Annotated in this window: 43 protein-coding genes, 1 tRNA gene, 1 pseudogene and 1 riboswitch (1 of these 46 running past the window's edge); of the genes and pseudogenes, 33 read left to right on the top strand and 12 right to left on the bottom strand. The window is 74.3% G+C overall.

What is annotated here, in order from left to right; translation table 11 throughout:
• Positions 1-1,355: the 3' portion of a polysaccharide biosynthesis protein gene (locus ACIPYS_RS32155; protein WP_400752808.1), read on the top strand. It extends 286 nt beyond the left edge of the window; the window shows 1,355 of its 1,641 coding nt (coding positions 287-1,641); its start codon lies off the left edge, out of view; it ends in the stop codon at positions 1,353-1,355.
• Between the two features lie 61 nt (positions 1,356-1,416).
• On the opposite strand, the gene ACIPYS_RS32150 is transcribed toward ACIPYS_RS32155, so the two are convergent.
• Positions 1,417-1,911, bottom strand: a complete 495-nt coding sequence (locus ACIPYS_RS32150) for a MarR family winged helix-turn-helix transcriptional regulator (protein ID WP_030398043.1) — start codon at positions 1,909-1,911, stop codon at positions 1,417-1,419.
• A 109-nt stretch (positions 1,912-2,020) separates the two neighbouring features.
• Here ACIPYS_RS32150 and ACIPYS_RS32145 point away from each other — a divergent pair, with 109 nt between their 5' ends.
• On the top strand, positions 2,021-2,815 hold the full coding sequence (locus tag ACIPYS_RS32145) for a methyltransferase domain-containing protein (protein ID WP_400752805.1): 795 nt from the start codon (positions 2,021-2,023) through the stop codon (positions 2,813-2,815).
• A 123-nt stretch (positions 2,816-2,938) separates the two neighbouring features.
• Here ACIPYS_RS32145 and ACIPYS_RS32140 read toward each other — a convergent pair whose 3' ends face one another.
• On the bottom strand, positions 2,939-3,541 hold the full coding sequence (locus tag ACIPYS_RS32140; RefSeq protein ID WP_030398041.1) for a TetR/AcrR family transcriptional regulator: 603 nt from the start codon (positions 3,539-3,541) through the stop codon (positions 2,939-2,941).
• A 173-nt stretch (positions 3,542-3,714) separates the two neighbouring features.
• Positions 3,715-4,773, bottom strand: a complete 1,059-nt coding sequence (locus ACIPYS_RS32135; protein ID WP_093860789.1) for an acyl-CoA desaturase — start codon at positions 4,771-4,773, stop codon at positions 3,715-3,717.
• A gap of 246 nt (positions 4,774-5,019) precedes the next feature.
• Between ACIPYS_RS32135 and ACIPYS_RS32130 the strand changes: the two genes are divergently transcribed.
• The 8 genes from ACIPYS_RS32130 to ACIPYS_RS32095 all read left to right on the top strand — a co-directional run bounded on the left by ACIPYS_RS32130 (position 5,020) and on the right by ACIPYS_RS32095 (position 11,739).
• Positions 5,020-5,093 (top strand) — tRNA-Gln (locus ACIPYS_RS32130).
• A 172-nt stretch (positions 5,094-5,265) separates the two neighbouring features.
• Complete coding sequence (gene glmU, locus ACIPYS_RS32125; protein WP_093860788.1) at positions 5,266-6,723, top strand: bifunctional UDP-N-acetylglucosamine diphosphorylase/glucosamine-1-phosphate N-acetyltransferase GlmU; 1,458 nt, start codon at positions 5,266-5,268, stop codon at positions 6,721-6,723.
• A gap of 203 nt (positions 6,724-6,926) precedes the next feature.
• Positions 6,927-7,904, top strand: coding sequence for a ribose-phosphate diphosphokinase (locus ACIPYS_RS32120; RefSeq protein ID WP_030398038.1), 978 nt, complete (start codon positions 6,927-6,929; stop codon positions 7,902-7,904).
• A 283-nt stretch (positions 7,905-8,187) separates the two neighbouring features.
• Positions 8,188-8,778 (top strand): 50S ribosomal protein L25/general stress protein Ctc, encoded by a 591-nt coding sequence (locus ACIPYS_RS32115; protein WP_093860787.1) that lies wholly within the window; start codon positions 8,188-8,190, stop codon positions 8,776-8,778.
• A 187-nt stretch (positions 8,779-8,965) separates the two neighbouring features.
• On the top strand, positions 8,966-9,547 hold the full coding sequence (gene pth / locus ACIPYS_RS32110) for an aminoacyl-tRNA hydrolase (RefSeq protein ID WP_093860786.1): 582 nt from the start codon (positions 8,966-8,968) through the stop codon (positions 9,545-9,547).
• 229 nt (positions 9,548-9,776) lie between these two features.
• A complete protein-coding gene (locus tag ACIPYS_RS32105) occupies positions 9,777-10,067 on the top strand; it encodes a hypothetical protein (protein WP_093860785.1) in 291 nt (96 codons plus the stop codon).
• Between the two features lie 135 nt (positions 10,068-10,202).
• The gene (locus ACIPYS_RS32100; protein ID WP_400752797.1) at positions 10,203-10,739 is read left to right on the top strand and encodes a SigE family RNA polymerase sigma factor; all 537 of its coding nucleotides are present in this window, start codon (positions 10,203-10,205) and stop codon (positions 10,737-10,739) included.
• Positions 10,726-11,739: a hypothetical protein gene (locus ACIPYS_RS32095; RefSeq protein WP_400752794.1), complete on the top strand. Its 1,014-nt coding sequence runs from the start codon at positions 10,726-10,728 to the stop codon at positions 11,737-11,739. The genes ACIPYS_RS32100 and ACIPYS_RS32095 overlap by 14 nt, the downstream gene beginning before the upstream one ends.
• 73 nt (positions 11,740-11,812) lie before the next feature.
• On the opposite strand, the gene ppc is transcribed toward ACIPYS_RS32095, so the two are convergent.
• Positions 11,813-14,611, bottom strand: a complete 2,799-nt coding sequence (gene ppc / locus ACIPYS_RS32090) for a phosphoenolpyruvate carboxylase (RefSeq protein WP_093860782.1) — start codon at positions 14,609-14,611, stop codon at positions 11,813-11,815.
• Between the two features lie 334 nt (positions 14,612-14,945).
• Between ppc and ACIPYS_RS32085 the strand changes: the two genes are divergently transcribed.
• A complete protein-coding gene (locus tag ACIPYS_RS32085) occupies positions 14,946-16,217 on the top strand; it encodes a histidine kinase (RefSeq protein ID WP_400752790.1) in 1,272 nt (423 codons plus the stop codon).
• Between the two features lie 33 nt (positions 16,218-16,250).
• Here the strand turns inward: ACIPYS_RS32085 and ACIPYS_RS32080 are convergent, their stop codons facing one another.
• Complete coding sequence (locus tag ACIPYS_RS32080) at positions 16,251-16,802, bottom strand: SUKH-3 domain-containing protein (protein ID WP_093860780.1); 552 nt, start codon at positions 16,800-16,802, stop codon at positions 16,251-16,253.
• Positions 16,803-16,881: 79 nt separating this feature from the next.
• Positions 16,882-17,346, bottom strand: coding sequence for a YwqJ-related putative deaminase (locus ACIPYS_RS32075; RefSeq protein ID WP_093860779.1), 465 nt, complete (start codon positions 17,344-17,346; stop codon positions 16,882-16,884).
• Positions 17,347-17,776: 430 nt separating this feature from the next.
• Here ACIPYS_RS32075 and ACIPYS_RS32070 point away from each other — a divergent pair, with 430 nt between their 5' ends.
• From ACIPYS_RS32070 to ACIPYS_RS32040, 7 genes are all read left to right on the top strand, one after another.
• Entirely contained in the window at positions 17,777-19,030 is a 1,254-nt protein-coding gene (locus tag ACIPYS_RS32070; protein ID WP_400752785.1) for a Gfo/Idh/MocA family protein, read from the top strand.
• A complete protein-coding gene (locus ACIPYS_RS32065) occupies positions 19,027-20,007 on the top strand; it encodes an NAD-dependent epimerase/dehydratase family protein (RefSeq protein ID WP_400752782.1) in 981 nt (326 codons plus the stop codon). Before ACIPYS_RS32070 ends, ACIPYS_RS32065 begins: the two co-directional genes overlap by 4 nt.
• Positions 20,008-20,162: 155 nt before the next feature.
• Complete coding sequence (locus ACIPYS_RS32060) at positions 20,163-21,275, top strand: DegT/DnrJ/EryC1/StrS aminotransferase family protein (protein ID WP_093864931.1); 1,113 nt, start codon at positions 20,163-20,165, stop codon at positions 21,273-21,275.
• Positions 21,276-21,423: 148 nt separating this feature from the next.
• The gene (locus ACIPYS_RS32055) at positions 21,424-22,539 is read left to right on the top strand and encodes a DegT/DnrJ/EryC1/StrS family aminotransferase (protein WP_400752778.1); all 1,116 of its coding nucleotides are present in this window, start codon (positions 21,424-21,426) and stop codon (positions 22,537-22,539) included.
• A 256-nt stretch (positions 22,540-22,795) separates the two neighbouring features.
• Positions 22,796-23,797, top strand: a complete 1,002-nt coding sequence (locus ACIPYS_RS32050; protein ID WP_093860775.1) for an SMI1/KNR4 family protein — start codon at positions 22,796-22,798, stop codon at positions 23,795-23,797.
• Between the two features lie 102 nt (positions 23,798-23,899).
• On the top strand, positions 23,900-26,710 hold the full coding sequence (locus ACIPYS_RS32045) for an SUKH-4 family immunity protein (protein WP_400752774.1): 2,811 nt from the start codon (positions 23,900-23,902) through the stop codon (positions 26,708-26,710).
• A 287-nt stretch (positions 26,711-26,997) separates the two neighbouring features.
• The gene (locus ACIPYS_RS32040; RefSeq protein ID WP_400752772.1) at positions 26,998-28,428 is read left to right on the top strand and encodes a hypothetical protein; all 1,431 of its coding nucleotides are present in this window, start codon (positions 26,998-27,000) and stop codon (positions 28,426-28,428) included.
• 199 nt (positions 28,429-28,627) lie between these two features.
• Here ACIPYS_RS32040 and ACIPYS_RS32035 read toward each other — a convergent pair whose 3' ends face one another.
• Positions 28,628-29,944 carry a nucleotide sugar dehydrogenase gene (locus ACIPYS_RS32035; RefSeq protein ID WP_093860773.1) on the bottom strand — a complete coding sequence of 439 codons (1,317 nt, stop codon included), beginning with the start codon at positions 29,942-29,944 and terminating at the stop codon, positions 28,628-28,630.
• 738 nt (positions 29,945-30,682) lie between these two features.
• On the opposite strand from ACIPYS_RS32035, the gene mfd reads away from it, so the two are divergent.
• Positions 30,683-34,312, top strand: a complete 3,630-nt coding sequence (mfd, locus tag ACIPYS_RS32030) for a transcription-repair coupling factor (RefSeq protein WP_093860772.1) — start codon at positions 30,683-30,685, stop codon at positions 34,310-34,312.
• A gap of 217 nt (positions 34,313-34,529) precedes the next feature.
• On the opposite strand, the gene ACIPYS_RS32025 is transcribed toward mfd, so the two are convergent.
• Entirely contained in the window at positions 34,530-35,180 is a 651-nt protein-coding gene (locus ACIPYS_RS32025; RefSeq protein ID WP_093860771.1) for a DUF4352 domain-containing protein, read from the bottom strand.
• A gap of 216 nt (positions 35,181-35,396) precedes the next feature.
• Here ACIPYS_RS32025 and ACIPYS_RS32020 point away from each other — a divergent pair, with 216 nt between their 5' ends.
• The 5 genes from ACIPYS_RS32020 to ACIPYS_RS32000 all read left to right on the top strand — a co-directional run bounded on the left by ACIPYS_RS32020 (position 35,397) and on the right by ACIPYS_RS32000 (position 42,584).
• Complete coding sequence (locus tag ACIPYS_RS32020) at positions 35,397-37,622, top strand: N-6 DNA methylase (protein ID WP_400752767.1); 2,226 nt, start codon at positions 35,397-35,399, stop codon at positions 37,620-37,622.
• A 201-nt stretch (positions 37,623-37,823) separates the two neighbouring features.
• Positions 37,824-38,654: a hypothetical protein gene (locus ACIPYS_RS32015; protein WP_400752765.1), complete on the top strand. Its 831-nt coding sequence runs from the start codon at positions 37,824-37,826 to the stop codon at positions 38,652-38,654.
• A complete protein-coding gene (locus ACIPYS_RS32010) occupies positions 38,651-40,306 on the top strand; it encodes a protein kinase (RefSeq protein WP_400752763.1) in 1,656 nt (551 codons plus the stop codon). Before ACIPYS_RS32015 ends, ACIPYS_RS32010 begins: the two co-directional genes overlap by 4 nt.
• 111 nt (positions 40,307-40,417) lie before the next feature.
• Positions 40,418-41,848 (top strand): sensor histidine kinase, encoded by a 1,431-nt coding sequence (locus tag ACIPYS_RS32005; protein ID WP_400752760.1) that lies wholly within the window; start codon positions 40,418-40,420, stop codon positions 41,846-41,848.
• 7 nt (positions 41,849-41,855) lie between these two features.
• Positions 41,856-42,584: a response regulator transcription factor gene (locus ACIPYS_RS32000; RefSeq protein WP_093860769.1), complete on the top strand. Its 729-nt coding sequence runs from the start codon at positions 41,856-41,858 to the stop codon at positions 42,582-42,584.
• Positions 42,585-42,803: 219 nt separating this feature from the next.
• On the opposite strand, the pseudogene ACIPYS_RS31995 reads toward ACIPYS_RS32000, so the two are convergent.
• Positions 42,804-43,379 (bottom strand): annotated as a pseudogene (locus ACIPYS_RS31995) (phosphatase PAP2 family protein); the annotation flags it as partial.
• Between the two features lie 202 nt (positions 43,380-43,581).
• Here ACIPYS_RS31995 and ACIPYS_RS31990 point away from each other — a divergent pair.
• Complete coding sequence (locus ACIPYS_RS31990) at positions 43,582-44,295, top strand: hypothetical protein (RefSeq protein WP_400752756.1); 714 nt, start codon at positions 43,582-43,584, stop codon at positions 44,293-44,295.
• A gap of 128 nt (positions 44,296-44,423) precedes the next feature.
• Positions 44,424-45,461, top strand: a complete 1,038-nt coding sequence (locus ACIPYS_RS31985) for a MazG family protein (RefSeq protein ID WP_093860767.1) — start codon at positions 44,424-44,426, stop codon at positions 45,459-45,461.
• 119 nt (positions 45,462-45,580) lie between these two features.
• On the opposite strand, the gene ACIPYS_RS31980 is transcribed toward ACIPYS_RS31985, so the two are convergent.
• Entirely contained in the window at positions 45,581-46,072 is a 492-nt protein-coding gene (locus ACIPYS_RS31980) for an SDR family NAD(P)-dependent oxidoreductase (RefSeq protein WP_082558545.1), read from the bottom strand.
• A 230-nt stretch (positions 46,073-46,302) separates the two neighbouring features.
• On the opposite strand from ACIPYS_RS31980, the gene ACIPYS_RS31975 reads away from it, so the two are divergent.
• The 7 genes from ACIPYS_RS31975 to ACIPYS_RS31945 all read left to right on the top strand — a co-directional run bounded on the left by ACIPYS_RS31975 (position 46,303) and on the right by ACIPYS_RS31945 (position 54,490).
• On the top strand, positions 46,303-47,589 hold the full coding sequence (locus ACIPYS_RS31975; protein ID WP_093860766.1) for a cytochrome P450: 1,287 nt from the start codon (positions 46,303-46,305) through the stop codon (positions 47,587-47,589).
• Positions 47,590-47,820: 231 nt separating this feature from the next.
• Positions 47,821-47,969: riboswitch (cyclic di-AMP (ydaO/yuaA leader) on the top strand.
• 5 nt (positions 47,970-47,974) lie between these two features.
• Entirely contained in the window at positions 47,975-48,826 is an 852-nt protein-coding gene (locus ACIPYS_RS31970) for a transglycosylase family protein (RefSeq protein WP_400752751.1), read from the top strand.
• A 352-nt stretch (positions 48,827-49,178) separates the two neighbouring features.
• On the top strand, positions 49,179-50,465 hold the full coding sequence (eno, locus tag ACIPYS_RS31965; RefSeq protein ID WP_093860764.1) for a phosphopyruvate hydratase: 1,287 nt from the start codon (positions 49,179-49,181) through the stop codon (positions 50,463-50,465).
• 126 nt (positions 50,466-50,591) lie between these two features.
• The gene (locus ACIPYS_RS31960; protein WP_231978606.1) at positions 50,592-51,104 is read left to right on the top strand and encodes a septum formation initiator family protein; all 513 of its coding nucleotides are present in this window, start codon (positions 50,592-50,594) and stop codon (positions 51,102-51,104) included.
• On the top strand, positions 51,076-51,747 hold the full coding sequence (locus ACIPYS_RS31955) for a DUF501 domain-containing protein (protein WP_231978781.1): 672 nt from the start codon (positions 51,076-51,078) through the stop codon (positions 51,745-51,747). Before ACIPYS_RS31960 ends, ACIPYS_RS31955 begins: the two co-directional genes overlap by 29 nt.
• Positions 51,744-52,685 (top strand): exopolyphosphatase, encoded by a 942-nt coding sequence (locus ACIPYS_RS31950; protein WP_400752746.1) that lies wholly within the window; start codon positions 51,744-51,746, stop codon positions 52,683-52,685. The genes ACIPYS_RS31955 and ACIPYS_RS31950 overlap by 4 nt, the downstream gene beginning before the upstream one ends.
• 428 nt (positions 52,686-53,113) lie before the next feature.
• Positions 53,114-54,490: an NAD(P)/FAD-dependent oxidoreductase gene (locus tag ACIPYS_RS31945; protein ID WP_030398003.1), complete on the top strand. Its 1,377-nt coding sequence runs from the start codon at positions 53,114-53,116 to the stop codon at positions 54,488-54,490.
• Between the two features lie 206 nt (positions 54,491-54,696).
• Here the strand turns inward: ACIPYS_RS31945 and ACIPYS_RS31940 are convergent, their stop codons facing one another.
• Together ACIPYS_RS31940 and ACIPYS_RS31935 are read right to left on the bottom strand one after the other, a co-directional pair.
• Complete coding sequence (locus tag ACIPYS_RS31940; RefSeq protein WP_093860760.1) at positions 54,697-57,255, bottom strand: ABC transporter permease; 2,559 nt, start codon at positions 57,253-57,255, stop codon at positions 54,697-54,699.
• A 54-nt stretch (positions 57,256-57,309) separates the two neighbouring features.
• A partial coding sequence (locus ACIPYS_RS31935; RefSeq protein WP_400752741.1) for an ABC transporter ATP-binding protein occupies positions 57,310-57,671 on the bottom strand: 362 nt, incomplete at its 5' end.

Here is a 57,671-nt window from a genome sequence, read left to right as displayed (position 1 = left end):
CCGGGCAGTCGGTGGACACCGTGCCGGTCCTCGGCACGCTCGCCGATCTGACCGCGCTCGCGGTCGAGCACCGCGCCCAGGTCGTGGCACTGGCGATCCCCGGGCTCGCCCCGCAGCGGGTCCGGGCGCTGGCCACCGCGGCCGCGGCGGCCGGGGCGGCCGTCCGCTACCTGCCCTCCTTCCTCGCCGCGCTGCGCCGCGAGGTGGTCGGTTCGGACATGCGCAGCCTGGACGTCAACCGGCTGATCGGCCGGCACGAGGTGCATGTGGTCTCCGCCGACGTCCGGGACGTGATCGAGGGCCGACGGGTGCTGGTGACCGGCGCGGGCGGCTCGATCGGCAGCGAACTCTGCCGCCAGGTGCACGCGTTCAACCCGAGCGCGCTCTACATGCTGGACCACGACGAGTCCAATCTGCACCGGCTCCAGCTGGAGATCTGGGGCGAGGCGCTGCTCACCGACGACTCGCTGGTGATCGCCGACATCCGGGACCGGCCGCGGATCCAGCAGATCTTCCGGGACCTGGAGCCCGAGGTGGTCTTCCACGCCGCGGCCCACAAGCACCTGCCGCTGCTGGAGCGCCACCCCAGCGAGGCGGTGAAGTCCAATGTGCTCGGCACCGACCACCTGGTGGAGGCGGCGCTGGCCACCGGCGTCGAGCGGTTCGTGCTGATCTCCACCGACAAGGCGGCCGATCCGACCTCGGTGCTCGGCGCCAGCAAGCGGCTGGCCGAGCTGATCGTCCAGGCCAATGCCAGGGACGCCCGCAACCTGGGCACCGGGGTGTTCTCCGCGGTGCGGTTCGGCAATGTGCTGGGTTCGCGCGGTTCGCTGCTCTCGGTCCTGGCCGAACAGCTGCGCAGCGGCGGGCCGGTGACCGTCACCCACCCCGACGTCACCCGGTTCTTCATGACCATCGAGGAGGCGGTCGGCCTGGTGCTGGAGTCGGGCCGGATGGCGCGCGGCGGCGAGGTGTTCGTGCTGGACATGGGCGAGCCGGTGCGGATCGTCGACCTGGTGCACAACTTCGCCGAGCAGGTGCAGCTGGCCCGGGACGAGGTGGAGATCCGCTACACCGGGCTGCGGGCCGGGGAGAAGCTCAACGAGGCGCTGTTCTCGGAGGACGAGGAGCGGCTGGCGACCGAGCACGCCCGGATCTACGCCACCGTCGCGGACACCGCGGGCGGGCCGGAGGACCTGGCCGGCGGGCTGACCGGGCTGTACGGGGCGGCGGCGGTGAACAGCGACGACGAGGTGCGCCGCCGGCTGGCCGAGCTGCTGCCGGGCTACCGCACGCCGGAGCCCGCGCCCGCCCCGGTGCCGGCGCTCAGCACGCCCTATCCGGACGGTTTCTGACCGGCCGGGCGTCCGGCCGTACGGGGCCCGACCCGACGCCGTCCGGCCGGGACGGGGCGGCTCAGGGGATGTTGTCGAAGGGTGCGACCAGCTGCCGGAGCAGTCCGGCGAGCTCGCCCTGCTGGGTGGAGGTCAGCTGGGCGAGCAGTTCGCGCTCGTGGGCGAGCAGCCCGGCGAGGGCCTGGTCGGCGCGGTCGCGCCCGTCGTCGGTGAGCCGGACCAGGACGCCGCGCCGGTCGTCGGGGTCGGGCAGCCGCTTGACCAGGCCCTTGCCGGTGAGCCGGTCGATCCGGTTGGTCATGGTGCCGGAGGTGACCAGGGTCTGGGTGAGCAGCTGGCCGGGGGAGAGCTGGTACGGGGAGCCGGCCCGGCGCAGTGCGGTCAGGACGTCGAACTCCCAGGGCTCCAGCCCGTGCTCGGCGAAGGCGGTGCGGCGGGCGCGGTCGAGGTGGCGGGCGAGCCGGCTGACCCGGCTGAGCACTTCGAGCGGTTCCACGTCGAGGTCGGGGCGCTCTCTGCGCCATGCCGCGACCAGTCGATCGACCTCGTCCTCCATGGCGATCAGTGTATCGGGGGTTGTGTCGATGTGAAGTCTCTTGACATCGAGAAATCCAGCCTGAAAGCTGGGGATATATCTTGATGTCGAGATACTTGCGAGGCCGATCATGAGCTCCCCCGTCTGGGACCCGCGCCAGTACCTGCGCTTCGCCGACGAACGGACCCGCCCGCTGCGCGATCTGCTCGCCCGCGTCCCCGCCCTCCCGCACGAACCGGCGGCCACCGTCCTGGACATCGGCTGCGGGCCCGGCAACTCCACCGCCGTCCTGCGCGAGCGCTGGCCCGGGGCCCGGATCACCGGGATCGACAACTCCGCCGAGATGCTCGACGCCGCCCGCGGCGGGGGCGAACCTGGCGCGGACTACCTGCTCGCCGACGCCGCCGACTACGACCCGGCCGGGGCGGCGCCCGACGCGATCGTCTCCAACGCGACGCTCCAGTGGATCCCCGGGCACCTCGGGCTGCTGCCGCGCTGGGCCGGGGCGCTCCGGACCGGCGGGGTGGTCGCCTTCCAGGTGCCCGGCAACTTCGACGCGCCCAGCCATCTGCTCCTCGCCGAGCTGCGCCGGTCCCCCCGCTGGCGGGGTCTGCTCGGCGCGGACGCCGTCCGGGCCGGCGTCCACGAGCCCGGGGTCTACCTGGACGCGCTCGCCCGGGCCGGCTGCGCCGCCGACGTCTGGGAGACCACCTACAGCACCCTGCTCACCGGGCCGGACCCGGTGCTGGAGTGGGTCAAGGGCACCGCCCTGCGCCCGGTCCTGACCCGGCTGACCGACGGGGCCGAACGGTCCGCGTTCCTCGCCGAGTACGGGGCACTGCTGCGCGAGGCCTACCCGGCCGGGCCGCACGGCACGGTCTTCCCGTTCCGGCGGATCTTCGCCGTCGGGGTGAAGCGGGCCTGACCGTCGCGGCGGAGCGGGGCCGACTGTCGGGGGCGAGGCCCGACCGTCGGGGCGGAGCGGGTCCGGCCCCGGGGGGAGCGGGGCGGAGCGGGCCTGACCCCGGACGGTGTCCGGGGCGGGGCCTCAGGCCTTGCGGTCGCCGACCAGCTTGGGGTGCCGCTCCATCCCCTCCAGGCCGTGCCAGGCCAGGTTCACCAGATGGGCGGCCACCTCGGCCTTGTCCGGCTTGCGCACCTCCAGCCACCACTGGCCGGTCAGCGCGACCATGCCCACCAGCATCTGCGAGTACATCGGCGCCAGCCGCGCGTCGAAGCCCCGGGCCTTGAACTCCAGTCCGAGGATGTCCTCGACCTGGGTGGCGATGTCGCTGATCAGGGAGGCGAAGGTGCCCGTCGACTGGGCGACCGGGGAGTCCCGGACCAGGATCCGGAAGCCGTCCGTCGAGGTGTCGATGTAGTCCATCAGCGCGAACGCCGCCTGCTCGAGCAGCTCGCGCGAGTGCCCCCCGGTCAGCGCCCCCGTCACCATGTCCAGCAGCAGCTGCATCTCGCGGTCGACGACCACGGCGTACAGCCCCTCCTTGCCGCCGAAGTGCTCGTACACCACCGGCTTGGACACCCCGGCCCGCTCGGCGATCTCCTCCACCGAGGTGCCGTCGTAGCCTCGCTCGGCGAACACCGTGCGCCCGATCTCCAGCAGCTGCTCCCGGCGCTGCTTGCCGGTCATCCGCACCCGGCCGCCCCGCCGGCGCGGTGCCGACGCAGCGCCGTCCGCCCCGGCGGTGGCACGCGGACGGTTCTGCGCCTGGCCGGGCGCGGCGTCCGTCCGCGTGCTCTGGTGGCCGCCTGTGCTGTCTGCGCTGCTCCCGTTCACCCCTACATCATGCTGCAGGTGCGCCCTCATGCGGCGCGGCGGGCGGCGATCCGCTGCGCGTCCGGCCAGCGGACGTCCCGGACCCAGCCCGCCAGCTCGAACCAGCGGATCAGCCGGGCCGAGGAGTCGATCTGACCGCGCAGGACGCCGTGCCGGGCCGAGGTGGGGTCGGCGTGGTGCAGGTTGTGCCAGGACTCGCCGCAGGAGAGCACGGCCAGCCACCAGACGTTCCCGGAGCGGTCCCGGGAGCGGAACGGCCGGCTGCCGAGCGCGTGGCAGATCGAGTTGATCGACCAGGTGACGTGGTGCAGCAGCGCCACCCGGACCAGCGAACCCCAGAAGAAGGCGGACAGCGCCCCCTGCCAGGAGAGCGTGACCAGCCCGCCGACCAGCGGCGGCAGCAGCATCGACACGGTGGTCCAGAGCCAGAACAGCCGGGAGATCCGCCTTATGGCCGGGTCGGCGATCAGGTCGGGCGCGTACTTGAGCTGCGGGGTCTGCTCCTCGTCGAAGAGCCAGCCCATGTGCGCCCACCACAGGCCCTTGAGCAGGGCGGGGACGGTCTCGCCGTAGCGCCAGGGCGAGTGCGGGTCGCCGTCCTTGTCGCTGAACCGGTGGTGCTTGCGGTGGTCCGCCACCCAGCGCACCAGCGGGCCCTCGATCGCCAGCGAGCCGGCCACCGCGAGGGCGAGCCGCACCGGCCGGTTGGCCTTGAAGGCGCCGTGGGTGAAGTAGCGGTGGTAGCCGACGGTGATGCCGTGGCAGGTGAGGAAGTACATGACGGTGGCGATCGCGAGATCGGTCCAGCCGAGGCCCCACCCCCAGGCCACCGGGACGGCGGCGACCAGGGCGGCGAAGGGAACGGCGATGAACAGCCCCAGCGCGATCCGCTCGGCGGCGCCCTGCCGCTCCCCGCCACGGGTGGCGGAGAGCAGCTGCGGGTCGGTGCCGTCGGCCGGGGCGCTCGCGGCGTCGGCGGGTGCGGCCGGGGCCGGTACGGAGTGGTCGGGAGTGTCGGGTCCGGGAGGTGAGGTGTCGAGGGGGCGCGCGGAATCGGCGTGCGCCTCGCCGGCCTGGATGGTCATGGGCGTCCCTTGAAGGGGGGAGAGGACGGAGGCTACGTATGCGTAACCTACGGAATCGTAGGTTGCTCGCCGCCATCGAGGGAATACGCCGCCGGGCGGCGCTTGAGTGAATTCACCCGACTGGATGGATGACCGGCCGCGGGCGGGAGGCCCCCCGGGGGAGAGCCGTGAGGAGGTAGATGTGACGGCCCATACCCCGTAGTCTTGGCGCAGCGCGCCCCCCGGTGACGGGAGCGGACGCGCCGGTCCCGGATCGTCTAAGGGCAGGACAGCTGGTTTTGGTCCAGCTTATGGGGGTTCGAATCCTCCTCCGGGAGCCATCTGCGGGCCGGTCGGCCCGGCCCGGTTCGTGGCGGCTCCGTGACGACTCCCGGGGCCGGGAGGTCGGACATTCTCCGCGCACTATCCTCGAAGCCGCCGGGTCGCCGACGTGCGGGTCCCGTCCCCGGCTGCTCTGCCCTCCCCGTGTAACCGAATGAGGAGCCTCCCCCCGTGAGTGCCAATTCGCCTGCCGCCGTTGTCGTGCTCGCCGCCGGTGGCGGGACCAGGATGAAGTCGAACCGTCTGCCGAAGGTGCTGCACGAGGTGTGCGGGCGCTCGCTGGTCGGCCACGCGGTCGCGGCGGCGGAGGAACTGACGCCCGGGCAGCTGGTCGTGGTGATCGGGCACATGCGGGAGAAGGTGGCCGAGCACCTGTCGGCGCATCACCCGGGTGCCCGTGCCGTGGTGCAGGCCGAGCAGAACGGCACCGGCCACGCCGTGCGCACCGCCCTGGAGGCGCTGGCGGCCGACGGGATCGAGCTCGACGGCACCGTGATCGTCACCACCGGGGACGCCCCGCTGCTGACCGGCGGGACGCTGCGCGCGCTGGCCGGGGCGCACGCCGAGCAGGGCAACGGCGTCACCGTGCTCACCGCCGTGGTGCCGGAGCCGTTCGGCTACGGGCGGATCCTGCGCGACGAGGCGGACGGCGCGGTCGCCGCGATCGTCGAGGAGAAGGACGCCTCGGACGCCCAGCGGGCGATCGACGAGATCAACTCCGGGGTCTTCGCCTTCGACGCCAAGCTGCTGGTGGGCGCGCTCGCCGAGGTCACCACGGACAACGCGCAGGGCGAGGAGTACCTGACCGACACCCTGGAGATCCTGCGCCGGGCCGGCCACCGGGTGGGCGCCGTGGTCGCCGCGGACTACCGGGACATCCTGGGCATCAACGACCGGGTCCAGCTGGCGCACGCCCGCCGGCTGCTGAACGACCGGCTGTTGGAGCGGGCGATGCGGGCCGGCGTGACCGTGGTGGACCCGGCGACCACCTGGTTCGACGTCCAGGTCTCCTACGAGCCGGACGCGGTGGTGCTGCCCAACACCCAGCTGCAGGGCACGACCCACCTGGGCGAGGGCTGCGAGGTGGGCCCGAACTCCACTCTCAAGGACACCCGGATCGGCGCCGGCGCCCGTGTGAGCAACACCACCGCGGACGGGGCCGAGGTCGGCGAGCTCGCCACCGCCGGCCCCTACGCCTACCTGCGCCCGGGCGCCCGGCTGGCCCGCAAGGCCAAGGTCGGCACCTATGTCGAGGTGAAGAACTCGGAGCTCGGCGAGGGCGCCAAGGTGCCGCACCTCTCCTACATCGGCGACGCCACCATCGGCGAGGGCACCAACGTCGGCGCGGCCTCGGTCACCGTCAACTACGACGGCGTCAACAAGCACCGCACGGTGATCGGCGCGCACTGCCGGACCGGCTCCGACAACATGTTCATCGCCCCGGTGACCATCGGCGACGGCGCCTACACCGCGGCCGGTTCGGTGATCACGAACGACGTGCCGGCCGGCGGCCTCGGGGTCGGCCGGGCGCAGCAGCGGAACATCCCCGGCTGGGTGGAGCGCAAGCGCCCCGGCACCACGTCGGCGCAGGCCGCGGCGGCCGCCGCGGAGGTCGTGCCGGAGGTCTGAGCGGGCGGGCGGTGGGCCGGCGGACGGTCCCGGGGCGGACGGTTCGGGCGCGGGCGCGTAACCTTGGGGTCATACGTGCGCCATAGGGCTTACCGCCCGTGTCCCGGCGTACCGACCATTCCCCCGACCCCACTCGCCGGCTGGCGGAAGCCTGCCCGCGGTGCGGACGGGACCGGTGTCAGCAACGCGAGGAGACGGTGGCAGTGAGCGGGATCACGACGTCGGGCGAGAAGAAACTGAAGCTCTTCTCCGGCCGTGCCCACCCGGAGCTGGCGAGGGAGGTGGCCGCGTCGCTGGGGACCGAACTGGTTCCGACCAAGGCCCTGGACTTCGCCAACGGTGAGATCTACGTCCGCTTCCTGGAGTCGGCGCGCGGCGCCGACTGCTTCGTGATGCAGAGTCACACGGCTCCGATCAACCAGTGGATCATGGAGCAGCTGATCATGATCGATGCTCTGAAGCGGGCCTCCGCCCGGAGCATCACCGCGATCCTGCCGTTCTACGGGTACGCCCGTCAGGACAAGAAGCACCTGGGCCGCGAGCCCATCTCGGCCCGGCTGGTGGCCGACCTGCTGCGCCAGGCCGGGGCCGACCGGCTGATGGCCGTGGACCTGCACACCGCGCAGATCCAGGGCTTCTTCGAGGGTCCGGTGGACCACCTGTTCGCGCTGCCGCTGCTGGCCGACTACGTGGGCGAGCGGGTCGACCGCTCCAAGCTCACCGTGGTCTCGCCGGACGCCGGCCGGGTGAAGGTGGCCGACCAGTGGTGCGACCGGCTGGACGCCCCGCTGGCGATCATCCACAAGCGCCGGGACATCACCCAGGCCAACACCATCCTGTCGGCCGAGGTCGTCGGTGACGTCCAGGACCGGGTCTGCGTCCTGGTGGACGACATGATCGACACCGCCGGCACGATCTGCGCCGCCGCCGACGCGCTGTTCGAGAACGGCGCCGCGGACGTCCTGGTCGCCGCCACCCACGGGGTGCTCTCCGGCCCGGCCGCGGACCGGCTGAAGAACTCCCGGGTCAGCGAGTTCGTGTTCACCAACACCCTGCCGACCCCGGCCTCGCTGCAGCTGGACAAGATCACCACGCTGTCGATCGCCCCGTCCATCGCGGCCGCGATCCGCGAGGTGTTCGAGGAGGGTTCGGTCACGAGCCTCTTCGAGGGCGTGCACTGATTCCGGGCCCCAGGGCGGCGCCCCCGGTCCCTCCGGGGCCGGGGGCGCCGCCGATTTCGCGAGAGGCCGCGGTAGCGGTTAGACTCGTGAAACTGCTCGGCGAGGGATGCCGTGTGCCCGCTTCGCGGGTGCCCGATCCGTGATCGACGCGCTGCCGGCTCCGGTCACCCGGGCTTCCGGCAGAGTCGTTGCGCCGCCGAGTGACCCCCGTTATGAGGGTGTGGTCCCGGCGGTTTTTCGCGTTGCCTGCACCCCCGCGCCAGCTTTCACGAGGAGTGCAGTCGTGTCCGAGATCCGCCTTGCCGCCGAGTCCCGCAACGAGTTCGGCAAGGGTGCCGCCCGTCGCGCCCGCCGCGCCGGCTTCGTCCCCGGTGTCGTCTACGGTCACGGCCACGCGCCGGTTCACCTGAACCTGCCCAGCCACGACCTGATGATGGCCCTGAAGACCCCGAACGCCCTGCTGGTCGTGCCGATCGACGGCAAGGACGAGTACGTGCTGCCGAAGGCCGTCCAGCGCGAGGCCATCAAGCGCACCATCGAGCACGTCGACCTCCTGCTGGTGAAGCGCGGCGAGAAGGTCACCGTCGAGATCCCGGTGCACACCGAGGGCGAGCTGGCCCCGGGCGGCAACCTGCTGGAGCACGTCCTGCAGGCCCTCCCGATCGAGGCCGAGGCCACCCACCTGCCCGAGGCCGTCACCGTCTCGGTCGAGGGCCTGGAGGCCGGTGCCGCCATCCACGCCAAGGACATCGTCCTGCCGGCCGGCGTCACCCTGGCCGTCGACGCCGACGCCGTCGTGCTGCAGGTCATCGCCGCCCAGGCCGCCCCGGTCGAGGACGAGGCCGCCGAGGCCGAGGCCGGCGCCGAGGCCTGAGCCTCCCGCACAGCCTGACACCGCTGCCCCGGCCGCTCCTCTGGAGCGGCCGGGGCAGCGGCGTGTCCGGGATGATGACGATGGACATGACCACGAGGAGCGGTGGCCCGGTGTGCGGGCGCGGCGAGCGGACGGTCGAGAGGCGCGCGCGGGCGGATGCCCTCGCCGAGCGGAGCGGGACGGGCACATGAGCGACGAGACGTACGAAGGCCCCTGGCTGGTGGTGGGTCTGGGCAACCCCGGGGAGCAGTACGCCCGGAACCGGCACAACATCGGCTTCATGGTGGTCGACCTGCTGGCCGAGCGGATGGGCGCCAGGTTCAAGGCCCACAAGAGCCGGGCCCAGGTCGCCGAGGGACGACTGGCGGGCCGACGGGTGGTGCTGGCCAAGCCGATGTCGTTCATGAACCTCTCGGGCGGCCCGGTCACCGCGCTGCGCGACTTCTACAAGGTGCCGGCCTCCGCGCTGGTCGCCGTCCACGACGAGCTGGACATCGACTACGCGGCCCTGCGGCTGAAGACCGGCGGCGGTGACAACGGCCACAACGGGCTGAAGTCGATCACCAAGTCGCTCGGCCCCGACTACCACCGGGTGCGGTGCGGGATCGGCCGGCCGCCGGGCCGGATGGAGGTCGCCGACTTCGTGCTCAAGGACTTCTCCAGCACCGAGCGCAAGGAGCTGGACTGGTTCGTGGACCGCTCGGCCGACGCGGTGGAGGCCCTGCTCACCGAGGGGCTGGAGCGGGCCCAGTCCACGTACAACTCCTGATCCACCGTCAAGGATGCGTGCGCCGGGGGGTGGGTGGCGGTCCGCCCGCACAACAGTCGTGCAACTTCTGGCCGTCCAAACCTGAACAGGTGTGAGAATCCGGGACGCATCGGATAGCGTGCGGAACAGTACGCGAACGGGGTCTGGGGAGTTCTCGATGCGGAGTTTGCGGCCGGTCCGGCGGTTTCGGCGGATCCGGGTGGTACGGCTGAGGAAGCTCGGACGGCGGGTGGGCAAGGCCGGTGCGCTGGGCACCGCGGGCGCGCTCGGCGCCGCCGGGGTGCTGCTGGGCGGGGCCGGTCCGGCCCACGCCGACCCGGTGTCCGAACCCGGACCGGGTGTGGTGTCCCCGGAGCCGGTTTCGGCGCAGCTCGACCTCGATCTCGATCTCGGCCCCGTGCTCGGCGGCCCGGTCGGCGGTGACGCGGGCCTGCTGGCCGTCGGCGGCGGGCTGGTCGTGGCGGCGGGCGGTGCGGCCCTGTGGATCCGGCGCCACCGTGCGGGAGACGCCGGGGAGTAGCGCACCGGGGCGCGGGGCGCCGGAAGTGGGACACGGTCCGCGGGGGCCGGGAGCCGGGACGACCGGATCCCGGCCCCTGCGGCATTTTCCGCGCGGCGTGTCACCCGTTTCCGCCCCGCCGTGCGTCCTGTTGGCATGAAGCGGGAATCGATGCGGTCGGGGGGCCTTGCCGAGGGCACCCGGCAGGACGCGTTCGACGAGTTCGTCTCGGCGCGGTACCAGGCCCTGCTCCGCGGCGCGTTCCTGATCACCGGGGACGTCCACGACGCCCGGGACCTGCTGCACGACGCCCTGTCCCGGGTGTACGTGCGGCGCGGGGCGCTCCGCGACCCGGGCGCGGCCGAGGGCTACGTCCGCCGGACGATGGTCCGCACCCATGTGTCGCGCTGGCGGCGGACCCGACGGGAAGTGCTGACACCCCTGCTGCCGGACGCCCCGGCGGCCGCGGTGGACCCGCGGGACGAGGAACTCGAGTCCGCGTTGCGGTCGCTGCCGCCCCGTCAGCGCGCGGCGGTGGTGCTCCGGTACTACGCCGACCTGTCGGTGGCCCAGGTGGCCGAGGAGCTCGGCTGCTCCCCGGCGACGGCCAAGACGCATCTGGCTCGGGCGATGAGGACGCTCCGGCAGGAGCTGGCACCGGTGAGGGAGATGGTGGGTCATGACGGCCGATGACACGGGCAGGGAACCGGACGCCGGGGAGCGGTCGGGACGGGACGGGTCGGAACGGGACCGGTTCGAGCACGAGCTGGTCGTCCGGCTCGGGGCACGGGCGGGCGGTGTGGGCGGCCCGGACGGTGGCCCGCCGCTGGCCGAGGTGCGGCGGGCCGGACGGCGCCGGGCCCGGCGCCGGCTGGTGGTGCGGTCGGGGACGGCGGCCGCGGTGCTGGCCCTGGGCACCGGGATGGTGGCGCAGTTCGGCGGCCCGGCCGACGGCGCCGGGGCGGTGGGGCCGGTGGGGCTGCGGCCGACCGGCGGCGGTGCGACGGAGCCGGCGACGGGCGTCGTGTCGCCGTTCCCGTCCCGCCCGTCCCGGCTGCCCACCCTGCCGCCGACGTTCGGCTCGTCCTCGTCCTCGTCCTCGTCCTCGGGGCCGGACTACCGGGGGGTGCCGTCGATCTGTCCGGAGGGTCCGGCCTCGCTGCGGCTGCTCCGCTGGGCGGACATGACGACGACGACGCCCTCGAACTGGTCGCCGCCGCCTCCCCGGTCCACCCCGCCGACCAGGTCGCCGGACCCCTCGTCGAGCACCAGCGGGGGCCAGACCAACCGCCATGTGGTGGACGTGCAGTCCGAGATCAGGACGCTCATGGCGGCGGACTACCCGGACCAGTACTTCGGGACCTGCGTCGACCTCCTGACGAACGAGCTGTGGGTCCTGCGCGTCCCCGGGGGCGACCTCGACCAGAAGGTGCCGGCCGCCGTGCCGCACCTGGGTGTGGCCCTCCACTTCGCGGACGTGCCGGCCTCGCGCCGGCACTACCTGGAACTGACGATCCGGATCAAGGACACCGATCGGGACTACTGGGCGGCCAGGGGGGTGACCGTCCGGGAGGTCAGGCTCGCCGAGGACGGCACCGGGGTGTCCGTGCTCACCGACCAGGCCGACGCCGCGCGGGCCGGGATGCTGGACCGGTACGGCGCCGAGGTCATCGAGGTACGGCCGGTCGGCTGACCGCCGGAACGGGACAGGGCCCCGCGGCGCGTGCACACGCGCCGCGGGGCCCTGCGGTGTCCCCGGGGACCGGTCAGCCGGTGTTGCGCAGACCGGCGGCGATGCCGTTGACGGTCAGCAGCAGCGCGCGGGCGCGCAGCGGGTCCTCCTGGCGGCCGGTGGCGACCTCCTCGCGCTGCCGGCGCAGCAGCGCGACCTGGAGGTAGGAGATCGGGTCGAGGTAGGCGTCGCGGACCGCGAAGGTCTGCTTGAGCACCGGGTTGTGCTCCAGCAGCTCGCTCTCCCCGGTCAGCCGCAGCACCTCGCGCAGGGTGAGGTCGTGCTCGGCCTGGATCTGCTCGAAGACGTGCTGCAGCTCGGCGGGCACCAGCTGCTCGACGTAGTGGCGGGCGATCCGCAGGTCCGTCTTGGCCAGCGTCATCGCGACGTTGGAGAGGAAGTTGCGGAAGAAGTGCCACTGTCCGTACATCTCGTCCAGCACGTCGCCCAGGCCCGCCTCGCGGGCGGCGGCCAGGCCGGCGCCGACGCCGTACCAGCCGGGGACGATCTGGCGGGACTGGGTCCAGCCGAACACCCACGGGATGGCCCGCAGGCCGTCCAGGCCGGCGCCCGAGTCGGGGCGGCGGGACGGGCGGGAGCCCAGGTGCAGCGAGGCGAGCTGGTCGACCGGGGTGGCGGCGAAGAAGTACTTCGGCAGGTCCTCCTGCTCGACCAGGGCCCGGTAGGAGGTGTGCGCGGCCTCGGAGACCCGGTCCATCGCGGCGTCCCAGCGGGCCAGCTCCTCGGGGGCCTGGCGCGGGGCGGTGTGCAGCGCGGAGGCGGCCAGCGTGGCGGAGATGGTGAGTTCGAGGTTCTCCCGGGCCAGCGAGGGCAGCAGGTACTTGTCGGAGATGACCTCGCCCTGCTCGGTCACCTTGATCTCGCCCTCCAGGGTGCCCCAGGGCTGGGCCAGGATGGCCTCGTGCGAGGGGCCGCCGCCGCGGCCGACGGTGCCGCCCCGGCCGTGGAAGAGCCGCAGCCGGATGCCGTACCGGTGGGCGACGTCGCGCAGTCGGCGCTGGGCGCGGTGGATCTCCCACTGGGAGGTGGTGATGCCGCCGAACTTGGAGGAGTCCGAGTAGCCGAGCATGACCTCCTGGACGTCCCCGCGCAGCGAGACGAGCAGCCGGTAGGAGGGGTCGGACAGCATCTCGTCGAGGATCCGGTCGGCCTGCTGGAGCTCGTCGGTGGTCTCCAGCAGCGGCACGATGCCGATCTTGGCGATCCCGGCGTGCAGGTCGATCAGGCCGGCCTCGCGGGCCAGCACGGTGGCGGCGAAGACGTCGTCGGCGCCCTGGCACATCGAGATGATGTAGGACTCGACGATCTCGTCGCCGAACCGGTCGAAGCCCTCGCGGATGGTGGTGAAGACACCGAGGGTCTTGGCGCCGGCCGGGTCCAGCGGGGCCGGGGTGGGGGCGAGCGGGCGGCGCGAGCGCAGCTCCTTGGCGAGCAGCCGCTGGCGGTACTCGCGCGGCATGTCGGCGTAGCGCCAGGCCTCCTCGCCGAGCCGGTCGAAGAGCTGGCCGAGCGCGTGGTGGTGCGCCTCGGCGTGCTCGCGGACGTCCATGGTGGCGAGCTGCAGGCCGAACGCCTCGACGGTGCGGATGGCGCGGGCGAGCCGGCCGTCGGCGATCAGCCCGCCGCGGTGGGCGCGCAGCGAGTCCTGGATCAGCCGCAGGTCGGCGACGAGCTCGCGGGTGCCGAGGTAGTCGCGGCCCACGACGTGCGGGGTGCCGCCGGCCAGCCGCTCGCGGGTGTTCTCCAGCTTGAGCCGGATGCAGGTGGCCTTGAGCCGGTACGGCTCCTCGGCGTTCATCCGCTTGTAGCGGGGGCTCAGCTCGGGCAGCAGCGCGAGGTCGGCGTTGAGCGAGGCGAGCAGCTCGGGGGAGGCGCCGGCCAGCCGCTCCGAGGTGGAGAGGGTGCTGCGCAGGTCGTCGACGGCGGCGAGGGCGTCCTTGATGCCGTACTCGTGCTGGAGGTTGAGGACGTCCCAGGTGACCTGCGGGGTGACGTTGGGGTTGCCGTCGCGGTCGCCGCCGATCCAGGTGCCGAAGGTCAGCGGGCGGACGCCCTCGGGCAGCTCCAGGCCGACCCGGGCGAGCTCCTCCTGGAGCTCCTCCAGGACCTGCGGGACGGCGTCGCGGTAGAGCTCGTCCAGGTAGTAGACGGCGTTGCGGGCCTCGTCGGTGGGCTCGGGGCGGGCGATGCGCAGCTCGTCGGTCTGCCACAGCAGGTCGATCACCTCGGCGAGGCGGCGGTCGGCCTGGCGGCGGGCGGAGGAGGTGCGGGCCGGGTCGGCGTGGGAGAGGCCGGCGGCGAGTTCCTCGCGGTGGATGCGGTCGAGCAGCTCGCCGATCCGGCGGAGCTTGTTCAGGACGCTGCGGCGGGCGGCCTCGGTCGGGTGCGCGGTGAAGACCGGGCGGACGGCGAGGTGGGCCAGGGTGTCCCGGAGGTGCTTGGGGTCGGCCTCGGCCAGCTGGTCGGCGGTCTGCGCGAGCAGCGAGCCCTCGCGGGCGCGGCGGGTGGCGAACTCGCGGCCGCGGTGCACCTGCTCGGTGACGTTGGCGAGGTGGAAGTAGGTGGAGAAGGCCCGGACCAGCTTGGCGGCGGTGTCCAGGTCGATGTCGGAGAGCAGTTCGGCAGTGGCCTCGCCGTTGGTGCGGCTGAGCAGTCGGACCTGTTCGACCAGGCCGAGCAGCTGGGGGCCTTCCTGGCGGACCAGGGTCTCGCCGAGCAGGTCGCCGAGGCGACGGATGTCCGCGCGCAGCGCGGCGTTGTCGGCGTCGACGGGGGTCGGGCTGTCCGCCGGGCTGGGGACCGGAGCGGTCACGGCTGGCTCCCTCGGGGTGGTGGGGTGTTCGGCAACGGCTCATCGTCACAGGGCCGTCCCGCGTGTGGCGGGTGTGACGCGTGCGGACCGCGCTGTCCGACGCGACCAGCATAGGTGTCGGGAGGAGCGCTGTCCGCGAAGTGGCCGGATGGCGGACAGCCATGCCCCGGGACCGTATGTGGTCTGGACCACTTGCGGTCGGGGCGGGGGCGCCGGGAGGCGGCGGGGGGCGCGTTCCGGGGGCGGTCGGGCGGGGCGTCGGGGTGCCGCCGCGGGGCGTGTCCGGCCGCGACCCGGTGGGGCCGCGGCGGGGGCGCGCCGTAGTCTGTGGGGCATGAGCAAGTCGCCTGGGGAGCGCGCGCGGGGCCGGTCGTCCTTCTTGTGGTGGCCGAGGCGGCGCAGCGCCCTCCTGGACGCGGGACTCGCCGCGGTGGCGGCGCTGGAGTGCACGGCCAGCTCGGTCGTGTACATCGGCGGCCGGATCCACCTCAACCTGGTGGCCGAGATCGGGATCGCGCTGTTCGGGGCGATGGTGGGCGCCAGTCTGGTGGTCCGCCGGCGCTGGCCCGCGGTGCCGGTGGTGGTGGCGCTGATCGTGATGCCCGGGGTGCCCGGCATGGTGCTGCTGCTGGTGGCGCTGTACACACTGGCCGCGACCTGGGAGTGGCCCTCGCGCCGCCGGCGGGTGGTGGCGCTCTCCGCGCTCGCCTACGCCGAGACCGTCGGGGTGATCCTGCTCTCGATGGTCGACCCCGGCGATCCGACGATCGAGCAGCCGCCGTTCTGGGGCCAGCTGGTGCTGGCGCTGCTGGTGGCCGCCGGTGCGACCGTGGCCCCGGTGGTGACCGGGCTGTACGTCGGGGCGCGGCGGCGGCTGATCGAGTCGCTGAAGGACCGCGCGCACGGCCTGGAGACCGAGCTGGACCTGCTGGCCGAGCAGGCCAGGGAGCGCGCCCGCCGGGCCCGGCTGGAGGAGCGCACCCGGATCGCCCGGGAGATGCACGACGTGGTCGCGCACCGGGTCTCGCTGATGGTGGTGCACGCCGGGGCGCTGGAGCGGATCGTGGCCAAGGACCCGGAGCGGGCGGCGCAGAGCGCCAAGCTGATGGGCGAGGTCGGCCGGCAGGCGCTGAACGAGCTGCGGGAGATCCTCGGTGTGCTGAGGATGTCCGAGGAGAGCGCGGTCGAACCGGACTCGCTGGCCGCGCTGCCGCGGCTGGTGGACCAGTCCAGGGCGGCCGGCATGGCCGTCACCCTGACGGTCAGCGGCAGCCGGCAGGAGTTCACCGGTGAGGCCGAGCAGACCGCCTACCGGGTGGTGCAGGAGGGGCTGACCAACGCGCACAAGCACGCGGGCGGGGCCGAGGTGTCGGTGCTGCTCGCGTACGCGCCGAACGGCGTGCGGGTCAGCGTGGTGAACGCCTGCCCCGGCGGCGAGCGGAGCGCGGCCGCGCTGCCCAGCGGCGGCAACGGCCTGGTCGGCATGCGCGAGCGGGTGGTGGCGCTCGGGGGCACCTTCTCGGCGGGGCCGGAGCGGGACGGCGGCTTCCGGGTGGAGGCGGTCCTGCCGTCCCGGCTGGCGGTCCGCCAGGACCGCCTGGTCTAGGGATCGGGGGCGTCCCCGCCGGGGCCGGTCGGATCAGCCGGCGTCCTCGGCGGTGCGCAGCCGTTCCGGCGCGGTGCCCAGGACCAGCGCGGAGATCGCCCGGTCGACGCTGTCCCCGAGGAACCACTCGCCGGTGTGGTCCAGGCTGAAGACCCGGCCCTCCTCGTCGATCGCCAGCAGCGCCTGCCCGTACGCCTCCTCGCCCAGCGGGGCGACCCGGGTGTCCAGGGCACGGCCCAGGTCGGCCAGGGTGCGGGGCTGGTGCAGGCCGCACAGCGGGTCGACCAGGAACGGGGTGCGGGCCAGCTGCCGGCCGGGGCCGGCCAGGTCGAAGGCGAGGCCGCCGAACTCGGCCCAGGCCTCCACCGCCGCCGGGAACACCGCGTGCGGGACGTCCGTCGGACCGCCGTGGCCGGCCAGGGTGTCGGCCCACTCCTCGGCCTGGCGGATCTGCCAGCGCCCGGGGTGCCAGCCGGCCGCCTTCAGCTCGGCGGCGACGTCGGCCGGGAAGCGCGGGCGGGTCCGTGGCGCGGGCGCGGCGAGGGTGGCCGGCGGCGGGGGCGGGGGCGGGCTGGGCGGATTCAGGACGGGCTCCGGTGGTTCGGGGACGGGGGACGGTCGGCGCGCCGGGCGGCCGGCGCGGGCCGGGCGCGGGGCCGGCGGGTCAGCCGGTGGCGGACGGGCCGACCGCGACGCTCTGGACGGTGAAGTGCTCCAGCAGCGGTGCGCAGGAGCGGCACGGCGGAGCGTGGGTGCCGTGGGCCGGATCGTGCTCTTCGCGGATCCGGACCGTGGTCAGCCGGGCGCCCTTGAGCGCCTTGCGGGCCTCGTGCAGGCTCATCGGCTTGCGGGCCGCGCGCTTGGAGCGCCGGCCGTCCACCGCGGCCAGGTACTGGGAGAGCAGGACCGCCTCGGGGCAGCGCCCGGTGAAGCGCTCGCGCTGCTCCAGCGGCAGCGCGTCGAGGAACTCGCCGACCAGCGGGTGCAGGGCGGGGCCGCGGTCCGACTTGGCGCCGGCCAGGGTGTGCACCTCGCCGCCCTTCAGCGACAGCGCGGCGGCGACGGCGGGCAGCAGGCTGTCGCGGTGGTGGCGCAGTAGTGGCGGCGCGGCCGGTTGCCCCGTGCTCATGGCGTCGTTCTCCTCCTCGTCTTCCCGCCGGCGTTCCCGTACGTTCTCCCGCTCGCCCTCCGCGTGGTGCAGGGGCCGACAGGGGTCAGCCTGTCAAACGACACTGACAACCGCACAACCGGGGTGCGGGGCACGGCCGGTCGGAGCCGGTCCGGGGGGTCTGGCGGTGGACGGTCACGCAACGTTGGCCGGATCCGCACGGCATCGTCACGACTCGTCCCCGGGTTTCCCGAATCCGACCCCGGGCGACTGTGACGGCCGGTAGCGTTCCGGCAGGCGGGCCGAGGGGACGGGCGGTCCGGTTGGGGTCGCCGATGGATGTGGCAACTCCTTTGCCTGCCATGGTCGTTGTGGTCGGAGGGGCCTGGGGGGCCCGGGCCGTGCGCCCGTGGGCCGGCGCCCGGCTCCACACAGCAAGGGGGGTCTTGCGATGACTGACACGGAAACCGCCAACGAGGCGCCCGGCGAACACGTACCCACACCCGGCGCGCCGCCGCAGCCCGCGCCGGAACGCCGGATCGGGATCGCGGTGGTCGGGGCCGGCTACTGGGGCCCGAACCTGGTCCGCAACGCGCAGCAGACGCCGGCGCTGCGCCTGCACTGGCTCTGCGACCTGGACCCGGCGAAGTCCCGCCGGGTGCTCGGCGAGTACAGCACCGTCCGGTCCACCACCTCCTTCGAGGAGGTGCTGGCCGACGAGCGGGTCGCCGCGGTCGCGGTCGCCACTCCGGCCGCCGCGCACTACCGGCTGGTCAGGGCGGCGCTGGAGGCCGGCAAGCACGTCCTGGTGGAGAAGCCGATCACCACCTCCGCCGCGGAGGCCGCCGAACTGGTGGAGCTCGCGGAGGAGCGCGGGCTGGTGCTGATGTGCGACCACACCTTCTGCTACACCCCGGTGGTGCGCCGGATCCGCGAGCTCGTGCACGGCGGGGAGATCGGCGACGTCCAGTTCTTCGACTCGGTGCGGATCAACCTCGGGCTGGTCCAGCCGGACGTCGACGTGCTCTGGGACCTCGCCCCGCACGACCTGTCGATCCTGGACTTCGTCCTGCCGCCGGGGGTGGAGCCGGTCGGCGTCTCCGCCCAGGGCGCCGACCCGATCGGCGCGGGCCGGGCCTGCGTCGCCTACCTCACGGTCCGGCTGAGCAACGGCGCGCTGGCGCACTGCCACGTCAACTGGCTCTCGCCGACGAAGGTCCGCACCACCATGATCGGCGGCTCGCGGCGCACCCTGGTCTGGGACGACCTCAACCCGCAGGCCCGGCTGGCGGTCCACGACCGGGGCGTGGACCTCACCCCGCCGGACGAACTGACCGACGCGATCCGCCATCAGGCCCTGATCTCCTACCGGGTCGGCTCGATGGTCGCGCCCGCCCTGGTCGAGCAGGAGGCGCTGCGCAACGTGATGGCCGAGTTCGCCGCCGCCATCACCGAGGGCCGGGCCCCGCTCACCGACGGCCGGTCCGGCCTGCGGGTGCTCCAGCTGCTGGAGGCGGCCTCGCTCAGCCTCGAACTCGGCGGCGCCACCGTCCCGGTCGGCGTCGGCCTCGACCCGGAGCTGTCCGGGCCGCACGAGCCGGCCCCCGGCCACGAGCTGCCCGCCGGCCACGAACCGTCCGCCGGGCAGGGCCTGCCCGGCACGTCCGCCATGTCCGAAGCTCAGGAAAGGGCCGCCACGCGGTGAACGCTGTACAGATCGAGGGCTCCCGCTGCCTGGTGACCGGCGGGGCCGGCACCATCGGCTCCACCGTGGTGGACCAGCTGATCGAGGGCGGCGCCCGCGAGGTGGTCGTGCTCGACAACTTCGTCCGGGGCCGGGAGGCCAACCTCGCGTACGCCCGCGAGATCGCCGGCCCCGGGCAGCTGCGGGTGGTGGACGGCGACATCCGCGACCGCGCGCTGCTGCGCGAACTCCTCGACCCGGGTACCGACCTGCTGTTCCACCTGGCCGCGATCCGGATCACCCAGTGCGCCACCGAGCCCCGGCTCGCCCTGGAGATCATGGTGGACGGCACCTTCGACGTGGTCGAGGCCGCCGCCGAGGTCGGCGTCGGCAAGGTGATCGCCTCGTCCACCGCCTCGGTCTACGGCCTCGCCGACGTCTTCCCGACGCCCGAGACCCACCATCCGTACAACAACGACACCCTGTACGGGGCGGCCAAGGTCTTCAACGAGGGCCTGCTGCGCTCCTTCCACGCCATGTCCGGCCTGGACTACGTCGCGCTGCGCTACTTCAACGTGTACGGGCCCCGGATGGACGTGCACGGCCGGTACACCGAGGTGTTCATCCGCTGGATGGAGCGGATCGCCGCCGGACAGCCGCCGCTGATCTTCGGCGACGGGACCCAGACGATGGACTTCGTCTACACCGAGGACATCGCCCGGGCCAACCTGCTGGCCGCCGCGGCCCCCGTCACCGACCGGGTCTACAACATCGCCAGCGCCGGCGAGGTCTCGCTGCGGGGCCTCGCCGACGCCCTGCTCACCGCCATGGACCGGACCGACCTGGACGTCGAGCACGGCCCGGCCCGGGGGACCGCCGGCGGCGTGGTGCGGCGGCTCGCGGACATCGGCGCCGCCGAGCGCGACCTCGGCTGGAAGCCCGAACTGGGCCTCGACGAGGGTCTGCGCCGGCTGGTCGCCTGGTGGCGCGAGCAGTAGCCGTTCCGGTCCCGCCCCGGTCGCCGTCGCGCCGCGCGCGTGGCGGCCTCCCGCCCCGTCCGTGCCCGGTCGAGCGTCCGCGCCCGGCCGGGCGCCCCGTCCCCCGATCACGTCCGCGCCACGTTCGGAGCACGCCTGTGTCCAGCATCCCCGTCATGATCCCCTGGCTCGGCGAGGAGGAGGCCGAGGCCGCCGCCGAGGCGGTCCGCTCCGGCTGGGTGGCCCAGGGCCCCCGGGTCGCCGCCTTCGAGCGGGCCTTCGCCGAGCACCTCGGCGTCGAGCACGCCGTCGCGGTCTCCTCCTGCACCACCGCGCTGCACCTGGCGCTGATCGGTGCGGGCGTCGGCCCGGGGGACGAGGTGGTCGTCCCCTCGCTCTCCTTCGTCGCCACCGCCAACGCCGTCACCTACGCGGGCGCGGTACCGGTGTTCGCGGACGTCGACCCGGCCACCGGGAACCTCACCGCCGCCACCGTCGAACCGCTGCTCACCGGGCGGACCAGGGCGGTGGTCGCGGTCGACCAGGGCGGGGTGCCGGTCGACCTGGACGGCATCCGGGCCGCCGTCGGGCCGCACGGCGTCACCGTCGTCGAGGACGCCGCCTGCGGGGCGGGCTCCGTCTACCGGGGCCGTCCCGTCGGCGCGGGCGCCGAACTCGCCGCCTACTCCTTCCACCCGCGCAAGCTGCTCACCACCGGCGAGGGCGGCATGGTCACCTGCCGGGACGGCGAACTCGCGGCCCGGCTGCGGCGGCTGCGCGAGCACGGGATGAGCGTCTCGGCGGCCGACCGGCACGCGGGGGCCGGCGGCGCGAGCGTGCTGGAGACCTACGACGAGATCGGCTTCAACTACCGGATGACCGACATCCAGGCCGCCATCGGCCTGGTGCAGCTGCGCAAGCTGCCCGCCATGGTCGCCCGCCGGCGCGAACTGGCCGCCCGCTACCGGGAGCTGCTCGCCGGCACCGGTGCGCGGCTGGTCGACGACCCGCCGCACGGCACCACCAACTACCAGTCCTGCTGGGTGCTGCCGCCGGACGGCGCCCCCGACCGGGCCGAGCTGCTGCTCCGGCTCGCCGAGGCCGGCGTCTCCGCCCGGCGCGGCATCATGGCCGCCCATCTGGAGGCCCCGTACAAGGGGACGGCCAGGGTCCCGCTGCCCGCCACCGAACTGCTCACCCGGCGTTCGCTGATCCTGCCGCTGCACCACGCGCTGACCGAGGAGCAGCAGGACCGGGTGGTGGCCGCGCTGCGGTCCGCGCTCGGCTGAGCCCGGCGGTCCTGCGCGCCGTCCGTTGCGCCGCTGCTTCCGTCCGCTGTCCGTCCGTTCGCTCTGCTCGACCGCTCCGCCGCTCGACCGCTCCGCTGCTCGCAGGTTTCGCACAGACAGGTTCCGACCGGCCCAGGGAGACCACAGGATGACCACCGACCAGCCCGTTCCGCTCGTCGACCTCGCCGCCGCGCACGCCGAGATCGAGCCGGAGGTCAGGGCCGGCTTCGACCGGGTGCTCGCGAGCGGCGGCTACGTCAAGGGGCCGGAGGTGGCGGGCTTCGAGGAGGAGTACGCGGCCTTCTCCGGTGCCCGGCACTGCGTCGGCGCGGCCAACGGCACCGACGCCCTCGAACTGGCCCTGCGAGCCCTGGACCTGCCGCCCGGCGGTGGCGTGGTGCTGCCCGCCAACACCTTCGTCGCCACCGCGGAGGCGGTCCAGCGGGCCGGTCTGCGCCCGGTCCTGGTCGACGCCGACCCCGACCACCTGCTGATCGACCCGGCCCGGGTCGCCGAGGTGCTGGCGGACGCGGTCGCGCTGCTGCCGGTCCACCTCAACGGCCAGCTCGCCCCGATGGCCGCGCTGCTCGACCTGGCCGGCGACCGCCCGGTGGTGGAGGACGCCGCGCAGTCCCAGGGCGCCCGGCAGGACGGCCGGGCCCGGCACGGCCGGATCTCCGCCACCAGCTTCTACCCCGGCAAGAACCTCGGCGCCTACGGGGACGCGGGGGCCGTGGTGACCGACGACGACGACCTGGCCGCCGCCGTCCGGCTGATCGGGGACCACGGCTCGGCCCGCAAGTACGTCCACGAGCGGTTCGGCTTCAACTCCCGGATGGACGCGCTCCAGGCCGTCGTGCTGCGCGCCAAACTGCGCCGGCTGCCCGCCTGGAACGAGGCCCGCCGGGCCGCCGCCGCCCGCTACGACGGTCTGCTGGCCGGTCTGGACGGCATCACCCCGCCGCGCACCGCGCCCGGCAACGAGCACGTCTGGCACCTGTACGCGGTCCGGGTCGGCGCGGGCGGCGCGCGCCGGGACGCGCTGCTCGCGGCGCTGAACGCGGCCGGCGTCGGGGCCGGCGTGCACTACCCGGTGCCGGTCCACCTGCAGCCGGCCTTCCGGCACCTCGGCCACGGCGAGGGGGCGTTCCCGGTCGCCGAGCGGGCGGCGGGGGAACTGCTGACGCTGCCGCTGTTCCCGCAGATCACCGCGGGGCAGCAGGAGCGGGTGGTGGAAGTACTGGCCAAGGCACTGGCGGCCTGAGCCCGTTCCGTCCCGTTCCGTTCCGCGGCCGCCCCGCTCCGCGGCCGCCCCGTCGGCCCGTCCCGCGTCCGTTCTCCCGCCCGCCTCCCCGTCCCGGCGGTGACCGCCCCGTGCCCTGCCGGTGGCCGTCCCGTGTCCGGTCGGTGCCGGTCCGGGTCCGGTCCCACCGGGCGGGGGGCCGGGCCGCAGGCGTACCCCCTACGCTGGTTCCCAACAAGCGCACCGAGAGTTTGCAGCAGCCAGTGGGGGCTCCCAGATGACGACAGGTCGGCCCGGCGTCGCCGCCGCACCGAACGCGGCGTACGCAGGTCAGGTGGTGCAGTTCCCGGATCCGGTCCGCGCCGAGCGGCACCCCGCCGGGGTCCGGGTGGACGAGCACGGCCACCCGGACTTCGGCCCGTACGCCGCCGCGGCGGCCGAGGTCGCCGACCCGCCGGCCGGTTTCGGCGTCGACGAGCTTCGGCTGACCGACTACGTCTCGGCCAACGCCGCGCTGTTCACCCAGGGCCACCCGCTCTGGGCCGACCTGGACACCGCCGTCGCCACCCCGCCCGGCTGGACCTGGCACCACGTGGTCGGCCGGGCCGCGCCCGGCTGGCGGCGGATGGAGCTCGTCCCGGTCGAGGTCAAGGCGCTGCTGCGGCACCACGGCGGACTGGCCACCTCCTCCGCCGACCACAGCCGGCGCGGTACCCGCCCGCTGCAGGAGAAGCGGGCGGTGCACTTCCCGCTCGCCCTCGACGGCAGCGACCCGATCGGCGTCCCCGAGGACCTCGTGCAGCGGGCCGAGCAGCGCCTGGGCTACCGCCTGCCCGGCGCCTACCGGACCTTCCTCAAGCTCGGCGGCGGCCGCGTCCCGGCCGGGGTGGCTCTCGACCCGGACCTCGGGCTGCTGGTCGACCAGCCGTTCCTGACGCTCACCGAGGAGTACGGCACCGAGGACGTCGTCTACGCCAACAAGTGCCTGCGGGACCACTTCACCAAGGACTACCTGGGCATCGCCTACGCCCAGGGCGGCATCCTGGCGCTGAAGGTGCGCGGCGACCGGATCGGTTCGGTCTGGCTCTGCCTCTACGACGACGCCCGCGACACCGGCGCCCCGGAGTCCCCCGAGGACCGGGTCGAGCGGCTGCTGCTGCCGTGCGGGGACGACTTCGACGACTTCCTGCTGCGACTGGCCGGGAGCCCGCCGGAGCTGGAGACGGTCGCCGAGCTGATGGTGAACGGCGGGTTCGCCCGGGCCGTTCCGGTGGGCTGACGTGGCGTTCGCGGTGGAACGCAGGACGGGCCGGGAGACGGACCGGCCGGTCGTCGACGGTGTGGAACGAGCGGGGACGATGGGGACAGGGGTGAACCGGGCGTGGTGACGTACGCGCAGGCGCAGGAACTCGCCGAGGAGTGGATCAACGGCGGGGTGTCCCGGGAGCGGCAGCGCGAGGTGCGGGTCCGGGAGTTCGACCTGGGCTTCGTCTGCTGGGCCGTGCAGTCCGCCGAGGGCGGTACCGGGGCCGAGGGGGAGGCCCGGCTGGTGATCGCCCGGGACTCCGGCGCGAGCACCCTCTGGCCCGCGCTGCCCGTCAACGAGGTGGTCCGGCAGTACGAGGAGACGTACGGGCGGCCGGTCGCGGCCAACCCGGCCGGGGCGGCCCGGCCTGCGCCGGGGCCGGTGGAGGCGACGTCCTTCCTGTTGAGCCCGCCGCAGTGGCTGCAGGAGGCCGGGGAGGCGGCGCTCGCCGCCGAGGCGGAGCGGCTGGGCGCACCCGCGGCGGCCGGGACGCCGGCGTCGGGGGTGCCGGTGGCCGGTGCCGAACCGGTCGCTCCGGCCGGGCCCGCCGTCCTGCCGCCGCCCCCGCCCGCCCCGCCGCTCGATCCGGCACCCGCCGTGCCGCCGACCCCGGGGGTCCGGTTCGGGCGTGCCGACACGCCCGGGCCCGCGGTGCTGACCACGCCGCCGGTCTCCGAGCGCCCCGCCGGGGACGCGCCGACCATGCTCGCCCCGCCGCCCGGTTACGACGAGCCGGCCGGTCCGCCCGCGCACGGCCCGGGCGTCGAGGCGGCGACCGTCCTGCTGCCCGACGGGCTGCGCACCAACGGTGCCGGGCTGTCCGGCGAGCCGCGGGCCGGTTCGGAGGCGGCCACCGTGCTGCTGCCCGAGGGCGCCCGGCCGGGTCTCGCGGGTCTGCCGGGTGCGCCCGGTGGTCCGGGGACGCCGGTGCCGGGGACGCCGGTGCCGCCGTCGCTGCCGCCGATGGTGGAGCCCGCGCCGACGCTGCTGGCGCCGCCGGACGGTCTGCCGGGTCTCGCGGGTCTGCCGGGTGGTCCGGGTGGTCCAGGTGGTCCGGGGATGCCTGGTGGTCCGGGGACGCCGGCGCCGGGGACGCCGGTGCCGCCGTCGCTGCCGCCGATGGTGGAGCCCGCGCCGACGCTGCTGGCGCCGCCGGACGGTCTGCCGGGTCTCGCCGGTCTGCCGGGTGCGCCCGGCGGTCCCGGCACGCCCGCCCCCGGCACGCCCGCCCCCGGCACGCCCGTCCCGCCGCCCGCCGGCCCGGGGGTCGAGCACGCCGCCACCATGCTGGCCTCGCCCGACGGTCTGCCCGGACTGGCGGGCCTGCCGGGTGCGCCCGGGGCCCCGGTCCCGCCGCCGGTCGGTCCGTCCGCCGAGCCCGCGCCGCCGGGCGCGCTCGGCCGCGCACCGGGCTCCGCCCCGCCGCCGCCCCCGCCCGCCGCACTGCGCGGTGGTGCGGCCGGCCCCGGTGCGGGTCCGGCGCCCGCCGCGCTCGGCCGCAACCCCGGCTCGGCCCCGCCGCCACCCCCGCCGGCCGAGTTGCGCGGTGGCTCCGGCCCGGCGGTCTCCGCCGGTTCCGGCGGCCGCGGTGCCTCCAGCGCTCCGCCGCCCCCGCCGCCGGCCGGTCTGCGTCCCGCGGACGCCCCGGGCGCACCTCCCGCCGCCCCCGCCGCGTCCGGCGGGGTGGCGTACGAGCGCACCCAGCTGGCGGGCGCGATCGACCCGGGCACCCCGCCGTCCGGCGGCCCCGCCGTCCCGCCGCCGCCCGGTGCCGGCGCGCCCGCGGCCGGCTACGGCTACCCGGCCGGGCCCGCTCCCGCCGCACCGGCGCCGGCCCCGGTCGCCGCGCCCGTCCCGCCCGCTCCCGTCCCGCCCGTGCCCGGGCCGCCGCCGGGCGCCCCGGTGCCCCCCGGCGTGCCGGCCGTCGGCCCCGGCTACTTCGCCGCGCTCAGCTACCGGGGCCCGGACGGGTCGGAGCAGAAGCTGCTGCACCGCAGCGAGCCCGGCACCCCGCACCCGGAGTGGAAGATCCTCCAGGACCTGCGGCGGCTGAACGTGCCGCCGGAGCAGGTGCTGGAGCTCTACACCGAGCTGGAGTCCTGCGACCTGCCCGGCGGCTACTGCCACCGGATGATCGCCGCCTCCTGGCCGAACGTGCGGCTCACCCACACCGCCGACTACGGCCGGGAGCACCACTCCCGGCAGGCCGGCATGGCCCAGTTGCTGGACCACCTGGACGAGCTGCACCAGCTGGCCTCCGGTCCCCAGCGGGTCCGGCCGCTCCGGGTGCCGCTGCCCGCCCCGGGCACCGTTCCGGCGCCGCAGCCGGTTCCGCCGCAGCAGCTCGGCCAGGAGCTCGGCCAGGCCTTCGGGGCCAACGTGTTCCGCTTCGAGCAGCGCGCGGTGGCCCGGCAGGGCGTTCCCGAGCCGGTGGCGCAGACACTGATGTGGGCGGGTCTGCCGCGCGAGTTCGGACCGTTCTTCTGGGCACAGGCCCAGGAGGGCCGGCCGATCCCGACGCTCGCCGAGCTGGCGGCCGAGCGGGGTCTGGCGGGCGGCACCGACTTCGGCGGCTACCTGGTGCTGGGCAACGACTACGGCCGGCAGCTGTGCGTGCAGTACGGCACGGCGCACGTGGTCGCGATGGATCTCGAAGGAACCGGGGAGCCGCCCCGGTTCGTCAACACAGGTGTACCGGAGTTCGTCCGCGCGCTGGCCCTGCTGGGCCGGATGTGGCGGCTGCGGTACGGGCTGACCCCGGACCAGGCCGGTCGCTGGACGACCGACTTCCAGGCTCAGCTGGCCGCGATCGACCCGGCTGCGCTCCAGTCCGCGGACACCTGGTGGGCCGTGCTGCTGGAGCAGTTCTGGGACGGCCTGCTCTAGGGACCGTCGGACGGTCCCTGGCGGGCGGTCCCGGATCCACGCACGTGGCCGGGGGTCGTTCCGGTGTCCGGAACGGCCCCTTCGGCGTACCGGTGCGGCGGTGCCTCATTGGGGTTTCGCCATGATCTGCGCAAAATAGGTCAAGAGGATGGTCGCAATCGTCCATCCTCGACATGTTTCGATCCGTTCGACGTTCGACTCCCGACCGGGTTCGTCGACCCGGTTCCCGAGCGGACCGATCCGTCCGATCATGGGCTCCGCAGCCCGCGACACGAGGGGAAGAGCCCATGAGCGACGCCGTCCCCCAGTACGGCTTCACCGTTGCCCGGCGCGGTTACGCGCCCGAGCAGGTCGACCGAGCCCTGACGGCCTACACCGCGCAGCGGGACGAGGCCTGGGAACGGCTGAGCGTGCTCGGGTCCGGGATCCGGGAGATGGAACGCCGGCTGGCCGAGGTCCGGCAGGCCGCCGCCGATGCCCCGGAACCGGACTACGAGGTGCTCAGCGAGCAGGCCGCCGGGCTGGCCCGGACGGCCGAGAACGAGGCCCGCGCCGTCCGTGACAAGGCCGAGCGCGCGGCCGAGGACCTCCGTGACGAGGTCTACGAGGCCGGCCAGGCGGCCGACCGGGCCGCCAAGGAGTACGCGACCGTCACCCGGACCGAGGCCGACGCGGCCGCGCGCCGCACCGACGAGCGCACCCGGGCCGAGGCCGAGACGATCCGGGCCGACACCGACCGCGAGGTCCGGTCCGTCCGGGACGCCGCCACCGCGCACGCGGCCCAGGTCAGGGTCGCGGCCGCGGAGGCCTCCGAGCGGGCCGAGGCCAAGCTGGCCGAGCTGCGCCGCAAGGCCGACGAGACCTTCGCCGAGGCGCAGACCAAGGCCGACACCGAGGACGCGGCGATCTCCTCCACCGCCGAGCGGCGGGTCAAGGAGGCCGAGCAGTTCCGGGAGTCGGTGCTCGGCCGGATCAAGCAGAGCGACGCCGAGGCCCAGGCCAGGGCGGACGAGCTGATCGAGCAGGCCCGGCGCGAGGCCGAGCGGATCAACACGGCGACCGAGCGCGAGCACCGCGAGTTCACGGCCAGGCTGGAGACGGTGCAGCAGCACCTCGACCACATCAAGGCGACCCTGGCCTCGCTCACGGGCGCCGCGGTGGGCGCGATCGAGCCGCTGCCGGCCCCGGTGGCCGAGGACCTGGCGGCCGAGGAGCGGGCCGACCGGGAGCGGACCGACGACGCCCCGGCGGACGCCGCGCCCGCGGACGCCGCGCCCGCGGACGCGGCCCCGGTCGACGCGGCCCCCTCGGACGCTGCCCCGGTCGACTCGGAGGCGGACACGGGGGAGATCCCGCTGCCCGTCGGCGTCCCCGCCGCGGTGTCCGTCCCGGTGCCCGCGGCCGCCGACCCGCGGGCCGTGCTCCGCAAGGAGCCCGTCCCGGCCCTGCCCGCCGGTCCGGTCCCCGGCGCGGGCGAGGCGGCCACCGCCATGCTCCGGGTCACCCCCGGGCGGGTCGCCCCGGCCGCCGCCCCCGGCCCGGTGCCGCCGAGGCCGGCCACGCCCCCGGCGGTGCTCCCGCCGACGGACGGCGGCGAGGGGGCGGGCGCCGAGCGCCCGGCCGAGGAGGAGACCAGGATCATCCCGAAGATCGTGATCGTCGACGACGGCGCCGAGTACGGCACGCCGAACACGGTCGCCTACCGCCGCCGGCGCTGACCGCCGGCCGGCAGCCCCGTACGTACCGGGCCCCGAACGCGGGACGCGTTCGGGGCCCGGCGCGTCCGTGGCGCGTCCGTGGAGCGCCCGTGGAGCGTCCGCGGCGCGGGCCGGACGGACGGCAGGTCGGCGGGGGCGGCGGGACAGCAGGGCCGGCGGGTCGGCAGGGACCGGCAGGACGGCAGGGTCGGCGGGCGGCTCAGAGCACCTCGACCGCGGCGCCGCCGGCCAGCCGCCGCCGGCAGTCCAGCACGTACCGGGCGTGGGCGGTGATCGCCCCGTAGTCGAAGTCGTCGTGGTCGGCCAGCAGCACGACCGCGTCCGCCGCCGCCAGCTCCTGCGGGCTCGCCTCCACCCGGTGCACGGCCGCGAAGGGGTCGCCGTGCGGGTCGTGCTCGGCCGCCCGCTGGCCCGGGATCACCGGTTCCGGCACGTGCACCCCGACCACCACGTGGGGATCGGCGGCGCGGACCTCGGCGCCCATCCTGACCAGCAGCTCGGCGACCCGGGCGGCCGGCGTCTCCCGGGCGTCGCCGGTGTTCTTCTTGTACGCCAGCCCCAGCAGCAGCACCCGTGAGCCCTTGACCGAGCGCTGCCGCTCGTTCAGCGCCTCGGCGAGCCTGCGGACCACGTAGTCGGGCATGTGGCTGTTGACGTCGTTGGCCAGCTCGACGAAGCGGAACGACTGGCCGAGCGCCCGCTCCACCCGCCAGGACAGGTAGGACGGGTCGATCGGCAGGCAGTGCCCGCCCACCCCCGGGCCGGGGGTGAACCGCAGATAGCCGAACGGCTTGGTGGAGGCGGCGTCGATGGCCTCCCAGACGTCGATCCCGAGATCGTGGGCGAACATCGCCAGCTCGTTGACCAGGGCGATGTTCACATGGCGGAAGGTGTTCTCCAGCAGCTTGGTCAGCTCGGCCTCCTTGCAGCTGGAGACCGGGACGGTCCGGTCGATCAGCCCGCCGTAGAAGCCCTCGACCGCCGTCAGGGAGTCCGGGTCGATCCCGGAGACCACCTTCGGGGTGTTCTCCAGCCGCCAGGTCGGGTTGCCCGGGTCGATCCGCTCCGGGCTGTAGCCGAGGTGGAAGTCCCGCCCGGCGGTCAGCCCGGATCCCTGCTCCAGCAGCGGCGCGAGCAGTTCCTCGGTGGTGCCGGGGTAGGTGGTGGACTCCAGGACCACGGTCGCCCCCGGCCGCAGGTGCTGGGCGAGCAGGGCCGCCGAGGCCTCGATGTACGACAGGTCGGGCACCCCGTCGCGCAGCGGCGTCGGCACGGTGATCACCGCGACGTCGAACTCCGCGACGTCGGACGGCTCGGCGGACGGCAGATAGCTCCCGTTCTCCAGCAGCGGCCGCAGCCGCTCGGCCGGGATGTCCTCGACGTAGGACTCGCCGACGGCCAGCCGTTTGATCCGGCGCTCGTCCACGTCGTAGCCGACCACCCGGTGCCCCACCTCGGCCGCGCGGACCGCGAGCGGCAGCCCCACGTAGCCCTGGCCTGCGATGACAACGCGCATGACGAAGAACCCCCTCCATCGCGACGCCCCTGGCCCCTCCGGGCGTCTCCACACGGTCTTCACCACAGGGTAGGGAGCGGGGCCGGACGGCGGGGGCTTTCCCGGGATTGCGCCGAAAGGGGCCGGAAAGGGACGCGGGACCGCGATCGGGGCCGGCGGCCGTCCCCGTCGGGGGAAAAGCCCCCGGGACGGCACGCGATCGTGACCCCGGAGGTGTGGACGGGGAGGGCGGGCGGGGAAAAGAATGAGGCCGAGACCCGTGGCGTCCTCCAGGAAAGGACGCCACGGTTCCCGGCGTGTGGGCGGGCGCCCCCACCCAGGGCCGCCCGGCCTCGCACTCCCGACCCCCATCGGGTGTGCGACCGTGCCCCTCGCAGCCATCCCCCACGGTTGGGTGCGGCGGGCACATTCACCATGGTGCGCGATCTCCATGGACGGGCAGTGACAGGAGTATGTCCAGTTCGTGGCAGAACGCGACGATGGGGAAACGGCCCGGCGGAACACCGGGACCGGCAGCGTGCGGGGGGTGGTTCGTCCGCACCGCATCGCCGGCGGACGGCGTGCGGGTCGTGCGCCGGTCGCGCGCCGCCCCGCCCCCGGCCGTGTGCCGCGTGCGCGTCAGCCTCGCGGCGTAGGCTGGAGACCCCCGGCCGCACGGCGTGCCGGGCCGTTCGCGTTGCCCCGACGGGCCGAGGGCCCCCGGGCAGCACCTTCCTCGGGACGAAGAAGAGACTCCAGATGAGCCTGACCGGACTGCTCGATGTCGTCGCGCGGGACGCGGCCCTCGCCGAGGCGATCGAGGCCGCGACCGCCACCGGTGCGGCGGCCGGGGGCCGCCGCCATCTCGACCTGGTCGGACCGCCCGCCGCCAGGCCGTTCGCCATCGCCGCGCTGGCCCGCGCGCTCGCCGGGCAGGCGGCCGGGGAACGGGGCCGTCCGGTGCTGGCCGTCACCGCCACCGGCCGGGAGGCCGAGGACCTCGCCGCCTCGCTCCGCTCGCTGCTCCCGCCGGACGCGGTCGCCGAGTTCCCGGCCTGGGAGACGCTGCCGCACGAGCGGCTCTCCCCGCGCTCGGACACCGTCGGCCGCCGGCTCGCGGTGCTGCGCAGGATCGTCCACCCGCGCGTCGACGACCGGGCGTCCGGGCCGGTGCAGGTGATCGTCGCACCGGTCCGCTCGGTGCTGCAGCCGCAGGTGAAGGGGCTGGCCGAGCTGGAGCCGGTGGCCGTCCAGCGGGGCGAGTCGCACGATCTGGAGCAGGTCGCCCGGCGGCTCGCCGCAGCCGCCTACTCCCGGGTCGAACTCGTCGAGAAGCGCGGCGAGTTCGCGGTGCGCGGCGGCATCCTGGACGTCTTCCCGCCGACCGAGGAGCACCCGCTGCGGGTGGAGTTCTGGGGCGACGACGTCGAGGAGATCCGGTTCTTCAAGGTGGCCGACCAGCGCTCGCTGGAGATCGCCGAGCACGGTCTGTGGGCGCCGCCCTGCCGCGAGCTGCTGCTGACCGACGAGGTGCGGGCGCGGGCCGCCGAACTGTCCGCCGAGCACCCGGGCCTGGCCGAGATCCTGGACAAGATCGCCGAGGGCATCGCGGTCGAGGGGATGGAGTCGCTGGCCCCCGTCCTGGTCGACGACATGGAGCTGCTGGTCGACGTGCTGCCGCTGGGCTCGGTCGCGGTGGTCTGCGACCCCGAGCGGGTCCGCACCCGTGCCACCGACCTGGTGGCGACCAGCCAGGAGTTCCTGCACGCCTCCTGGGTGGCCGCCGCCTCCGGGGGCGACCGGCCCATCGACCTGGAGACCATCGACGTCTCGGCCGCCTCGCTGCGCTCGCTCGCCGAGGTGCGCGAGCACGCCGCCGAGATCGGCCTGCCGTGGTGGTCGGTCAGCCCGTTCGCGACCAGCGACGCCTCGGTCGGCGGAATGCTGGAGTTCGACACCAACACCCTGACCCTCGGCATGCACGCGGTCGAGGCGTACCGGGGCGACACCGCCCGGGCGATCGCCGACGCCAAGGAGCGGCTGGCCGCCGACTGGCGGGTGGTCATGGTGACCGAGGGCCACGGACCGGCCTCCCGGCTCGCCGAGATGCTCGGCAACGAGGGCATCGCGGCCCGGCTGGTCGCCGACCTGTCCGAGGCCCCCACCCGGGACGTCGTGCACGTCTCCTGCGGCTCGATCGAGCACGGCTTCGTCGACGAGACGCTCAAGCTGACCGTGATCACCGAGACCGACCTGTCCGGCCAGCGGTCCTCCACCAAGGACATGCGGCGGATGCCGTCCCGGCGCCGCAACGCGATCGACCCGCTGGCGCTGGTGCCCGGCGACTACGTGGTGCACGAGGCGCACGGTGTCGGCCGGTACGTGGAGATGGTGCAGCGCACCGTGCAGGGCGCCACCCGCGAGTACCTGGTGCTGGAGTACGCCCCGGCCAAGCGGGGCCACCCCGGCGACCGGCTGTTCGTGCCGACCGACCAGCTCGACCAGGTCACCAAGTACGTCGGCGGCGAGGCCCCGACGCTGCACCGGCTCGGCGGCGCGGACTGGGCGAAGACCAAGCAGCGGGCCAAGAAGGCGGTCAAGGAGATCGCCGCCGACCTGATCAAGCTGTACTCGGCCCGGATGGCGGCCCCCGGCCACACCTTCGGCCCGGACACCCCGTGGCAGCGCGAGCTGGAGGACGCCTTCCCCTACGCGGAGACGCCCGACCAGCTGACCACCATCGCCGAGGTCAAGGCGGACATGGAGAAGTCCGTCCCGATGGACCGGCTGATCTGCGGCGACGTCGGCTACGGCAAGACCGAGATCGCGGTCCGGGCGGCCTTCAAGGCGGTGCAGGACGGCAAGCAGGTCGCGGTGCTGGTGCCCACCACGCTGCTGGTGCAGCAGCACTTCTCGACCTTCGCCGAGCGGTACGCCAACTTCCCGGTGAACGTGAAGGCGCTGTCCAGGTTCCAGAGCGACAGCGAGGCCAAGGCCGTGCTGGAGGGCCTGTTCGAGGGCTCGGTGGACGTCGTCATCGGCACCCACCGGCTGTTCTCCTCGGAGACCCGGTTCAAGGACCTCGGCCTGGTCATCGTCGACGAGGAGCAGCGCTTCGGCGTCGAGCACAAGGAGCAGCTGAAGAAGCTGCGGGCCAACGTCGACGTGCTCACCATGTCCGCGACCCCGATCCCGCGCACCCTGGAGATGGCGGTCACCGGGATCCGCGAGATGTCCACCATCACCACCCCGCCGGAGGAGCGGCACCCGGTGCTGACCTTCGTCGGACCGTACGACGAGAAGCAGATCTCGGCCGCGATCCGGCGTGAACTCCTGCGCGAGGGCCAGGTGTTCTACATCCACAACCGGGTCGAGTCGATCGACAAGGCGGCCGCCCGGCTGAAGGACCTGGTGCCGGAGGCACGGATCGCCACCGCGCACGGGCAGATGGGCGAGACCCAGCTGGAGAAGGTGGTCGTCGACTTCTGGGAGAAGGAGTTCGACGTCCTGGTGTCGACCACGATCGTCGAGTCCGGTATCGACATCTCCAACGCCAACACCCTGATCGTCGAGCGCGGCGACACCTTCGGCCTCTCCCAGCTGCACCAGCTGCGCGGCCGGGTGGGCCGGGGCCGGGAGCGCGGGTACGCCTACATGCTGTACCCGCCGGAGAAGCCGCTGACCGAGACGGCGCACGAGCGGCTGGCCACCATCGCCCAGCACACCGAGATGGGCGCCGGCATGTACGTCGCGATGAAGGACCTGGAGATCCGCGGCGCGGGCAACCTGCTCGGCGGCGAGCAGTCCGGGCACATCGCCGGCGTCGGCTTCGACCTCTACATGCGGATGGTCGGCGAGGCGGTGGCCGAGTTCCGGGAGTCGCTGGCGGGCGGCGTCGAGCCGGAGGAGGAGCCGCTGGAGGTGAAGATCGAGCTGCCGGTCGACGCCCATGTGCCGCACGACTACGCGCCGGGGGAGCGGCTGCGGCTGCAGGCCTACCGCTCGATCGCGGCGGTCAACTCGGAGGAGGACATCACCCAGGTCCGGGACGAGCTGGCCGACCGGTACGGCAAGCTGCCCGAACCGGTGGAGAACCTGCTGCTGGTGGCGGCGCTGCGGCTGTACGCGCGGCGGTGCGGCATCGCGGACATCACGCTGCAGGGCTCCAACGTGCGCTTCGGCCCGGTCGAGCTGAGGGAGTCGCAGCAGCTGCGGCTGAACCGCCTCTACCCGCGCAGCCAGGTGAAGGCGGCGACCAACCAGCTGCTGGTGCCGAGGCCGTCCACCGGGCGGATCGGCGGCAAGCCGCTGGTCGGACGGGAGCTGCTGGCCTGGTCCAGGGAGTTCCTGTCGGCGATGTTCGACGACCTGGCGGGGGCGAAGAAGTAGCGGACCCCGCGGCGGTCGGGAGCCCCCGGAGGGGCCCTCGCCGGGTACGGCGGTCTCGGGCGGTGCTGCCCGGGGCCGCCGTCGGCGTTGGTGCGGGCGTTCGCGCACTGGCGCGTGTTCGCGGTCTCGCGTGCGGCCGCGTTCTTGCGGGCGTTCGCGTTCTTGCGTGCGGTCGCGTGCGGGGTGGCGGGAGCGGTGGGCGGGGTGCTGCCACCGGTCAGCCGAGCTTCCACTGGCCGACCTGGTCGGCGAAGCCGTTGTCCAGGGAGAACTGGACCTTGTCGAGCTTGGTGCCGTTGGGCACCTCGAAGACGACGAAGCCCTTGCCCGTCTCGCCGGAGGCGATGTTGGTCGGGGTCTGGAAGGACGGGCCGGCCTTGGTGTCGGCCAGCGTCGGGCCGTACGCCTGGCCCTGGTCGTCGATCACCTTGGCGGCACTCCACGGGGCGTCGCTGTAGGCCTTGGCCCCGGTCGGCTTGATCTGGAACTGCACGGCGACGTAGTGCTTGCCGTCCGCCGCGGTCAGGTACTCGTTGGTGCTCTGGGCCGGGTCGACCACCTTCAGCGCGGTGATGTCGGCGGTGTTGCCCTTCTCCAGGGTGCTCTTGAGGGCGATGGTGTCGCCGACCTTCGCCGGGGCCTTGGCCGCCTCGGCGGGCTTGCTCTCCGCCGGCTTGCTGTCGGCCGGCTTGGCCGGGGCGGAGGTGGCGGCGCCGGCCGCCGGGGCGGAGGCGGCGGCGGTCTGCTTGGCCTCGGTGGAGACGGAGGGGCCGCCGGTCGAGTTGCAGGCCGTCGCGGTGAGGGTGACGAGCGTGGCGCCCAGCAGCAGGGCGGCGGTGCGGCGGGTGCGGCGGGTGGTCGCGGACATCGGGGTCTCCTGTCGTGTCGCCGGGTACGGTCCGGCGGTTCTCGTCCTGTGCGGTGTCGACCTGACGTGCTGTCGACAGGAGAGATCACATCATCTGCTGTGAACGATGTCAACGGCCTTTCGTAAAACGTCTCCGTTCACGTGTGAACTGCTGGATCGGCCCCGCTGACTATGCTGTGTGGCCACACCTGTGCCGTCGCCGACGAAGGAGCCCCCATGCCGGACCGACCCGAGGTGACCGCGGTCGAGATCGCCCGCCTCGCCGGGGTGGGCCGCGCCGCCGTCAGCAACTGGCGCCGCCGCCACCCCGACTTCCCGCGCCCCGTCGGCGGCACCGACAGCAGCCCGGCCTTCGCGCTCGCCGAGGTCGAGACCTGGCTCCGGTCCCAGGGCAAGATCGCCGAACTGCCCTTGCTGGAGCGGGTCTGGCGGCTCGTCGAGACCCTGCGCGACCCGGACGGCCACCCGGCCGCCCCGCTGGTCCGGGCCGGCGCCGTCCTGCTGCTGCAGCACCGGGAACCGGACCGCTGGGCCGCCCTCGCCGATCAGCCGGACACCAGGCTCGCCACCGCCCTGCCGCGCGCCCTCGCGGACACCGCCCGCACCGTGTTCGGTACCGGCACCGGTGCTGGGGCCGGTATCGCGGCCGACGGCTCGGACGCTGCTGCCGGCGGACTCGGCCGACCGGGCCTCTTCGGCTCCACCGAGCTCGACCTCGCCCGGCTGCTCGCCCGGCTGGCCGCGGAGGCCGGCCCGGCCGCCGCCTACGAACAGCTCCTCACCCGGTACGCCGAGGCCAACACCCGCCAGCTCAGCCCCACCCCGCCGGAGGCCGCCGAACTGCTCGCCGCCGTCGCCGGCGTGCCCGCCACCGTGCTCGACCCCGCCACCGGCCTCGGCGCCCTGCTGCTCGCCCTGCCGTCCAGCACCGACCGCTACGGCCAGGACACCGACCCGGTCACCACCGCGCTCGCCCGGCTCAGGCTCGCCCTGCACGCGCCCGCCGCCGACCCCGTCCCGCTCCCGGTCGACCTCCGCCCCGGCGACGCTCTGCGTGCCGACGCCTACACCGGCCACACCTTCGACGCGGTGCTCTGCCAGCCCCCCTACAACGAACGGGACTGGGGCCACGACGAGCTGCAGTTCGACCGTCGCTGGCCCGGTGGACTCGTCCCGCCGCGCGGCGAGTCCGAACTCGCCTGGGTGCTGCACTGCCTCGCCCACACCAGTCCCGGCGGGCTCACCGCACTGCTGCTCCCGCCGACCGTCGCCGCCCGCCGGGCCGGCCGCCGGGTCCGTGCCGAACTGCTGCGTTCGGGCGCGCTGCGGGCGGTGGTCGCCCTCCCGGCCGGTGCCGCGCCTCCGTACGGGGTGCCGCTCCACCTCTGGGTGCTGCGCGCGCCCCGCTCCGGCGACGACTTCCGCCAGGTGCTGATGATCGACGCCGCCGCCACCTCGCCCGGCTCCGCCGAACCCGCCGAGGGCGGCCGCGACAAGGTCCGCTGGCCCGAGCTGAGCCGTACCGTCCTGGACGCCTGGCGCGCCTTCGACCTCGCCGCCCGGGAGGGTCTCCCGCTGCCCGAGGACCGGCCCGGCCGCCACCGGACCGTGGCGGCGATCGACCTCCTCGACGACGAGACCGACCTCTCGCCCGCCCGGCACGTCCCGCCGGCCGCCCCGCCCGGCGGCGCCGCCGGACTCTCGCACCTCGGCGGCCGGCTGACCGAGCTGCTGGACGGACTCGCCGACCCCGGCACCCTGCTGCCCGGACCGGCACCCGACCCGGTGCCGGGGGCGGGCGTAGGCCCGGTGGTCACCCTGGGGGAGCTGGTCCGCGCCGGACTGCTGGAGGTGCACTCCTCCGGGGCGGGCGCCCCGACCCGGCCGGTCGGCACCGATCCGGTCGGCATCGATCCGCTCGGCACCGATCCGACCGGTGCCGATCCGACCGGCATCCCTGTGCTGACGGACCAGGACCTGGTCCTCGGCGCCCCGCCCGTATCCGTCCTGGACCGGGCCGCCGCCGACGGCACTCCGCTGACCCGGCCCGGCGACGTGCTCGTCCCCGCTCTCGGCGGCGGCGTGGCCCGGGTGGTCGGCCCGGACGGCCCACCCGTCGGTGCCGCGCTCGGCCGCCAGCTGCACCTGCTCCGTCCCGACCCGGCCGCCCTCGACCCGGACTTCCTGGCCGGGCATCTGCGCTCCACGGCCGCCGCCCGCCGGGCCGCCAGCCACGCCTCGACGACCACCAGGCTGGACATCCGCCGGGTCGAGCTGCCGCGGCTGCCGATCACCGAACAGCGCCGCCTCGGCGCGGCCTTCGCCCGGCTCGCCGCCTTCGACGCGGCGCTCCAGCAGGCCGCGACCCTCGGCCACGCCCTCGCCCAGGCCGTCACCGACGCCCTGGCCGCCGGCACCGCCGAGCCCCCGCCGGCCTCCTGACGGTCCCCGGCGTCCGGCCCTGCGTCCGGACCCGCGTCCGGCTCCGGACGTCGGACCGGCCGGCTTCCCGCTCCGCTCCGGTGCCGCGGAGCGGTACGGGTACGACGGAAGGACGCCGGCCCGACCGGCGCTGGCGGTACGGTGTGCGGAACCGGTCCCGTGATCCGGACGGCCGTCGTCCTCACCCGCTCAGGAGCGCGCATGTCAGGGCAGTACCCCGGGCAGTTCGGCCCACCGCCCGGTGGCCCGCCCGCCGGTGGCATACCCGGCGCCGTGCCCCCGCCCTACGGCCGGACCCTGGTCGCCCGACCCGCGGGCCCCGGTCGGCCGGCCGGCCCGTACGGCGTGGCCGGTCGGGTCCTGGTGGTCCTCGCACCGCTGCTGACCGTCGGTCTGCTCGGCATGGTGCCGTCGCTGCTGCTGGCGGTCCGCCGTCGCAGGGCGTACGACATCCTGGGGGCGGTGGTGTACGCCGGGCTCTTCCTCACCTTCTTCATCTGCATCGGGGTGGCCGGCAGCTTCGGCAAGGGCGAGGCTCCGGTCGCGGACGCGGTCGGCACCACGATGATGGTGCTGATGTGGTTCACCCCGCCGGTGCACTTCCTGCTGATGGATCGCCAGGTGGTCTGGTCGGCGGGCCGTCCGGCCGCTCCGGCCGGCGTCGTCGGGCACCCGCAGTCGGCCGGGTACGGCTACCCGTCCGCCCAGTCGTCCACCCACCCGTACGGCGCCGCGCAGCCCTACCCGAACCCGGCCGCCCAGCCGTACGGGACGCCGCAGCCGTACGCCCCCGCCCCGACCTACGGTGCGGCGCAGCCGTACGGGACGCCGGCCCCGTCCTCCTACCCGGCTCCGGCCCCCGCTCCGGCCCCGTACGCCCAGCCCGGGCAGGCCGCCCAGCCCCCGTACCAGTCCCACCCGCCGACCGGGGCCGTCGGCCAGGGAGCGTCCGGTGCTGGTCCCGCCACCTCCGACGAACTCCGCGAGCTCGGCGAACTGCTGCGCCGTCAGGCTCGTGAGGACCGCCCGTGACCCAGGCCCGGGTGATCGGCGGCCGCTACCACCTCACCGAGAAGATCGGCCACGGCGGCATGGGCCAGGTCTGGGCCGGCCACGACGAACGGCTCGCCCGCCCGGTCGCGGTCAAACTGCTGCGCACCGACCTCCTCCTCGCCGCCGCCGGCGGTACCGACCCGACCACCGCCGACCGGCTCCGGCACGGCGACGACCTGCGCCGCCGGTTCCTCCGCGAGTGCCGCACCACCGCGGCCCTCGACCATCCGGGTCTGGTCACCGTCTTCGACGCCGGTGAGGAGGGTGGCGAACTGTATCTGGTGATGCAGCGCGTCCCCGGCGTCAGTCTGGCCGATCTCATCGCCGAGGACGCGCCGTTCCCGGTCGAGCGCGCGGTCGCCGTGGCCGCCCAGCTCTGCGCCGCGCTGGCCGCCGTGCACGCGGTGCGGGTCGTCCACCGCGACCTCAAGCCGAGCAATGTGATGGTCCGGGAGGACGGCCGGACCGTCCTGCTGGACCTCGGCATCGCCACCGCGCTCGACCCCGAGGCCACCCGGCTCACCCTCACCGGCGTCCCGATCGGCAGCCCGTCCTACATGGCGCCGGAACAGGCGCTGTCCACCGCCGTCGACCCGCGCAGCGACCTGTACGCGCTCGGCTGCCTGCTGCACGAGATGCTGACCGGGGAAGGGCCGTTCCGGGCACCCACCGCGCTGGGACTGCTGCGGCGGCACGTCGACGACCCGCCGGTGCCGTTGCGCGACCTGCGGCCCGAGGTGCCGGCCGCGCTGGAGCGGCTCGTGCTCGACCTGCTCGCCAAGCGCCCCGGGGACCGGCCGGCCGACGCCCAGGAGGTGTACGGGCGGCTGCTGCCGCTGCTCCCCGTGGCCGTCTCGGTGCCGCAGCCCCGGTTCGGTCCGCTTCCGGACCCGGCCCGGCCCTACCGGTACCCGCTCCAGCCGCAGCCGCGCCCGGAGGGCGTCGCCCCGGCGCCGCCGCCGCGGGCCGAACCGCCGCCGTTCCTGCTCGCCGCCGCGCCGAACCCGCCCGCCCCGCTGCCGCAGGCTCCGCCGGTGGCAGCGGCCCCGCCCGCCGCGGCGGAGGACTTCGCGGCGGCCTGCGCCCGGCTCTCCGACCTGGTCGACGCCGGCCGGCGCTCCGAGGTCCTGGACCTCGCCGCCCGGCTGCTGGCCCGCGGTCGCTCCGAACTCGGCGACGGCGCGGGAATGGTCCGCACCGTCCGGACCATCTACGCCCGGACCCTCCTCCAGGAGCGGCGCCACCACGAGGCGCTGGCCGAGTACCGGGCGCTCGCCGCCACCGCCGAGGGCGGACCGCACGGCCGACGGGCGCTCGAACCGCGTCACCGGGTGGCCGAGTGCCTCGAGCAGCTCGGCCGGGGCGCGGAGGCGCTCGCCGAGTACCAGGCCCTGCTCGCGGTGTGGCCGGAGACCGAACCCGAGCGGGTGCTCGATCTCCGGGAACGGGTCGGCGTGCTCCTGGCCTCGCTCGGCGAGACGGAGGCGGCCTGGTCGTGGCTGCTCCAGTTGCTCTTCGACCGCGAACGCCGCGACGGCCCGCACCATCCGGCGGTCCGCCGTCTGAGGCAGACCCTCGACACCCTCCAGCCGCACCGCACCGACGCCACCCCCTGGCCCCCGCGCGCCTGACCGCCGGCCACGCCGACCGTGCCGACCCGGGACCGGGGCCCGCGACCGGTCGCCGACGGGCATGACTTTCGACAGATCCGCGGCGCCGGTGAGGACCGTAGGGTCGGGCGGATGCGGACGAGAACGTGGTGGGACCGGGGGCTGCTGGTGCTGGCGGCCGGGGCGCTCGGGCTGAGTGCGGTGTCCCTCTGGTGGGTGGTGCCCGGCATCGGGGCCGCGTTCGCGGCCGGGGTGCGGACGGAGCGGGTACGGGAGGCGGTCGCCCTGCTCGTGGTGCTGGTCACGGCCGGGGCCCTGGTGACGGTGGCCGCCCCGGAGCTGGCCGTGCGGGCGACGTCGGTGGTGTCGGTGCTGGTCTGCGCCGGAATGGCCCCGTGGATGGTGGGCCGGTTCTGGCGGCAGTCGCAGGAGCTGGTGCGGGCGGGCTGGGAGCGGGCCGAACGGGCCGAGCACGAGCAGCGACTGGTGGCCGAGCAGGCTCGCCTGCGCGAACGCGCCCGGATCGCCCAGGACATGCACGACGCGCTGGGCCACGACCTGAGCCTGATCGCCCTGCGGGCCGGTGCGCTCAAGCTCGCGCCCGACCTGGCCCCGCCGCACCGCGAGGCGGCACAGGACATCCGGGCGGGCGCGGCCGCCGCCGTCGAACGCCTCGGTGAGGTGATCGGCGTCCTGCGGGACGACACGGACCCGCACACCGCCCGGGGCCCGGTCGACGCGGGCGTCCCGCAACTGGTGGGGGAAGCGGCCGCGGCCGGGCTGGACGTCCGGCTGACCGTCGACGGTCGGCCGGACGGGCTGCCCCGGGCGGCCGAGCACGCCGTGTACCGCGTCGTTCAGGAGGCGCTGACCAATGCCGCCAAGCACGCCCCGGGGGCGCCCGTCACGGTACTGGTGGCGTACACGGCGGACGGCGCTCGCGTCCGGGTGCTCGACGCTCCCCGAGCGGGGAGCGAGCCCCCGGCCCGCGCCGGGGCGGGCCCCGGTCTGCCGGGCACAGGAGGTCACGGTCTGCTCGGACTGGCCGAGCGGGTGCGGCTGGCGGGCGGCACCTTCGGCTACGGGCCCCGGGCCGACGGCCCCGGCTTCGAGGTGAGCGCCCACCTGCCGCGGACGGGCGTTCCGACCCCGGCCCCCGCGGTGCCGGTCACGGTGTCGCCGGCCCGTGAACTGCGCCTGGCCCGCCGCCGGGTGGGCCGCATGGTGGTCGCGATCGTCCTGGTGCCGCTCTCCGTCGCGGTGCTGCTGACCGCCGTGCTCCGGGGTTGGACGATCCACACCGCCGGGCGGTCGGTGCTCGACCCCGCCGACTACGCCGAACTGCGGGTCGGCCAGGACCGGTCCACCGTGCAGCGATTTCTGCCGGAACATCAGTTTCCGTACCATCCGTCCGTAGGCAACCCGCCACCCGGTGGAGAGGGAGTGACGTGCGAGTACTACGCGATGACGGCCGAGGCGTTCAACAACGACCGCTCGGGGGACGCGTACCGGCTCTGCTTCCGGGGCGGCGTGCTGATCTCCCTGGACGCCCTGGTCCAGTGAGTGTCCGATGAGCGACGGGGCACCGGGGAACGGCGCCCCGGCGCGGATCCGGGTACTGGTCGCGGACGACGAACCGATGGTCAGGGCCGGGGTGCGTGCCGTGCTCGCCACCGACCCGGGCATCGAGATCGTCGCGGAGACCGGGGACGGGCGGGAGGCGGTCGAGCTGGTCCGCCGCCACCGACCGGACGTCGCGGTGCTGGACATCCGGATGCCGGGCACGGACGGCATCACCGCCGCCGCCGAGATCCGGCGGGCGGGCGTCACCACCAGGACCGGAGCGGCTCCTGGGATCGTCATGCTGACCACCTTCGGTGAGGACGACTGCATCCTGCGCGCCCTGAGCGGGGGCGCCAACGGATTCCTGATCAAGTCCGGCGAGCCCGAGGAGCTGATCGCCGGGGTGCGTGCGGTGGCCGACGGGGCGGCCTGTCTGTCACCCAAGGTGGCCGCCCGGGTGGTGGCCCACCTCGCCGCCACCCGGTCCGGTGGTCCGGCCGACCGCCGGGCCGCGGCCCAGCGGCAGGTGGCCGGGCTGACAGCCCGTGAGCGCGATGTGCTGACTCTGGTCGCCGCCGGGCTGTCCAACGGTCAGATCGCGCGCCGGATCGGTGTGGTGGAAGGCACGGTGAAGGCGCACGTCAGCTCCGTCCTGGCCCGGCTGGGAGTGGCCAACCGGGCTGCCGCCGCCGTTCTCGCCCACGAGGCCGGACTGACGGTGGGCCCGGCCGGCTGAAACCGCGGCCGGGGCCGAAGCCGGGACCGGAGGCGAAGCCGGGAGCGGGACCGGGGCCACGGCGCGTGCGGAGGCCGAGGGAGCCAGCAGCACCGGACCGAGCAGCCGGACCCGGCCCGCCGCGCCGACCACCACCGTCGCCGAGGGCAGCAGCGCGACCGCAGCAGCCGCCGTGACCACCCCGCCCAGTACGGCTCCGGCGGCCACGTCGTGCGGGTAGTGCACGCCCGCCGCCACCCGGAGGGCCGCCGTGCCGAGGCCGGCCGGGACGACCAGCCACGCCCACCGAGGCCGTAGCAGCAGCAGACCGGTGGCCATCGCGACGGCGAGGGTGGCGTGGTTGCTGGGGAACGACCAGTCGCCCGGCGGAGGGCAGTCGGCGAGCGCGGTGGCCGGCAGTCCGGCCAGGGCGCGGCAGGGTCGTTCCTCGTCCAGGACGAGCTTCAAGCCCTCGCTCGCGCCGTACGCGAGCACGGTGCCGAGGGCGGTCAGTACGACACCCGCGACGGTGTCGGCGGCCCGCCGCCCACGCGCCGTCCACCAGACCAGCGCCAGCAGCAGGCCCAGTACCACCAGACCGGCCTCGGTGGCGGGCTCCAGCAGGGCGGCGAGGCGGGGCGGGGCGTCTGTGACGGCCCCGGCGACCCGGCGGTAGCCCGTGCTCGACCAGCCCGGTGCGGGCGGGCCGGCCCCGCCCGCACCGCCGCCGGCCGGAGCGAGCCACCCGACCGCACCGGCGCCGGTACCGACGAGTGCCACCGCGAGGACGGCCCTGTTTCTGATCGTGTTCGTCATGACACGGACGGTAGGAGTCGGAGGCGGGTCCCGACCCGACCCGAAAGGCAGGGGCCGACCTTGACGATCGTCAGGGTTGACCTGAGCCCGGTGCCGTGCCGGCGCCCGGCCCGGATAGGCCGTCCGGGGGACGGTCCGCACCGCCCCGGGCACCCCGCCCTACGCTCGGGGGATCCCTGCCGCCCGCATCCGGAGAGCCGCCATGCACCGTCGCCGGACCACCGGGACCACGGGGACCACCGGGAGCACCGGAATCGCCAAGACCACGGGGACCACCGGGAGCACCGGAATCGCCGGGACCACGGGGACCAGCAGGGTCACCAGGACCGTCGCCGCCGCCATCGGGGCCCTGTGCTGCCTCCCCGCACTGACCGGGTGCGGCGGGGACGGGCTGACGCCGGGCACGGCGGCGGTGCTGGACGGACGGCGGATCCCGGTGGACGCGGTGGAGGCCAGGGTGGCGGCGCTGCGGCACGCCCCGGGCGGGGTGTCGGCGGACGCCCGGTGGCGGACGGAGGCTCCGGCCCGGAGGGCGGTCACCGAGCTGGTGCTCGACGCGGTGGTGGCCCGCGCGGTCGCGGAGCGGGGCCCGGCGGTCGCGGACACCGAGGTGGCGGCCGCCCGGGCGGAGGAGGAACGGCGCCTCGGCGGCGCCGGGCAGCTGGCGCGGGCCCTGGCGGCGCAGGGCGTTCCGGCCGAGGCGATCGACGACCGCCTCGGGCGCGAGCTGGGGATCCGCCGCCTCGCCGCGACCGCCGGGGCGGACGCCGGCACCCCGGCGGGCGACGCGGCCGTCCGCCGGATCCTGGCCGCCACGGCCACCGCCGGCCGTCTGCGGGTGAACCCCCGCTACGGCACCTGGGACCCGGACCGCGCCGCCCTCGCGCCGGTCACCCGCTCCGGGCCCGTCGGCTGAGGACGACGCCGCCTCGCCCCGGCCCCGGCCCACCGGAGCACCGGCCGGCCCACCGGAGCAACCTCACCCGCGTCGTCGGCGTGGAAACCCGGCGGCGGGCCGATCGGGCGGACGGGTAGGTTCGAGGGGTGACGACGAATCCTCCGGGCGCGAAGCTGATCCTCCTCATCACGACCCACCGGGTGGCCCCGGGCCTGCTGTCCTGGCCGGCCTGGGAGGCACTGCGCTCGGCCGGGCGGGTGCTCGCCGGCGACGCCGCTCACCCGCAGCTGCCCGCCCTGCGGCAGGCGGGTGTCGAGGTGGAGGTCGTGGCGCCGGGCTCCGCCCCCGCGCTGGCGCGGCTGCTGACCGGGGCCCCGGCGGACGGCGCGGCCGGCGACGGGGCGACGGTCTGGCTGGGCGGCCCGGACGGCGATCCGGGGCTGACCGACGCGCTGGCGCGGCTCGCGGTCGAGCACGCCGGGGAGGTGCCGGAGATCGAGGTGCTGCCGGGCTCGTACGACCTTCCGGGCTCCCGGCTGCTGGACCTGGTGTCCGTGATGGACCGCCTCCGCTCGCCCGGCGGCTGCCCGTGGGACGCCGAACAGACCCATGCCAGCCTGGTGAAGTACCTGGTCGAGGAGGCCTTCGAACTGGTCGAGGCGATCGAGGAGGGCGACCGCGACACCCTTCGGGAGGAGCTCGGCGACGTGCTGCTCCAGGTCTTCTTCCACTCCCGGATCGCCGAGGAGCACCCCACCGGGGCGTTCTCGATCGACGATGTGGCGGGCGACATCGTCGAGAAGCTGATGTACCGGCACCCGCACGTGTTCGGGGACACCGAGGCGGACGGCGCGGCCGAGGTGGAGGCCAACTGGGAGACGCTCAAGGCGGCCGAGAAGTCGGACCGCGAGTCGGTGCTGGACGGCGTCCCGGCCGGACTGCCCTCGCTGGCGTACGCGGCGAAGCTGGTGTCGCGGGTGCGCCGGTCCGGGTTCGCGGGCGTACCGGACGAGCCGTACGAGCTGCCCGCCGAGCTCACGGCGGAGTCCGCGGGCCGGCTGCTGCTCGCGGTGGCGCAGCGAGCGCACGACGCCGGGTTCGACGTCGACGCCGCGCTGCGGTCGGCGGCGCGGGGTTACCGCGACACGGTGCGCGCCGCCGAGGGTCTGAAGCCCGCCGAGTAGCCCGCCGAGCAGCCGGGCGGCGCCGGGCGAGCGAGCAGTCCGGACCGACGGGCCCCGCCCCGACCCGGCCGACCCCGACCCGAGCGACCCGACCTGGAAGCCCCGTCCGCCCCGTGGCCTCAGGCCGCGGCGACGTCCGCCACCGGACGGCGCTGCGGCGGAACGACCTCGCCGATCGCCTCGCCGACCAGCGCGACGAGTTCGGCGAGCCGCTCCAGGTCGAGGTGGGCGGGCAGGTCGGAGAGGGAGACGATCCGCTCGCCGTCCGGCCCGGCCACGCAGAAGAGGTCGATCGGACCCAGGTGCTTCTCGGCGGTGTCGACCAGCGCGGCGACATCGCTGGGGCGGCGGACGTCGCCGCACACCCCGACGACCGGGCAGCCCGGCCGGTCGAGTTCGGTGGCGAGGTCCTCGGCGACCCCGCTCCGCTGGTCGGCGATCAGCATCCCGGCGGCGCCCGCCGCGGTGAAGCGGCGGGCGAGGCCCGCCCCCGACCCGCCGTCGAGTACCGCGATCACGATGACCGCACCGGTGACCCGCATGGCCCTGCTCCTCCCTGTGGGCGGCTCCGCACCGGCGCCCACGGACATCTTGCGGAGGATCGTAGGCACGACCGGATCCTCCGCAACAGGAATTACCCCTCAGGTGACCAGACTCACGCCTGCTCCGGCCCACCATCACCGGAACGATCACCGGAACGGGCGGAGCCGACGGGAAGAGCGGCCGGAACGGCGGCGGGAACAACGGCCGGAACAACGACGGGAACAACGACGGGAACAACGACGGGAACGGCGCCGCCCACGGTGCGGTGCCGGGGACCCGCCCGGGATACCGTCGACCCATGCCTGCTCAGCCCGCTTCCGCCCGTCCGCCCCTGTTCACCTGGGAGTTCGCCGCCGACCCGTATCCGGCGTACGCGTGGCTGCGCGAGCACGAGCCGGTGCACCGGACCACGCTGCCCAGCGGGGTGGAGGCCTGGCTGGTCACCCGGTACGCGGACGCCCGTCAGGCGCTCGCGGACAGCCGGCTCTCCAAGAACCCGGCGCACCACAGCGAGCAGGCGCACCGCACCGGCCGGGTCGGCATCCCGGGCGAGCGCCAGGCCGACCTGATGACGCACCTGCTGAACATCGACCCGCCGGACCACACCCGGCTGCGCCGTCTGGTGTCCAAGGCCTTCACCCCGCGCCGGGTGGCCGCCTTCGAGCCCCGGGTGCAGCAGCTGACGGACCGGTTGATCGACGGCTTCGCGGCGCGCGGATCCGCCGACCTCATCCACGAGTTCGCCTTCCCGCTCCCCATCTACGCGATCTGCGACCTGCTCGGTGTGCCGGCCGAGGACCAGGACGACTTCCGGGACTGGGCCGGGATGATGATCCGGCACGGCGGCGGCCAACGCGGCGGCGTGGGGCGGGCGGTGAAGCGGATGCGGGCCTACCTCGCGGAGCTGATCCACCGCAAGCGCGCGGACCTCGGGGACGACCTGATCTCGGGGCTGATCCGGGCCAGCGACCACGGTGAGCACCTCACCGAGAACGAGGCCGCGGCGATGGCCTTCATCCTGCTCTTCGCGGGCTTCGAGACGACGGTGAACCTGATCGGCAACGGCGTCTATGCGCTGCTGCGCAACCCGGGGCAGCGGTCGCTGCTCCAGGAGTCGATCGGGCGCGGCGAGAGCGCGCTGCTGGAGACCGGGATCGAGGAACTCCTGCGCTACGACGGCCCGGTGGAGCTGGCCACCTGGCGGTTCGCGACGAGTCCGCTGACCATCGGCGGGGTGGGGATCCCGGTCGGCGACCCGGTGCTGGTGGTGCTCGCCGCGGCGGACCGGGACCCGGCGCGGTTCGCGGACGAGAACACCCTCGACCTGGCCCGGGCGGACAACCCGCACCTGGGCTTCGGGCACGGCATCCACTACTGCATCGGCGCCCCGCTGGCACGCCTGGAGGGGCGGGCCGCGCTGACCACCCTGCTGTCCCGACTGCCGGACCTCCGGCTCGCCGCGGACCCGGAGGAACTGCGCTGGCGCGGTGGTCTGATCATGCGCGGACTTCGTGAACTTCCGGTGGAATTCACGCCGGGGGCGACATCGGGGGCAACCTCCGCCGACCCCTCGGCAGTTCACTGAGGGGGGCTCACGACACGCCGGCGCGGCCGCTCTGCGCGCCGCCCCCGGAGGGTATGAATCCCCATCAACCCGGACATGCCTCCTCGGTTGGTGGGCAATCCATCACGTGACGTGATTTCCGTGTGATAGCGGCGATATGAGCTTGTGATTGCTCTGAAGATCTGTCTACTCTCCGGGGAGCCCGCGGAAGCGGGTCCCGTGCGCGGAACGCCGAGTCCTGCCCGCCGCGTCACCGGAAACCGACCAGAACCCTGGGCAGGGGCGGGGGAACCAGGTCTTGCGCCGTCTCCCACGGCTTGGGGTGAAGCCGCCTCCGTGCGGCCGGGCCACCTCCCGGTCCGAACCCGACAGCTCACCTCGCAGGCGTGCGGAGAGGGACTTCCCCATGCTGTTCGTCGGAACCGGCCGTCACCGTCGCCGCACCCAGACCGAGAAGGCCATCGCCGTCGCCGGTGTCGCCGGTGTCGGACTGGCACTGCCGATCCTCAGCGCCACCGGCGCCTCTGCCGCCCCGGCCTCGACCTGGGACGCGGTCGCCCAGTGCGAGAGCGGGGGCAACTGGAGCATCAACACCGGCAACGGCTTCTACGGCGGCCTGCAGTTCACCTCCAGCACCTGGAAGGCGTTCGGCGGCACCTCCTACGCGCCGCAGGCGAACCAGGCCTCGAAGGCGGCGCAGATCACCGTCGCCGAGAAGGTGCTGGCCTCGCAGGGCCCCGGCGCCTGGCCGGTCTGCTCCAAGAAGGCCGGCCTGAGCAAGGGCGGCGCCCCGGCGGCGGTCGACGCCTCGGCGGACGCCGCGCCGGCCGCCCCGGCCGCCCCGAAGCCGCAGGCCCAGCCGCAGCAGGCGCCGAAGGCGCAGGCCCCGCTGGCCGCTGTCGAGCAGCAGGCCCCGAAGGCCGGGCCGAAGCACGCCGCGCCCAAGTCGCAGGCCCAGCAGGCCGAGGCCGAGAAGCAGGTCCCGAAGGCCGCGCCGAAGCACGCCGCGCCCAAGTCGCAGGCCCAGCAGTACGCGCCGCAGCAGACTCCGGCGGCCCCGCAGGTCCAGCAGGCCCCGAAGGTCCAGCAGCCGCAGGCCGGCCAGGGCTACACCGTCCGCTCCGGCGACACGCTCGCCGGGATCGCCACCACGCAGGGCGTGCAGGGCGGCTGGCAGGCCCTGTACGACGGCAACCGCGGCACCGTCGGCGGCGACCCGGACCTGATCATCCCCGGCCAGGTGCTCACCCTCGGCTGACGCTCCGGAGCGCGCCCACCGCCCGGAGCGCGCCCACCGCCCGTCGCGCCGCTGTCCGCCCGTCCGCCCGTCCGCCCGTCGCGCCGTCCGCCCGTCACCGGACAGGCGGGCGGGCGGGTGGACCGGCGCGCGGGCTCCCGCCCGTTCCATCCGCTTCGTCCGCCCCGGGACGTCCGAGGCCGGGCAACCAGGTGAACTACCGGTGGGTAGCACGGCCACAAGCTGAGACGTGGCCGAGGTCGACGTGGCCCGGACAGCCGGTGCGGTTAGGCTCTGGTCGTAACGACTCCGCAATCGTCCGGCCGACGGCACCCCACTGTCAGCCGCACCTGCTTCCGCTAGGAGATGCCTCGTGCCGTCCATCGATGTCGTCGTAGCCCGTGAGATTCTCGACTCGCGCGGCAACCCCACGGTCGAGGTCGAGGTCGGCCTCGACGACGGCAGCACCGGCCGTGCCGCTGTCCCGTCGGGCGCCTCCACCGGTGCCTTCGAGGCCCTGGAGCTCCGCGACGGCGACAAGAACCGCTACTTCGGCAAGGGCGTGGAGAAGGCCGTCCTGGCCGTCATCGAGCAGATCGGCCCGGAGCTGGTCGGCTACGACGCCACCGAGCAGCGCCTGATCGACCAGGCCATGCTCGACCTGGACGCCACCCCGGACAAGTCCTCGCTCGGCGCCAACGCCATCCTGGGCGTCTCGCTGGCCGTCGCGCACGCCGCCTCCGAGGCCAGCGACCTGCCCCTGTTCCGCTACCTGGGCGGCCCGAACGCGCACGTCCTGCCGGTCCCGATGATGAACATCCTCAACGGCGGCTCGCACGCGGACTCCAACGTCGACATCCAGGAGTTCATGATCGCTCCGATCGGCGCGGAGTCCTTCTCCGAGGCCGTCCGCTGGGGCGTCGAGGTCTACCACACGCTCAAGGGCGTGCTGAAGGAGCGCGGCCTCTCCACCGGCCTGGGCGACGAGGGCGGCTTCGCCCCGAACCTGGACTCCAACCGCGAGGCGCTCGACCTGATCGTCGAGGCCATCCAGAAGGCCGGCTACGTGCCGGGCAAGGACATCGCGCTGGCCCTGGACGTCGCCGCCTCCGAGTTCTACGAGGACGACGCCTACCAGTTCGAGGGCAAGGGGCTCAGCTCCGCCGAGCTCATCGAGTACTACGCCGGTCTGGTCGCCGCCTACCCGCTGGTCTCGATCGAGGACCCGCTGGACGAGTCGGACTGGGACGGCTGGAAGGCCATGACCGAGAAGCTGGGCGACAAGGTCCAGCTGGTCGGCGACGACCTGTTCGTCACCAACCCGGCCCGCCTGGCCCGCGGCATCGAGACCGGCACCGCCAACGCGCTGCTGGTGAAGGTCAACCAGATCGGTTCGCTGACCGAGACCCTGGACGCCGTCGAGCTGGCCCAGCGCAACGGCTACCGCTGCATGATGTCCCACCGCTCCGGCGAGACCGAGGACGTCACCATCGCCGACCTGGCCGTGGCCACCAACTGCGGCCAGATCAAGACCGGTGCCCCGGCCCGTTCCGAGCGCGTCGCCAAGTACAACCAGCTGCTGCGCATCGAGGAGATCCTCGACGACGCCGCCGAGTACGCCGGCCGCGGCGCCTTCCCGCGGTTCAAGCACGAGGGCTGACCCGCCCGGCCGCCCGAGTGGCGCACGCCTGACCGGTGCCCCGCCGTTCACCCCGTAGGGTGGACGGCGGGGCACCGTCGCGACCAGGAGGGGACACCGGAGATGGCAGGCTGGAGGATCCCGGGCTTGGCGGCCCGGCCTCGGTTCACGAGCCGGGCGACCGTTCTGGTCCTCGTGCTCTGCTCGCTGGTGGCGATCCTGGCCTACCCGACCCGGCAGTTCATCTCGCAGCGGTCCGAGATCACGGCGCAGCGCGCCCGGGCCGAGCACGCCCGGCAGCAGGTGGAGCAGCTGCGCCGGGAGAAGGCCCGCTGGCAGGACCCGGAGTACGTCAAGGCGCAGGCCAGGACCCGGCTGCACTACGCGATGCCGGGGGAGACCCCGTACATCGCGGTGGACCCGGCGGCCCAGGACCCGGCGAAGTCCTCGCTGGGCGCGCCGCCGCCCGCGCAGGGCCCGGCCGCCGGGACGGTCAAGGCGGCCCGGCCCTGGTACGCCGGCGTCTGGGACTCCGTGGACGCCGCCGCCGCTCCCGTCGCCCCCACCGCTCCCGTGACCCCCGCCGCCCCGGCGCAGCCCGCCCCTTCCTCACCACCCGCCCCCGTCCCCGCTGGAGACAGCCCCTCCCATGACCACTGAGAACCACCCCACCGTCTCCGACCAGGACGTCGCGGCCATCGCCGCGCAGCTCGGCCGGGTCCCGCGCGGCCTGCGCGGCGTCGCCCACCGCTGCCCGTGCGGCAACCCGGACGTCGTGGAGACGGCCCCCCGACTGCCGGACGGCACGCCGTTCCCGACGCTGTACTACCTGACCTGCCCCAAGGCCGCCTCGCTGATCGGCACCCTGGAGGCGGACGGCGTGATGAAGGAGCAGAGCGCCCGGCTCGCCGAGGACCCGGAGCTGGCTTCGGCCTACCAGAAGGCGCACGAGGACTACATCGCCCGCCGGGACGCCATCGAGGTGCTGGAGGGCTTCCCGAGCGCCGGTGGCATGCCGGACCGGGTCAAGTGCCTGCACGTGCTGGTCGGCCACTCGCTGGCGGCCGGCGAGGGCGTCAACCCGCTGGGCGACGAGGCGATCGGGATGCTGGAGGACTGGTGGGCCAAGGGCCCGTGCGTGTCCCCGGCGGAGGTCGAGGCGGCCGGTGAGCGGGTGCTCCGCAACCGGGCCAAGGAGCAGGACCACCAGGCCGTGATCGCGGCCAAGGAGCAGAAGACCGCGGACCGCGCCGCCAAGCGGGCGGCACAGGAGGCGGACGAGGCAGGGGAGGCCGAGGCATGAGCACGACCAGGGTGGCCGCGATCGACTGCGGGACCAACTCGATCCGGCTGCTGGTCGCGGATCTCGACCCGGAGACCGGGGAGATCACCGACCTGGACCGGCGGATGATCATCAACCGGCTGGGCCAGGGCGTGGACCGCACCGGCCGGCTGCACCCGGACGCGCTGGAGCGCACCTTCGCGGCCTGCCGGGAGTACGCCGAGGTGATCGCCGGCTTCGGTGTCGGCCCGGAGCGGATCCGCTTCGTCGCCACCAGCGCCTCCCGGGACGCCGAGAACAGCGCCGAGTACGTGGACGGCGTGCGGGCGGTCCTGGGGGTCGAGCCCGAGGTGGTCAGCGGCGAGGAGGAGGCACACCTCTCCTTCGTGGGGGCCACCAAGGAGCTCACCGGTGGCACCTTCGCCACCCCGTACCTGGTCTTCGACCTGGGCGGCGGCTCGACCGAGTTCGTGCTCGGGGCCGAGGACGTCGAGGCGGCCCGCTCGGTGGACATCGGCTGCGTCCGGCTGACCGAGCGGCACTTCGGCGGTGCCGAGCTGCCCTCGGACGAGCAGATCGCCGAGGCACGGGCGCATGTGCGGGCGGAGCTGGACCGGGCCGAGGAGGCCGTCCCGCTGACCGGTGCGGCGACCCTGGTCGGCCTGGCCGGGACGGTCACCACCATCTCGGCGATCGCCCAGGACCTGCCGCGGTACGACTCGGAGGCGATCCACCACTCGCGGATCTCCCGCGAGCGGGTCGCCGAGATCGCCGACCGGCTGCTGGGCGCGACCCACGCGGAGCGGGCGGCCATCCCGTCGATGCACCCGGGCCGGGTGGACGTGATCGCGGCCGGCGCGCTGGAGCTGCTGGAGATCATGGCGCGGACGGGCGCCGCCGAGGTGGTCGTCAGCGAGCACGACATCCTGGACGGCATCGCCTGGAGTATCGCCCGCTGACCAGGCACGAGGCTTACCGCACCGGCCCCGGAGGCCCCTCGGGGGTCCCGGGGCCGGGGCGCGCCCGGGGCCGTGCGGAAAAGTTCGTGAATTTCTTCACATGAGGATCCGCCCGTTCGCGGCGCTGGACGGTCCGGTCCGTCCGATATGTGGGACCGAAGGCTCGCTCGGCGTGATAACCACTGGATCGCAGGTTCCGACCCGTCAGAGGTTTGAAAATCGAAATCCCGCGCGGGAACCAGGCCCTGTCATGGATCGTTGCTGCTCAGCGGGGCCGTCGTCACGGGTGGGTCCGCCGGGGGGCCGGGGTGGCCGCGAAGTGTCGGCCGGGGGGTCGAAACGGGGGCGCGAAGTGTAGCAGAGGGGGTCCGTCCGCTTGTGAGCGGGCTCACGAAGGCTGCTCCGAACGGTGCTGGATACTTTCGGATATGAGCACCACGGAGCGTCCTCGCATCCTCATTGTCGGCGGTGGTTACGTCGGCCTGTATGCCGCGATGCGCATCCTCAAGAAGATGCGCTACGGCGAAGCGACCGTCACGGTCGTGGACCCGCGGTCGTACATGACGTACCTGCCCTTCCTCCCCGAGGCGGCCGGCGGCAACGTCGCGCCCCGCAACCTCGTCGCGCCCCTGCGCACCGCGCTGAAGAACGCGGAGGTGCTCACCGGTGCGGTCACCGGTGTGGACCACGAGCGCAAGATCGCGACCATCCAGCCCTCGGCGGGCGACTCGTACGAGCTGCCCTTCGACTACCTCGTCGTCGCGACCGGGTCGGTCTCCCGCACCTTCCCGATCCCGGGTCTGGCCGAGCACGGCATCGGCATGAAGACCGTGGAGGAGGCCATCGCCCTCCGCAACCACGTCATGGCGCAGCTGGACAAGGCCGAGTCCACCACGGACGAGGCCATCCGCCGCAAGGCGCTGACCTTCGTGATCATCGGCGGCGGCTTCGCCGGCGTCGAGACGATCGCCGAGATCGAGGACATGGCGCGCGACGCCGCCAAGATCTACAAGACGGTCAGCCGCGACGACATGCGCTTCATCGTGGTCGAGGCCGCCAACCGGATCCTCCCGGAGATGGGCCCGGACCTCGGTCTGTGGACCAAGGAGAAGCTCGAAGAGCGCAACATCGAGGTCTACATCGAGACCTCGATGGACTCCTGCGTCGACGGCCACGTCGTGCTGAAGAACGGCATGGAGACGGACGCCTCCACCATCGTGTGGACGGCCGGCGTGAAGCCGAACCCGGTGCTGGCCCAGTTCGGCCTGCCGCTGGGCCCGCGCGGTCACGTCGACACCGCGCCGACCCTCCAGGTCCAGGGCTTCGACTACGTCTGGGCCGCCGGCGACAACGCCCAGGTGCCGGACCTCGCCGCCGGTGAGGGCGCCTGGTGCCCGCCGAACGCGCAGCACGCCGTGCGCCAGGCCGCCGTCCTCGGTGACAACGTGATCTCCGGCATGCGCGGCTTCCCGCAGCAGGAGTACAAGCACAAGAACCTGGGCGCGGTCGCCGGCCTCGGCCTGCACAAGGGTGTCGCGATCCTCTTCGGCAAGTACAAGCTGAAGGGCCGTCCGGCCTGGTGGTTCCACCGCCTGTACCACGGCGCCATGGTCCCCACCTTCAACCGCAAGGTCCGCGTCTTCACCGACTGGACCCTCGCCGTCTTCCTGAAGCGCGAGATGGTCGGCCTCTCCCAGATGGAGAACCCGTACCAGCCGATCCAGGAGGTCACGGCGCCCACCAAGCGTCCCGCCGTCGAGGCCGCGAAGCCGGCCGCCGACAAGGAGCTGGCCACCAGCAAGTAGCGACTACGGCCCGGTGTGGGAGCACCGGGTATGAGTCGGAGGCTCTCCGCCCGGCAGTGTTGCCGGACCACGACCTCCGTGGTGCTCAGCCGGCTGTGCGAGTCGGGCGGAGTACAAGAAGTAGCAGAAGGCCCCTGCCGAAACCCTCCGGCAGGGGCCTTCTCGCGCCGTGCGGCGGTGCGGCGGTGTGCCGCACGGTGCCGCGGTCAGTCGGTCTTGATGCTGCCCAGGATGTCCAGCCCGGCGGCCCGGCGGGCCGGCCAGAAGGCGGCCACCACGCCGACCAGGCCGGCCAGGGCCAGGAAGAGCAGCAGCTGGCCGTACGGCAGCACCGTGGTCAGGCCGGGCAGGCTGGCCTCGAGGGTGCCGTTGATCGCCCAGGCGGTGAAGCAGCCGAGCAGGACACCGATGCCGGCGCCGAACACCGAGATCACCACGGACTCCAGCCGGACCATCCGCTTGATGCCGCGCCGGTCCAGGCCGATCGCCCGCAGCATGCCGATCTCGCGCTTGCGCTCGAAGACCGACATCGCCAGGGTGTTGATCACCCCGAGGATCGCGACCACCACCGACATCGCCAGCAGCCCGTACATCATGTTCAGCGCGAAGGTGATGCTCTGGCTGAAGTTGTCCCGGACGTCCTGGCGCGACTTGACCTCGATCACCGGGTTGGCGCCGGTGGAGTCCTTGAGCGCCTTGCGCAGTGCCTCGGTCTCCCCGGCGGTGCCCTTGACCAGGACGCTCTTCAGGTAGACCTGGGGGTTGTGCTTGAGGATCTCGCTGTTGGCCACCATGGCCCCGCCGAGCAGGTCGCTCGTCTCGTAGACGCCGCCGACGGTCATGGTGCCCTTGGTGTCGCCGGGGTAGCCCACCTCGACGGTGGAGCCGGTGCCGACCCCGAGCTTCTTCGCCACGTCCTCGGCGAGCAGCAGCCCGCCCTGGCCGAACGAGGCCGTGGAACCGCTCTTCATCGTGACCGAGAGCAGCTTGTCCAGGCTGTCCCCGTTCAGGCCGGTGATCTCCCTGGCCTTGCCGTTGAGGTCCCACTCGACCTTCAGCAGCGGTGAGGAGGCCGCCACCCCGGCGGCCTTCGCGGCCTCGGCGGGGACCTTCTCGGACAGGCTCATCCCGTTCGCCGCGGAGATCAGGTAGTCGGCCTTCATCGAGCTGGTGATGGCCCGGTCCACGGTGTCGGAGACCGAGGCGCCGATCACCGTCAGACCGCTGACCAGGGTGAGGCCGATGGTGATCGCGGCCGCGGTGGCGGCGGTGCGGCGCGGGTTGCGCACCGCGTTCTGCCGGGCCAGCCGGCCGGGCATGCCGAACAGCTTGCCGAGGGCCGGTCCGACCAGGGCGATCACCGGGCGGGAGAGCAGCGGCAGCAGGACGAAGACACCGAGGACGGCGAGCACCGCGCCCAGCGCGACCGGCATCCGGCCGTCCGAGTTGCCCTTCGAGGCACCGAAGGTGACCAGGGCGATGCCGGCACCGGCCACCAGCGAGCCGAGCACGTTCCGGACCACCAGGGACTTCTGGGAGGCGGGCTGGTCGCCGCTGCTCATCGCGGCGACCGGGGCGATCCGGGCGGCGCGGACGGCGGGCAGCAGTGCGGAGAGCACCGTCACCAGGACGCCGACCACCAGGGTGACCACCACGGTCACCGGCTTGACCACCAGCGGGCCGGTCGGGAGGCTGTCGTTCAGCGAGGCGATCAGGGACTGCAGGCCCGCGCCGATGCCGACGCCGGCGAGCAGACCGGCCGAGGCCGCGACGGTGCCGATGGCGAACGCCTCGATCAGCACCGAGCGGGTCACCTGCTTGCGGCTGGCGCCGATCGCCCGGAGCAGGGCCAGTTCCTTGGTGCGCTGGGCGACCAGCATGGTGAAGGTGTTGGCGATGATGAAGATGCCGACGAAGAGCGAGATGCCGGCGAACGCGAGCAGCATGGTGCGCAGGCTGTCGGTGTCGGCGGTGATCATCCGCTCTTCCTCGGCCTTGAGGTCGGCCCCGGTCCGGGTCTCGATCTGCTGCTCCGGCCGGATCTTCTGGTTCACCTCGGCGAGCAGCGCGTCCTGGCCGGTGCCGGGCTTGGCGGTCAGCACGATGCTGCTGTACCGGCCGGGCTCCAGCAGGATCTGCTGCGCGGTCGCGCGGTCGAACAGGGTGAGCGTGCCGCCGGTGTTGACCATCGGGTCGTCGGTGGTGAAGACGCCGGTGAGCTTCGCCTCGAGGACCGGGCCGTTGGAGCCGATCCGGACGGTGTCGCCGACCTTGTAACCGCCCTTCTCGGCGGTCTTCCGGTCGAGGGCGATCTCCTTGCCGTTCTTCGGGCCCTGGCCCTCGACCATCGGGTAGCGGGCGTCCTTGCCGTCCGGGCCGGGCGCGAAGTTGGCGCCCTTGGCCGTCCACGACTGGCCGATCAGCTCGCCCTTCTTGTCGGCGACACCGGTGAAGCCGCTGACCACACCGCGGGCGCCGGCGGCGCCGGGCAGCGCGGCGAGCTGCTGGACGGTGGCGTCGGTCAGGGTGACCGCGTTCTTGTCGCTCTTCTCCTGGACGGACGCGGTGGCGCCGGCGGAGTAGTCGACGACCTGGACCGACACGTCGGAGTAGCTCTTGGAGTTGCTCTCCCGCATGGCCTTGCCGAAGGTGTCGGAGAAGACCATGGTGCCGGCCACGAAGGCGGTGCCCAGCATGACGGCCAGCGCCGTCATCAGCAGTCGGCCCTTGTGGGCCAGCACGTTGCGCAGTGCGGTGCGATACATGGGGTTTCCTGGGTCCTGGGGTCTGCGGAGGGACGGGCGGCGGCGCGTGGTGCGTCAGCTGGTGCGGCCCTTGGCGTCGAAGCGGCGCATGCGGTCCAGGACGGTGTCGGCGGTGGGGTTGGTGAGTTCGTCGACGATGCGGCCGTCGGCGAGGAAGACGACGCGGTCGGCGTAGGCGGCGGCGACGGGGTCGTGGGTGACCATGACGACGGTCTGGCCGAGTTCGCGGACGGAGTTGCGCAGGAAGGAGAGGATCTCGGCGCCGGAGCGGGAGTCGAGGTTGCCGGTGGGTTCGTCGGCGAAGACGATGTCGGGCTTGGAGGCGAGGGCGCGGGCGCAGGCGACGCGCTGCTGCTGGCCGCCGGAGAGCTGGCTGGGGCGGTGGGAGAGGCGGCCGGAGAGTCCGACGGTCTCGA

Source organism: Kitasatospora sp. NPDC089913, from assembly GCF_044748625.1.
Taxonomy (GTDB): domain Bacteria; phylum Actinomycetota; class Actinomycetes; order Streptomycetales; family Streptomycetaceae; genus Kitasatospora.
The sequence above is the reverse complement of the archived record's forward strand: the minus strand, read 5'-3'. Positions and strand labels throughout refer to the sequence as shown.

Coding starts and splice junctions, on each gene's coding strand:
- ACIPYS_RS32150 (WP_030398043.1), bottom strand. CDS start 1,911: ATGGAGGACGAGGTCGATCGACTGGTCGCGGCATGGCGCAGAGAGCGC.
- ACIPYS_RS32145 (WP_400752805.1), top strand. CDS start 2,021: ATGAGCTCCCCCGTCTGGGACCCGCGCCAGTACCTGCGCTTCGCCGAC.
- ACIPYS_RS32140 (WP_030398041.1), bottom strand. CDS start 3,541: ATGACCGGCAAGCAGCGCCGGGAGCAGCTGCTGGAGATCGGGCGCACG.
- ACIPYS_RS32135 (WP_093860789.1), bottom strand. CDS start 4,773: ATGACCATCCAGGCCGGCGAGGCGCACGCCGATTCCGCGCGCCCCCTC.
- pth (WP_093860786.1), top strand. CDS start 8,966: ATGAGCGACGAGACGTACGAAGGCCCCTGGCTGGTGGTGGGTCTGGGC.
- ACIPYS_RS32100 (WP_400752797.1), top strand. CDS start 10,203: ATGAAGCGGGAATCGATGCGGTCGGGGGGCCTTGCCGAGGGCACCCGG.
- ACIPYS_RS32095 (WP_400752794.1), top strand. CDS start 10,726: ATGACGGCCGATGACACGGGCAGGGAACCGGACGCCGGGGAGCGGTCG.
- ACIPYS_RS32085 (WP_400752790.1), top strand. CDS start 14,946: ATGAGCAAGTCGCCTGGGGAGCGCGCGCGGGGCCGGTCGTCCTTCTTG.
- ACIPYS_RS32075 (WP_093860779.1), bottom strand. CDS start 17,346: ATGAGCACGGGGCAACCGGCCGCGCCGCCACTACTGCGCCACCACCGC.
- ACIPYS_RS32070 (WP_400752785.1), top strand. CDS start 17,777: ATGACTGACACGGAAACCGCCAACGAGGCGCCCGGCGAACACGTACCC.
- ACIPYS_RS32060 (WP_093864931.1), top strand. CDS start 20,163: ATGATCCCCTGGCTCGGCGAGGAGGAGGCCGAGGCCGCCGCCGAGGCG.
- ACIPYS_RS32055 (WP_400752778.1), top strand. CDS start 21,424: ATGACCACCGACCAGCCCGTTCCGCTCGTCGACCTCGCCGCCGCGCAC.
- ACIPYS_RS32050 (WP_093860775.1), top strand. CDS start 22,796: ATGACGACAGGTCGGCCCGGCGTCGCCGCCGCACCGAACGCGGCGTAC.
- ACIPYS_RS32040 (WP_400752772.1), top strand. CDS start 26,998: ATGAGCGACGCCGTCCCCCAGTACGGCTTCACCGTTGCCCGGCGCGGT.
- ACIPYS_RS32035 (WP_093860773.1), bottom strand. CDS start 29,944: ATGCGCGTTGTCATCGCAGGCCAGGGCTACGTGGGGCTGCCGCTCGCG.
- mfd (WP_093860772.1), top strand. CDS start 30,683: ATGAGCCTGACCGGACTGCTCGATGTCGTCGCGCGGGACGCGGCCCTC.
- ACIPYS_RS32025 (WP_093860771.1), bottom strand. CDS start 35,180: ATGTCCGCGACCACCCGCCGCACCCGCCGCACCGCCGCCCTGCTGCTG.
- ACIPYS_RS32020 (WP_400752767.1), top strand. CDS start 35,397: ATGCCGGACCGACCCGAGGTGACCGCGGTCGAGATCGCCCGCCTCGCC.
- ACIPYS_RS32015 (WP_400752765.1), top strand. CDS start 37,824: ATGTCAGGGCAGTACCCCGGGCAGTTCGGCCCACCGCCCGGTGGCCCG.
- ACIPYS_RS32005 (WP_400752760.1), top strand. CDS start 40,418: ATGCGGACGAGAACGTGGTGGGACCGGGGGCTGCTGGTGCTGGCGGCC.
- ACIPYS_RS32000 (WP_093860769.1), top strand. CDS start 41,856: ATGAGCGACGGGGCACCGGGGAACGGCGCCCCGGCGCGGATCCGGGTA.
- ACIPYS_RS31990 (WP_400752756.1), top strand. CDS start 43,582: ATGCACCGTCGCCGGACCACCGGGACCACGGGGACCACCGGGAGCACC.
- ACIPYS_RS31975 (WP_093860766.1), top strand. CDS start 46,303: ATGCCTGCTCAGCCCGCTTCCGCCCGTCCGCCCCTGTTCACCTGGGAG.
- ACIPYS_RS31970 (WP_400752751.1), top strand. CDS start 47,975: ATGCTGTTCGTCGGAACCGGCCGTCACCGTCGCCGCACCCAGACCGAG.
- ACIPYS_RS31950 (WP_400752746.1), top strand. CDS start 51,744: ATGAGCACGACCAGGGTGGCCGCGATCGACTGCGGGACCAACTCGATC.
- ACIPYS_RS31945 (WP_030398003.1), top strand. CDS start 53,114: ATGAGCACCACGGAGCGTCCTCGCATCCTCATTGTCGGCGGTGGTTAC.
- ACIPYS_RS31940 (WP_093860760.1), bottom strand. CDS start 57,255: ATGTATCGCACCGCACTGCGCAACGTGCTGGCCCACAAGGGCCGACTG.